This is a genomic window from Rathayibacter sp. AY1A7 (genome assembly GCF_002930845.1).
Taxonomy (GTDB): domain Bacteria; phylum Actinomycetota; class Actinomycetes; order Actinomycetales; family Microbacteriaceae; genus Rathayibacter.
This window is the reverse complement of record NZ_PSTL01000022.1, coordinates 1-54,477: the sequence shown is the minus strand read 5'-3', so window position 1 is coordinate 54,477 and position 54,477 is coordinate 1. Positions and strand designations below refer to the sequence as shown.

Sequence of the window (54,477 nt, the reverse complement as noted above, 5' to 3'; positions counted from 1 at the left end):
AAGCACCTCTCCCGACACCGAGGACGCCCCCACCGGAAGCTGACACCCGACCACTCGCCCCACCCGCCCCGCTCGCGGCGGGAACGCCGACGGCCCGGAGGACACTGTCCCCCGGGCCGTCGGCGTCGGTCAGCGCGCGTCGCGGCGGCGGCGCGTGACTCCGAGCGCGAGCGCTCCGCCGGCGAGCAGGGCGAGCGCCGCCGCGGCGGTCCAGCCCGTCTCGACGCCGGTGCTCGCGAGTCCCGATCCGGTCCGCGGAGGAACGGCGCCGGCCGGAGCAGGAGCCGGCGTGCGGGTCGGCTCGGCCGTCGGCGCGACCGTGGGCTGCGCGGTCGGCGCCGTGGTCGGCGCCACCGTCGGCGCCACCGTCGGCTCAACGGTCGGCTCGACAGTCGGCCCCGGCGTCGGCACCGTCCCCGCCCCGAACACGGACTCCGCGGAGCCGAGCGATGCGAGCACCGTCTCGCCGTTCGCGTCGTCCACGCCGTCGTTGTCGGTCACCGCGAACACCTCGCCGGAGCCGGTGATCCCGAGGCCCTCGAGCTTCTCCTGGGTCCAGCCGTTCCCGGCCTGCAGCGCGGGCAGCACGTCGACCGCGAGCGTCTTCTCGAGCATCGGCAGCGTCTCGCCGACCGCCGCGCCGGCCTCCGTCGGCAGCGGCACCGTGTACACGGCCTTCAGCGCGGCGTCCGGCCCGTTGAGCTTGTCGCGCTCGATCACCGCGAGCGTGCCCGCGGGGGTCAGCGTGATCTCCGAGAGCCCGTTCCAGTCGCCGTCCGCCCCGGACACGGCCTCCAGCGGGTAGCCGAAGAAGCTCCAGCTGTCGGCGGCGACGTCGTAGCGCCCGATCCGGACCACTCCGTCGGCGTCGATCGAGGCCTCGCGCTGCAGCGCCGTCCAGACGATCTCACCGGCGGCGCCGTCCTCGACGGTCACTCCCTCGAAGCCCTGCTTGCCCAGTGCGGAGGCGAGCTCCGCGGGCAGGGCGATCCGCTCGGTCACCGCGGCGTCCGCGTCGAGCCGCAGGAGCGCGTTGCCGTCGCCTGTCCCGCCCTCCGTCACGGCCCAGAAGCCGCCGTCGACGCGGGCGGCGATCCCCTCCAGATCCAGAGCGGCGGGCTCGCCGCCCTCGGTCACCGTGAGGGTCGTGTCGAGCAGCGCCGGCGAGACGGAGGTGTCGATCGAGTGGAGTGTGCTCGGCGCGTAGGCGCTGTCGCTCACCGCGTACAGGCGGTCGGGCGCCGCCGGGTCGGTCGAGAGGCCCGAGAGCGCACCCCAGGGCAGCGGCGATCCGTCGACGTCGGCCGACAGCACGGTCGGGAACGCGGGGGCGGAGGCGCCGAGCGCGTAGAGCTGCACGCTCGCGCGAACGGCGGCCTCGGCGTCGTCGGTCTCGCTCGAGACGACCAGCAGGTCGCGCTCGGGCAGGGCGAGCAGCCCCTCCGGGCCGGGCGTCGACGGCAGCGCCTGCACGAAGCGCGGTGCGGTCGGCTCCGACACGTCGTAGACGGCCACGAAGTTGGCCCGCTCGGCGCCGACGAACACGTAGGGGACGCCGTCGAAGGTGGCCGAGAGCAGGCCCTCGGGCTCGGAGCCCTTCGCGTCGGAGCGCTTGTCCGGGTAGAGCCCGAGGCGCACCGCGAGGTGGTCGAACGAGTTCCCGGCGTCCCACAGCACGGCGCCGGTCGCGGCGTCGAGGATCGACCAGCCGCGCGTGCCGCCCTTCCAGTCGCCCTCGTTCGCGATCGCGACGTGGTCGTCGCCGACCCAGCCGATCGCGTCGGGCTCGCGCGGGACGTCGGTGATCGAGCCGGTCAGCGAGATCGAGTCGTCGTCGAGCGTGTCGATGCCGCTGACGGAGGCGGTGCCCGCGGTGTACGAGGCGGTGACGGAGCGGGTGGCCAGGTCGACGATCGCGACGGCGTTGTTCTCCTGCAGCGTCACGGCGACGGCCGTGTCGGCCGGGTTGATCGAGACGTACTCGGGCTCCGGGTCCGACGGGGTGTCGAGGCCGGCGAGACCGATGAGGTCGACGTGCTCCGGCACCCAGGCGGAGGGGTCGCCCGCGAGGTCCATCACCACGAGCTCCCCGGCGGGCGCCTGCGGGAGGTCGCCCTCCTCGCCGCCCTCGGGGGCGAGGTCCTCGTCGCGCTGGTTCTCGATCGCGATGACCGCGGTCGAGCCGTCGGTGGTGACGTCGATGGAGTCGGGCTGGCCGCCGAGCTCGATGCTCGCGACGGGCGCGAGGTCGTCGGCGTGCAGCACGCTGACGTGGCCGGAGGGGTTCGCGAAGTCGCCGTCGCTCGTGTCGACCACCGCGAGGACGTACTCGCCGGTCGCGTAGACCGAGGTCGGCTCGCCGCCCACGCCGACGCCGCCGCGCGGCTCGGGGGCGTCGGGGTCCGAGATGTCGAGGACGTCGATGCGCTGCCCGGCGGAGTCCGTCGAGTAGACCAGGCGGCCGTCGGGCGACGCGCTCGAGATCTCGGCGACGGCGGAGTCGGCGGACGGGTCGGCCGCGTTGAGGTAGGCCGGCACCGTGGCGATGCGGGTGAAGAAGGAGTCGCCCGCGGCGGAGGCGGGCAGGGCCGCGGCTCCGAGGGTGCAGCCGGCGAGGGTGACGGTGAGGGCGAGGGCGGCGGTGCGGGTGTGACGAGAGGACACGGGTCTCCTGAGCGGCTTCGAAGGAACCCGCCCACGCTGGCCGCCCCCGGTGAACGCACCGCCGCCCGCAGGTGTCCGCCCGGCGAACGCGCGGTGGCGGAGCCGCGACCGGGCGGGGGTCTCGAGACGCCGCGTGCCGCAGTCCGCCGCACGGACGCCTCGAGATCCGCCAGGCGGCGTGGTCAGCGCGCGAGGCCCTCCGCGGCCGAGCCCCAGGAGCCGAGGGCCGCGCGGACTCGCTCGTCGCGCGCGAGCGTCAGCGCCTCCGCGTACCCCTCCTCCAGCACGTCGTCGAGCCGCACCCGCGCACCCGTCTCGGAGGAGCGGACCGCCGCCTCCACCATCGCGAGGCTCCGCACGTTCGAGTGCACCTCGCCCGAGGGCACCGCCCCCGAGCCCAGCACCCGCACGAACTCCGCGAGCGAGCCCGCGATCTCCTCGGGCACGGGCTCGAGCGTGGCGGTCCGCACCGCCTCCGACTCGCGCGACTGCCACTCCGGAGCGCCGTCGCCGTCCCAGTGCGCGGTGCCGCCGGCCCCGTTCACGCGCCAGTCGCCGTTCCACGAGGTCTCGAGGCCGTCGGCGCACCAGCTGCCGGTGTAGCTGAAGCGCACTCCGCCGGCGAACTCGAACACGGCGCTCGCCGCGGCTCCGTCGGCGTACCAGCTCCAGCCCGGGTTGTACTCCTCGCAGTAGACCGCGACCGGGTCGCTGTCGAGCAGGTACCGCGCCGCGTCGAAGGCGTGGATCGCCATGTCGACCAGGAGCACGTGGTCCATCTCGTCGCGGAAGCCGCCGAAGCGGGGCGCCTTCGCGAAGTGCACGGAGGCGGTGCCCAGCTGCCCGAGCCCGGCGATCTGCTCGCGGAAGGCGGTGATCGCCGAGTAGTAGCGGCGCGACTGGCTGGTCATCAGGAGCCGGCCCGAGGCCTCGGCCGTCGCCGCGAGCACCAGCGCCTCGGCGATGGTCGGCGCGATCGGCTTCTCGGAGAGCACGGGCAGCCCGGCGAACAGCGCCTCCGAGCTGACGGGCAGATGCGCCCGCGGCACGGTCACGTTGACCACGGCGTCGGCGCCGGAGCGCGCGGCGACCTCGGCGACGGAGGTGCCGACCGCGACCGGGCCGACCCCCTCCTCCTCCGCGGCAGCCGTGGCGAGGTCGACGTCGAGGTCGACGAGGCCGACGAGCTCGGCGTCCGGGGAGTCGCGGATGGTGCGGATCCAGGCGCGGCCCATCGCGCCGGCGCCGACCTGGACGAGGCGGATCGTCATCGGACGAGCGCTCCCTCGTAGTCCTGGCCGTTGTGGAAGTCCTCGGTCTCGTAGCGCTGCAGCACCGGGAGGCGGCGCTCGGGGCGCGAGGAGCGCACCCACTCGACGCCGTTCGCGATCACGCGGCGCACCTCGGCCTGGTGGTAGACGGGGTAGTCCTGGTCGCCGGGGGAGAAGAAGAAGATGCGCCCGTGGCCGCGCTTCCAGGTCATGCCGGAGCGGAACACCTCGCCGCCCGTGAAGGTCGAGAGGAACACGAGCTCGTCGGGCGCCGGCACGTCGAAGAACTCGCCGTACATCTCCTGCCGGGGGATCACGAAGGGGTGCGGGATCCCCTGGGCGATGGGGTGCGTGGGGTCGACGGTCCAGACCAGCTCGCGGTCCTGCTCCGAGCGCCAGCGCAGCGTGCAGGTGGTGCCCATGAGCTTGCCGAAGATCTTCGACCAGTGGCCGGAGTGCAGGACGACGAGGCCCATGCCCGAGAGGACGTGGCGCTGGACGCGCTCGACGATCTCGTCGGAGACGTCGCCGTGGGCCATGTGGCCCCACCAGACGAGCACGTCGGTGGCGTCGAGGACGTCCTCGGTGAGGCCGTGCTCGGGCTCGTCGAGCGTGGTGGTGGAGACGGTGGCGCGCTCGCCGAGGTTCTCGCGGATGCCGTCGGCGATCGTGCTGTGCATGCCGTCGGGGTAGATCGCGCGGACCTTCTCCTCGATCTGCTCATGGCGGTTCTCGCCCCAGACGAGGACGCGGACGGGGGAGGAGGGTGTGGTCACGGTGTTCCTTCTTCGACGGTGGAGACGGTGCGGCAGTGGGCGGCCCGACACGGGGTTAACCGCTTTACCGGCCGCGTCTCCTAGGATGCGGGAGACGTCCGCCCCGCGTCAACCACGGCCGGGCGGCGCGAGCGGAGGAGGCGCGGTGGCCACGATGAGGGACGTCGCGCGCCTCGCGGGGGTCTCGATCGCGACGGTCTCGTTCGTGGTCAACGACACCAAGCCCGTCTCGCCCGAGACCCGCGAGCGGGTGCGGGCGGCGATGCGCGAGCTCGGCTTCCGGCCGCACGCCCTGGCCCGCGCCCTCGCTCGGCGCCGCTCCGGGATCGTCGCGGTCGTCTATCCGCTCGTGTCGAGCCGGCCGCTCAACACCGCCACCTCATTCCTGCTCGGAGCCGCCGAGGCCGCGGCGGAGCAGGACCACTCGATCGTCCTGTGGCCGACGGTCGGCGGCTCCGACCGCCTCGCCGACCTGCGCGCCGACGGCCTGATCGACGGCGTCGTGCTGATGCAGGTCACCAGCGAGGACGAGCGCGTGCCGGTCCTGCGCGACTCCGGTACGCCCTTCGCCCTCATCGGGCGCACCCGCGACCCGTCCGCCCTCGACTGGGTCGACATCGACTTCGAGGGGATGGTCGAGGAGGCGCTCGGCCGGCTCGCCGGCCTGGGGCACGCGCGGGTGGCGCTCGTGCTCGGCCCGGACCGCGACGCCGCGGCCGACTTCGGCCCCTACGCGCGCACCCAGGAGGCGTTCGCGCTCGCCTGCGCGGCCCGCGGCGTCGAGGGCGTGCTGCTGCGCTGCGAGGAGTCGCCCGCCGGTGGCCGCACCCTCGCCCGCTCGTTCGACCCCGCCTCCGCGACCGCCGTGGTGATCGTCAACGGGGGCGCCGCCGTCGGGTTCGCGCACGAGGTGCGGCACCGCGGGCTGCGCGTGCCCGAGGACCTCTCGATCGTCCTGCTCGCCTCCGACCCCGACGTCGCCGACCTGGCCGACCCGGCACTCGACCTGCTCGTCGCGCCCGGCCGCGAGCTCGGCCGCCGCGGAGTGGAGGCGCTGCTCGCCCGCCTCGCCGACCCGGCGGCACCGCTCCTCCAGGAGCGCATCGGCGGCCCGTGGCGCCCCGGCGGCTCGGTCGCCCCTCCGCGCTGACGGCCGGCGCCCCGGGAAGCCCCGGGAGCGCGCGCTACGGCACGATCGAGTCGATGTAGCCGCCGTCGACGCGCACGGCGGCGCCCGTGGTGGCCGAGGCGAGCGGGGAGGCGAGGTACGCCACCATGTGGGCGATCTCCTCCGGCTCGATGAGGCGTTTCAGCAGCGACTGCGGCCGGTGCAGGCGCATGAACTCGCGCTGCGCCTCCTCCCACGGGAGCTCGCGGTCGACCAGCTCGTAGACGAAGTCCTCGACGCCGCCCGTGTGGGTCGGCCCGGCGAGCACGCTGTTCACCGTCACCCCGGTGCCGGCGGCGGCCTTGGCGAAGCCGCGCGAGACGCCCAGCAGCGCGGTCTTCGACACTCCGTAGTGGATCATCTCGGCGGGCGTGACGACGGCGGAGTCGCTGCCGATGTAGAGGACGCGGCCCCACTCGCGCTCCATCATCCCGGGGAGGTAGGCGCGGGTGAGGCGCACGCCGGTGAGGACGTTGACCTCGAAATAGCGGCGCCACTCGTCGTCGTCGATGGAGAGCGCATCGGCGGAGCCGAAGATCCCGAGGTTGTTGACGAGCACGTCCACCTCCGTGGCCGCGCGCAGGAGGGAGGCCGTGCCCTTCTCCGTCGACACGTCGGCCGCGACTCCGCGCACCCGCGCCTCCGGCACCGCGGCGCCGACGGCCTCGATCGCCCGGCGGATCGACCGCTCGGAGCGGGCGTTCACGATCACCTCGGCGCCCGCCTCCGCGAGCGTCGTCGCGATGGCCAGCCCGATGCCCTGCCCCGACCCCGTGACGAGGGCCGTGCGCCCGGTGAGATCCAACCCGATCATGCTGCTCCGCTCCGCGCCGCCGCCCGCCGGCCGCGCTCGGGGTCGAGCATGCCACCGAGCCCTGACGTCCGGCCCACTCCCGGCTGAGGACGCCCGCGGGTCGCCGCGGCGTCGCTCGGAACGGCGGAGGCCGTTGCCAACCGGACACTCGTGCGTTACGGTCTAACCAATCGGCAATACGTATTACCCGCGGGTAGTAGGCCGATGACCCAGACTGTCGACGAGGACGAGGCGGACGCGTGACCCCGATGCAAGCAGATGTCGCCGTGATCGGCGGCGGACTCGGAGGAGTGGCCGCGGCGATCGCCCTCGCCCGCAACGGCCTCTCGGTCGTGCTGACCGAGCAGTACCCGTGGCTGGGCGGTCAGCTCACCTCGCAGGGCGTCCCGCCGGACGAGCACACCTGGGTCGAGCAGTTCGGCGTCACCGCCGACTACCGGCGCCTCCGCGACGGCATCCGCGGCTACTACCGCCGCAACTACCCCCTCACCGCCGAGGCGATGCGCGACGACCGCCTGAACCCCGGCCGCGGACTCGTGAGCAGGCTCTGCGCCGAGCCCCGCGTCGCCGTCGCCGTGCTCGACGAGATGCTCGCCCCCTACCGCTCGAGCGGAGCGATCCGCGTCGTCACCGGCGTCGTCCCCTTCGCCGTCGACGGCGGCCCGGGCCGGATCGAGCGCGTCCTGCTGCGCGACGCGGTCTCGGGCGAGGAGCTCGCCGTCTCCGGACGGTACGTGATCGACGCGACCGAGACGGGGGAGCTGCTCCCCCTCGCGGAGGTCGACTACGTCACGGGCTCCGAGTCGCGCGACGAACACGGCGAGCCCAGCGCTCCCGCCGTCGCCGACCCGATGAACGTGCAGGCCGTCACCTGGTGCTTCGGCTTCGACAGCGCGGACGGCGACCACACCATCGAGCGCCCGGCCGACTACGACTACTGGCACGAGTACGAGGTGCCGTTCTGGGGCGGGAAGCTCCTCTCCTTCACCGCGCCGAACCCGAGGACGCTGCGCCCCGAGACCCGCACGATGCACGTGAACGCCGTGGGCGACACCCGCACCGCGGACCAGCGCGCGCAGGGCGGGGACACCGACCTCTGGATGTTCCGCCGGATCCTCGCGACCGAGACCCTCCGGCCGGGCGCGCTCGACAGCGACATCGTGCTCGCGAACTGGCCGATGCTCGACTACCTCGACAGCTCGATCCTCGACGTGCCGGAGCCGGAGAAGCACCTCGCCGGCGCCCGCGCGCTCTCGCTGTCGTACTTCTACTGGCTCCAGACCGAGGCGCCCCGGCCCGACGGCGGCCGCGGCTGGCCCGGGCTCCGGCTCCGCGGCGACGTGATGGGCACCGCCGACGGCCTCGCGCAGGCCCCCTACATCCGCGAGTCCCGCCGGATCCGCGCGCTCACCACCGTGCGCGAGCAGGACGTCTCCGTCGCCGCCCGCGGGACGGGGAGCCCCGCGCGCTTCGACGACTCCGTCGGCGTGGGCATGTACCGGATCGACCTGCACCCGACCACCGGAGGCGACAACTACCTCGACGTGGAGTGCTCGCCGTTCGAGATCCCACTCGGCGCCCTCGTGCCGCGCACCCCGACGAACCTGCTGCCCGGGGGCAAGAACATCGGGACGACGCACATCACCAACGGCGCGTACCGCCTCCACCCCGTGGAGTGGAACATCGGCGAGGCCGTCGGCGAGCTGGCGGCCCTCGCCCTCGCCGAGGACCTGTCGCCCCACGAGATCGCCGCCGACCCCGCCCTCGTCGCCCGCCTGCAGGCGAGGCTCGAGTCGCGCGGCGTAGAGACCCACTGGCCCGACGTCGTCGGGTACTGACCGGGAACACCGAGAAGACCATTGGAGAAAGAGAGACGATGAGACCAGCGAAGAAGCTGATGGCCTCGCTCGCCGCAGTCGGAGTGATCGCCGCCCTCTCGGGCTGCGGCGCCGCCGGCGGCGGGGACGACTCAGCACCCGTCGCTCTGAGGATGTCCGTCTGGACCTCCGACGAGAAGCAGCTCGCCCTGTTCGACTCGATGGCCGACGAGTACATCGCCGACCACCCCGAGATCGAGTCCGTGACCTTCGAGTCCCTCCCGTTCGCGGACTACAACTCGACCCTGACCACGCAGGCCGCGGGCGGCAACGCCCCCGACCTCGCCTGGGTGGGCGACATCGCGAAGGACCTGATCGACGCCGGAGCGCTCGCTCCGCTGACCGAGACCTTCGAGGGGACCGAGGGCTACGAGTACGACGACATCCTGCCCAGCGTGGCGCAGTCGTTCAGCCAGGACGGCGAGCTCTACGCGTACCCGTTCTCCAACTCGCCGTTCGCGCTGTACGTGAACCAGGACCTCATCGCGCAGGCCGGGCAGACCGTCGACCCCGCGACGCTCAGCTGGGAGGACGTCGACCGCATCGGCGCGGCCGTCAACGAGTCGACCGGCAAGGCCGGCTACATCATCCGCGACTTCGACTTCTCGGGCTGGCTGAGCCTCGCGAACCTCTGGGCGGGCTGGGGAGCCCAGCCGTGGAGCGACGACGGGACCCAGTGCACGATGGACTCGCCCGAGATGGTGGAGGCGTTCCAGTTCTTCCACGACTCGGTCTACGTCAGCGGCGCGACCCCCGGACCCGGCGTGACGGCGGACTTCTTCGCCGGCGACGCCGCGTTCACGACCGCGCAGGTCTCGCGGGCGAGCCTGCTCGACGGCTCGTTCCCGTTCGAGATCTACCCGCTGCCCGTCGGCCCCGCCGGCGAGTACGGCAACATCGGCCAGGCCGGCATGGCCGCGCTCGCAGGCGGCGACCACGTGGAGGAGGCGACCGGCTTCCTCTCGTTCATGACCAACCCGGAGAACTCCGCCAAGCTCGCGCAGTTCTTCCCGCCGCCCCGCGAGTCGCTGCTGTCCGGTGAGGAGCTGGCGAAGGTCAACACCCGCCTCAGCGCCGAGCAGCTCGACCGCGTCGTGGTCGACGAGCTCGCCGACGTGTCCGCCACCCCTCCGGTGACGAGCCCCGCCGAGATCACCTCGGTCGGCAAGACGGCGCTGGACCGCATGTGGTCGGCCGACGCCGACGTCGCCGAGGTGCTCGGAGGCGTCTGCGACGCCATCGGGCCCGTCCTCCAGGGGAAGTGATCCCGTGACCGCGACCTCGACGGACAGCCGCCGATCCGCTCCCGCCGGCGCCTACTGGAACCTCCGGCGCCGCGACGCGCTCGCCGGCTGGCTCTTCATCGCGCCCCAGCTGCTCGGTGTGATCGTGTTCGTGCTGCTGCCCGTCGGGCTCGCGGTCTGGTTCAGCCTCAACGAGTGGAACGTCTTCACCGGCTCCATGACCTTCGTGGGCGGCGAGAACTACGAGCGGGCGATCAACGACCCGAGCATCGGCGCGGTGCTCGGCACGACCGCGGTCTTCTCCGGGGGAGTGGTCGTCCTGAACCTCGCCCTCGGGCTGGGCCTGGCCGTGCTGCTCAACCGGAGGATCCCGGGCGGCGCCCTGTTCCGCACGCTCTTCTTCTCGCCCGTCGTCATCTCGGTGGTCGCCTGGACCCTCGTCTGGGGCTTCCTCCTCCAGGACAACGGCGCGATCAACGGCCTGCTCTCGCTGGTCGGCCTCGACGGGCCGAACTGGCTCCAGGAGGGACCCACCGCGATGGCGAGCGTCATCGTCACGCAGGTCATCCGCAGCGTCGGCGTCAACATGGTGCTCTTCCTCGCCGCGCTGCAGGGGGTGCCGGGCGACCTCTACGAGGCGGCCCGGCTGGACGGCGCGAGCCCCCGCGCGATCTTCTTCCGGATCACGCTCCCGCTCATCTCGCCCACCCTGCTCCTCACCGCCATCCTCACGATCGTCGGCTCGCTGCAGGCGTTCGCGCAGGTCGCCGTCCTGACCGAGGGCGGGCCGGAGCTGTCGACGACAGTTCTCGTCTACTACGTGTTCCAACAGGCCTTCGAGTTCAGCGACATCGGCTACGGCGCGACGCTCTCGCTGATGCTGCTCCTCTTCGTCCTGATCCTCACGGTCGTGCAGTGGCAGCTGCGCAGGAAATGGGTCTTCTATGAGAACTGACGCCGTCGTCGAGCAGGGGACCCCGCTCACGCCACGCCTCGAAGCCGTCCCGGAGCCGCCCGTCAAGCGCCGCCGCGGCCGCAGCCCGCTCATGACCGCCCTGCTCGTCGTGACGCTGATCCTGCTCGTGCTGCCGTTCGCGGTGCCGACGTTCTGGATGATCGCCTCGTCGTTCAAGCCGGTGAACGAGATCTTCTCGAACCCGCCGACCCTGCTGCCGGACTCGCCGAGCCTGGCGGGCTACGCCGAGGCGTTCCGGTTCCAGCCGTTCGCGCTCCAGTACTGGAACAGCCTCTACATCGCGGTCACGGTCACCGTGGTCACGCTGCTGGTGTCGAGCCTGGCCGGCTACGCCTTCGCCCGGATCCCGTTCCCAGGCCGCAACGCGGTGTTCCTCGTCGTCCTGACCGGCCTGCTGGTGCCGACGGAGGTGACGATCATCCCGCTGTTCCAGATCTTCCGGCAGCTCGGCTTCATCGACACCCACGTGCCGCTGCTGCTGGTGCCGATGGTCGGAGCGCCGGCGGTGCTGGGCACGTTCATCATGCGGCAGTACTTCATCGCGATGCCCGGCGAGCTCGAGGAGGCCGCGCGCCTGGACGGCCTCGGCCGCTTCGGGATCTGGCGGCGCATCTTCCTGCCGCTGTCCAAGCCCGCGCTGTCGGCCGTCGCGATCCTGACCTTCCTCGGGTCCTGGAACATGTACCTCGAGCCGACGGTCTACCTGACCTCGCCCGAGCTCTTCACCCTGCCCCAGGCGCTCACCCGCTTCACCGACGCCTACGGCGGGGAGATGTGGGACGTGCAGCTCGCCGCGGCGACGATGACGGTCGTGCCCGTGCTGGCCGTGTTCCTCCTCGCTCAGCGGCAGTTCGTGGAAGGGCTCGCGCACTCCGGTCTGAAAGGCTGACCCGGTGTTCACGGATCGCCCCCTCGCCGCCCTCCGCGAGTTCCGTGCGGAGGTCGCGGAGCCCGACGGCTTCGACGCCTTCTGGCGGGCCACCCTCGCGCTCGGGCGGGAGGGCGGCCCCGGCGTCAGCGCCGTGCCGGTCGACGCGGGCCTCCCGCTGGTGCGGGTGCGGGACGTGCGGTTCCCCGGCTTCGCGGGCGAGCCGATCGCCGCCTGGCTGGTGACCCCCGCGGTCGACCCGGGCGCCCCGCTCCCCGTGGTGATCGAGTACCCCGGGTACGGCAGCGGACGGGGCCGGCCGATCGAGCACCTCTGGATCGCCGCCGCCGGGTACGCGCACCTGGTCGTCGACGCGCGAGGCCAGGGAGCCGGCCGCCTCGCCCGCTCCGGTGCCACCCCCGACCCCCACGGCAGCGGACCCGCGTACCCCGGGGTCACGACCCGCGGCATCGAGTCGCCCGAGACGTACTACTACCGGCGCCTCATCGCGGACGCGGCGCTCGCCGTCGACGCCGTGGAGTCGCTCCCCGGGCTGGACCCGGACCGCGTGTCGGTCTTCGGCGGCAGCCAGGGCGGAGCGCTCGCGACCGCCGCGGCGGCGCTGCGCCCCCGGGTGCGCGCCGCGATCGCCCTGGTGCCCTTCCTCTCCGACGTCCTCCGCGCCACGACCGTCACGAACGAGGCGCCCTACCTGGAGATCGCCCGCTACCTGGCGACCCGCCCCGAGGACCTCGACGCCGTCGAGCGGACCCTCTCCTACGTCGACGGCGTCCACTTCTCCCGGCGCCTGGGCTGCCGGGTGCACCGCTCGGTCGGCCTGATGGACGCGATCTGCCCGCCCTCGACGGTCTTCGCCTCCCACAACGTCTCCGGCGGCGAGACGTCGATCGACGTGTGGCCGTACAGCGGGCACGAGGGCGGCGGGGTCGGCGACCGCGAGCGGGCGCTGGAGGTGCTGCGGGAGGTCCTCGGGTGACCGCGCGGGCGTGACGCCGCGTCTCAGGACGCCGGCGCCTCCTCCATCCCGAGCCGCATCGCCAGGTCCATGGCGCGCAGGCGGGCCGGCGAGACGTCGTAGGGCAGGCTCCGGATGATCTCGCCGGCGCTCCGGGCGCGGGAGCCCTGTGCGGGATCGGGGGCCGGCGCGGGGTCCTCGGGCGGGTGCGCCTCGTCCCACGCGTCGAAGATCGCCTCGTCCTCCTCGAGCTGACCGGACTCCTCGACGACGCGCATCAGCCGGGCCTCGAAGGCGCGCCGCTCCCGCGCCACCTGCTCCACCCGGGGGTCGTCCTCGGCGACCGTGTCGTCGAGGGCCTCCTCGGCGGCGTCGACGCGGTCGGCCTCCGCCCGCAGCGCCGGATCGGCGGCCAGGACGACGAAGCGGCCGGCCTGGGAGACGGCGCCCAGCGGGCCGAACATCCGCTCGGTGACCAGCAGGGTGTCGAGGTCGGCCTGGCGCAGCGAGCCCTCGGGTGCGCCCTCGAGGCGGCGCGAGACGATGTCGTCGAGCAGCCCCAGCCGGCCGCCGAGGGTCCGCATGCGCCGGACCGAGGCCCGCTTCCGCTGCAGCTCCTCCTCCTGCGCGGCGAGCGCGTCGTCCAGCCGCGCGAGGACACCCGCGACCTCGTCCTCGCGGTCGGCGCTGTCCTCGGCGCCGGCCGGGGCTGCGACGGCGAAGGCGTCCCGGATGTCCTCGAGCGCGACCCCGGCGTCGGCCAGGCGGCGGATCCAGAGCAGCCGGATGATGTCGTCGTAGCCGTAGCGCCGACGACCGTCTCCGCCCCGCTCGCGCTCGGGGAGCAGGCCGAGCCGGTGGTAGTGGCGGATCGCCCGCGGAGTGACGCCGGCGAACGCGGCGGCGTCGCCGATCTGCACCTGGCGGGGCGGGGCGGGGAACGACTGCATGGGGGACCTCTCCGATCGGGACCTTGTGCATCGAGCAGACCACATGACGCAGGGGCAGGAGCAAGCCGACCCGGCCTGCTCCCGCCCCTCGTCCCCTCGCGCTCAGCGCGCCAGGCGCACCGTCGCGATCTCGAACGGACGCAGCTCGAGGCGCACGTCGGCCGAATCCGCCTCGACGGAGCTCTCGATGCGGACCTGCTCGGTCGGGCGCTCCATCAGGTCGGTGCGGGTGACCGCCCGGACGGCGAAGGCGGCGCGGAGGGTCGCTGCGGCGCGGCGGCCGAGCGACTCGTAGAGTCGCACGATCACGTCGCCGCTCCCGTCGTCCGCCGCCTTCACAGCCTCGACGATCACCGAGGGGTCGTCGATCGACACCAGGGGAGCGACGGGCGCGGCGCCGGTGAGCCTGCGGACCGGGGTGTTCAGCGCGTAGCCGGCCTCGACGGCGTCGGGCAGCTCGGCGCCGACCACGAGCGACACTGCGAGGCGGTGGCGGCCCTGGTCGGCGTCCGGGTCGGGGAACAGCGGCGCGCGCAGGAGCGAGAGCCGGACCGTGGTCGTCGGGGTGCCGGCCGCGGCGCGGTCGCGGGTGATGTCGTGCCCGTAGGTGGAGTCGTTGACGACCGCGACGCCGAAGCCCGGCTCGCCGACGTGCACCCAGCGGTGCGCGACGGTCTCGAAGCGGGCGGCGTCCCACGTCGTGTTCACGTGGGTCGGCCGGTGCACGTGGCCGAACTGGATCTCGGACGTCGCCCGGTCCGAGAGCAGGTCGAGCGGGAAGGCGAGCTTGAGCAGCTTGCGGCGCTCGTGCCAGTCGATGTCGAGGTCGAGGTCGACGGCCGCCCGGCCGATCTGCAGCGAGACGGTCTGCACGACCGTGGAGCCGCCGAACGAGCGGGTGATCATGACCGCCGGCACCTCGCGGCCGAGCGGGTCGCTCACGGTGCCGGCGCGGACCGAGTCGACGCCGACGAGGTCCTCCACCGTGCGGCGGTAGTTGTCGTCGAGGTCCCAGGCGTCCCACTTGTTCGGGGTGTCGCGGTGGAGCTGGAGGAGCCCCGCGGCGGCGCCGGCGGGCACGACCTCCCGGCCGCTCGCGAGGTCCACGACCGACTCGAGGAGCCCGGAGGCGCCGATCCGCACCCGGACGAGCCCGTTGTCGAGGACGTGGGCGTCGCCGTCGGAGCGGAGCGTCGGGGCCGAGTGCTCCGCGGCGGGGTCGGCCGCGGCCGCGCCGAGCGCCGGCACGCCCCCGATGGGGAAGGGGGAGGAGTTCACCAGCAGCTCCGCGGAGCCCTCGCCGGCGAGGGCCCGGACTGCCTCGGCGATCATCTCCTCGATCCGCTGCGCGATGCGGGCGTAGTTCTCCTCCGCCTCGCGGTGCACCCAGGCGATGGAGGTGCCGGGCAGGATGTCGTGGAACTGCTGCAGGAGGACCGTCCGCCACATCTCGCGCAGCTCGTCGGCCGGGTACGGGACCCCGGCGCGGACGAGGGCCGTGGTCGCCCACAGCTCGATCTCGCGGAGCAGGTGCTCGCTGCGGCGGTTGCCCTGCTTGGTGCGCGCCTGCGACGTGTAGGTGCCGCGGTGGAACTCGAGGTAGAGCTCGCCCGACCAGGTGGGCGCGTCCGGGTACTCGGCCTGCGCCTCCTCGAAGAAGCGGCGGGGCGTGGACAGCTCGACGGTCGGCGAGCCCTCGAGGCTGCGCGTGCGGCGGGCGGCCGCGATCATCTCGCGGTTGGGGCCTCCTCCGCCGTCGCCGTAGCCGAAGGGCACGAGCGACATGGTGCCGCTGCCCTTCTCGGCGTACTGGCGCTCGGCGCGGGCGAGGTCCTCGCCGGAGAGGTCGGAGTTGTAGAGGTCGACGGGCGGGAAGTGCGTGAACACGCGGGTGCCGTCGATGCCCTCCCACCAGAAGGTGTGGTGGGGCATCGTGTTGGTCTCGTTCCACGAGATCTTCTGCGTGAGGAACCAGCGCCCGCCCGCTCCGGCGATGATCTGCGGCAGCGCGGCGGAGTAGCCGAAGGAGTCCGGGAGCCAGACCTCCTCGGTGTCGATCCCGAACTCGTCGAGGAAGAAGCGCTTGCCCTCGAGCAGCTGGCGCACGAGCGCCTCGCCGCCGGGCATGTTCGTGTCCGACTCGACCCACATCCCGCCGACCGGCACGAAGCGGCCCGCGAGCACGTGGCCGCGGACGCGCTCGAACAGCTCCGGGTGGTCGCGCTTCAGCCACGCGTACTGCTGCGCGGAGGAGGCGGCGAAGACGAAGCCCTCCTCGCGCTCGATCAGGTCGCAGACGTTCGAGAAGGTGCGGGCCACCTTGCGGGCGGTCTCGCGGGCGGGCCAGAGCCAGGCGGAGTCGATGTGGGCGTGGCCGACGGCGTGCAGGTGGTGCGCGCTGGCCGAGGCGGGGCGCTCGAGGACCGTCCGCAGCGCCTCCCGGCCCGCGGCGGCGGTGCCGGACACGTCGTCCGGATCGAGGAAGTCGACGGCGCGGTCGAGGGCGCGGACGATCTCGGCGCGCCGCTGGGAGGACTCGGGCAGCTGCCCGATCAGCCCGACGAGCACGGCCATGTCCTGCTCCAGCTCCCAGACCTCTCGGTCGAGCAGCCCGAGCTCGAGACGGCGGAGGCGGTAGAGCGGGTCGGACGGCAGGGCGCCGTCGGCGGGGCGGCCGCCGAGCGCCGTGGGGGTGAAGGACCAGTCGCCGGTGATGTTCGGGTTGGCGGCGGCCTCGATGTAGAGCTCGACCGTGCGGTCGCCCGCCTCGCGGCCGGGCAGCCGGTCGAGCGGGACCGACTGGTTGAACGGCTCGACGGCCTTCACGACCGTGCCGGTCGCGGTGAAGACGAGCCCCTCCGCCTCGAAGCCGGACTGGGCGCCGGTGTAGCCGAGGTCGACGACGAGCTCGGGCTCGCAGCCGTCGACGCCGACCCAGGAGGCGGGGATCTCGCCGCTCACGTGGAACCACACGGTGCCCCAGGGGGCGCCCCACGGCTCCCCGATGTGGGCGGGCGCGTAGGACGCGGCCCGCGCCTGGTCGAAGGGGACCGGCTCGCCCGGAGCGGTCCACGACTCGATCCCGAGCGGCTCGACCGCCCGGTGGATCGCCGGCCGGAGGCTCTCGGCGCGGAAGCGGGCGATGCGGGCTTCGATGCGGGTGCTGTCGTCATGCATGCGTTCTGGTGCTCGTTCCGTGTGCAGTGGGGGAGGGCGGCGGCGCGGAGGGCGCCGCCGCCCGGGGTCAGGAGGCGATGACGACGCGGTGCCCGTCGGGGAAGACGGCCACCTTCCGCCAGGTGTCGCCGGAGCGCTCCCAGCCCTCGTTGACCTGTCCGGCCGGAGGGGTCGGGATGGTCTCGGGGGCGCGGGCGACCGTGGTGTAGCCGGCCGCGCGCTCCACCCGGCCGCGGCCGAGCTCGAACGAGGTCAGGCGTCCGTCGTCGACGATCAGCGAGCCCTCGTCCACTCCCGCGGCGCCGCGCTCGATGAACGGGTTCACGAGGCGCGTCTGGGAGGAGTCGCTGCCCAGCACGATCGCCTTCTGCTGCGGGAAGCGGCCGAGGCTGAGCCCGTAGAAGCCGCCGAGGACGGTGAGGTTGCGCACCTCGAAGTCCGCTCCGCCGTTCGTCAGGCCGACGCCGAGGCAGTTCGCGCCCGAGGTCGGGAAGAAGTTCGGGTTCACGATCATGTGGCTCGTGCCGGCCTCGATCAGCACCTCCCAGCCGTCGCGGGAGCCCTCCGAGCGGAAGTTGATCAGGGTCAGGCCGGAGTTGACCGAGCGCCGGTTCTCGTTGCGGATCGACCGGAGGCCGACCGTGCCGCCGATGGCCTGGCAGTCGAGCAGCGTCATGTTCGTCGGCGCGAGGAGGAAGCCGCCGAGGCCGGGGCTGATCGCCTCGACGTTGGTCATCGAGCCGCCGATGGAGGCCTTGCCCGAGTCCTCCACGCCCCAGCCCGCGGGGGCGACGATCTTGATCTTGTTCCAGGAGTTGGCGTACGAGTACTCGTCGTCGACGCCCGACACGAAGGTGGCGCGCTCGCGGAAGATGCCCGACTTGCCGGTCTTCTGGATCCACAGGTTGCGGAACTCGCAGTTGACCAGCGAGCGCAGCGACATCCCGTGGCCGCCGGAGGGCGTGCCCGTCATCTCGAAGTCGGCGAGGACGACGCCGGTGGCCTTGTTGTTGTTGGCGGGACCGGCCGCGTCGCCCGTCTGGCCGGAGACGGTGAAGATGTCGCGGGTCGAGCCCTCGATCTGGACGATCCTCGTCTGGCGCATGCCGGCGCCGACGATCTTCGGCCCGGCGTAGCCGTAGGGCGGCCCGTTCTCGGGCTGCACCGGGTAGCCGCGGTAGTCGACCGCGAGGCCCGTCACCCGGATCTCGCCGGCGGGCAGCGACACCTCGCCGCCCGGAGCGGTCATCGCCTTGTCGATGGCCGCCTGCACCGCGCGGGTGTTGTCGGCGCCGGCGCGGTCGTCCCAGCGGAACTCCTTGTCGAGCGGCGAGATCGGCCCCTCGGTGACGCTCAGGCGCTTCTTCTGCCCGGGAGCGTCGGCCGGGGGCGCGGCGGCGGCCGGAGTGGCGGCGCCGACGGCTCCTGCCGCGCCGGCGAGGGCGGCGGCGCCCCCGGCGAGGAAGAGGCGGCGCGAGTTGTCGGGCCTGCGCTGCGGATCGTGCTCGGGCTGCTGATCGGGCTTGTGCTGCCGATCGGGCCTCGGGGAGGCCGTGGTCTGGTTGTCTGGGTCTGCGGGATTCATCATCGTCGACGTTCCGCCCTCTCTCGCCCCGGATGGGCGTACGGCGATCCTTCGTCATCGGTAGCCTGAGGTCAAGACGTAATACCTATTACCAGGATGAAGCGGGGGTGTCCGGGTGCCGCGGATCACGCAGAAGGACATCGCGCGTCTCGCGGGAGTCAGCCAGACGACGGTGTCGTTCGTGCTCAACGACAAGGGCGAGCAGCTCGCCCGGGTCCCGGAGGCGACGCGGGCGCGGATCCTCAAGGCGATCCAGGAGACGGGGTACGTCGCCGACCCCATCGCGCGCCGCCTCAAGCAGGTCGGCACCGGCATGATCGGCGTCTACACCTACGAGAGCCTGTTCCCGCTCGACCGCGAGGACTTCTTCCACCCGTTCCTCGCCGGCATCGAGGAGGAGGCGCAGAACCGCGACATCGACCTCCTCCTGCTGACCAGCGGTCGCGTCGGCGGCCGCCGCGGCGGCCTCAGCGGCGGCACCACCCGGCTGCGCCTGGCCGACTCCTGCATCCTCCTCGGGCAGCGCATGCCCCGCGAGGAGCTCGAGTTCCTCAACGCGAGCGGCTTCTCCTTCGTCAGCATCGGCCGCCGCGACGACGCCGGCGGGCCCGTGCCCTACGTGGCCGCCGACTACGCGTCGATCGTCCGCGAGCTGATCTCCTGCGCGCGCGCCCTCGGCCACACCCGCTTCGCCTACGCCGGCCACGGCGAGGGCGTCGAGTCGTACACCGACCGCATGGCCGGCGCGCGGGCCGAGCTCGGCGACGGCTTCCTCCACCTCGTCCCGGGGCCGGAGGCGTCGCCGCGGGAGTGGATCCGCCGGATCGCCGCCGAGGGCGTCACGGTCGTCCTCGCCGAGCAGGAGGAGCAGTTCGTCCTCCTGCAGGAGGCCGCCGAGGCCGAGGGGGTGGCGGTGCCGGGCGACCTGTCGCTGGTGTCGCTCTCCGGATCGGCCGACCGCACCGGCTGGCAGGCCGGCTTCGAGCTGCCCCGGCGCGACATGGGCCGCCGCGCCGTGCAGATCCTCATCGAGGGCGACCCCGCGCGACGGGAGCAGCAGCTCCTCCGCTGCACGCTCGTCGACGGCGCCTCCCTGGCCGCGGCCCCGGCCTGACCGGCCGGCCCTGACCGCTCAGCCCCGAACGGCCGGCCGGGCTCAGCCCGAGTGGTGGCGCCCGATCGGCAGCACCAGCGGCGTCCGCGAGACCGGGTCCTCGATCACGCGCGACTCCATCCCGAACACCGCGCGCACCGTCTCCGGCGTCACCACCTCGGCGGGCGTGCCCGAGGCGTACAGGGCTCCGTCGCGCACGGCGACGAGGTGGTCGGCGTAGCGGGCGGCGAGGTTGAGGTCGTGCAGCACGATCACGATGGTCGTCCCGCGCGAGCGGTTGAGGTCGGTGAGCAGGTCGAGCACCTCGACCTGGTGCGACACGTCGAGGTAGGTCGTCGGCTCGTCCAGGAGGAGCACGTCGGTCCGCTGGGCGAGGGCCATCGCGATCCACACCCGCTGGCGCTGCCCGCCCGAGAGCTCGTCCACGGGGCGGTCGGCGAGCTCGAGCGTGCCGGTGTCGCGCAGCGCCTCCTCGACGATCGCGTCGTCGTCCGATCCGGAGCCGCGGCCGAAGAGGCCCCGGTGCGGGTAGCGGCCCCGGGCGACCAGGTCCGAGACGGCGATCCCCTCCGGCGCGATCGGGGTCTGCGGCAGCAGCCCCACCTGCTGCGCGACCTGGCGCGTCGGGAGCCGGTGGATCGCGCGCCCGTCGAGCAGGACGCTCCCCGAGCGCGGGGTGATCAGCCGCGCCATCGCGCGCAGGAGCGTCGACTTGCCGCAGGCGTTCGCGCCGACGATCACCGTGATCCGGCCGGGCGGCACGGCGAGCGAGAGCCCGTCGACCACGACGCGCTCGTCGTAGGCGAGGGTGACCGCGTCGGCGGCGAGGGTGGGCGGGGCGTCGGTCACAGGGAGCCTCCGGAGCGGTTGCGGCGGGCGAGGAGCCAGAGCAGGAAGGGCGCGCCGAGGGCGCCGGTGACGACGCCGACCGGGAAGCGCGCGCCCGAGAACAGCGCGCCGACGACGTACTGGGCGAGCAGGTCGGCGGCGAGCACCACGACCGCGCCGACCAGGGCGGAGGGGATCAGCAGCGTGCGCGCGCTCGGCAGGATCCGCCGCGCGATCGGCCCCGAGACGAAGGCGACGAACGCGATCGGGCCGGTGGCGGCGGTCGCGACGGCCACGAGGCCGACTCCGACCGCGAGCAGGGCCAGCCGGCTGCGCCGCACGTCGAGCCCGAGCGCGGTCGCCGACTCGTCGCCGAGCTGCAGCACGCCGAGCCGGCCCGAGAGCAGCAGCGCCAGCGGCACCAGCACGAGCATCGTCAGCGCGAGCGGCGGGACGGAGGGCCAGGCGGCCGAGTTGAGGCTGCCGGTCAGCCAGCGCAGCGACTCCTGGACGTCCTCGAAGTCGGCGCGGGTCTGCACGTAGGCGATCACGCTCTGGAACATCGCCGCGACGCCGATGCCGATGAGGATCAGCCGCGCTCCGATCACTCCGCCGCCCTCGGCCAGCCCGGCGATGATCAGGGCCGTCGCGAGCCCGGCCGCGACCGCGATCACCGAGACCGCGCCGCCCGAGAGCCCGAAGAACGCGATCGCGACGACGGCCGCCGCGCTCGCCCCCGACGTGATGCCGATGATGTCGGGGCTGGCGAGGGCGTTGCGCAGCATCGTCTGGAAGATCACGCCGCCCATCCCGAAGCCCACGCCCACCAGGACGGCGGTGATCGTGCGCGGCAGCCGCAGCGTGCCCACGGTGAAGGAGGCGCCCGGCACGGTCTCGCCGAGGACCACGCGGACGACCTCCGGCACCGAGTAGACCGTGCTGCCGACCGTGAGCGAGACGACGACGAGCGCCAGCGCGAGCACCGCGAGGACCGCGCAGCCGATGACCGTGCGTTGACGGCGCAGCGTGCGGCCGGCCGCGATGCCGACCGCGGCGGGCGCCTCCGCGGTCCTCACAGCGCCCGCACCTTCGAGCGGCGCACGATCGCGATGAGCACCGGGGCGCCGATCAGCGCGGTCACGATGCCCACCTCGACGTCGCTCGGCCGGGCGACCACGCGGCCGACCACGTCGGCGACGAGCAGCAGCAGGGCGCCGAGCAGAGCGGAGGAGGGCAGCAGCCAGGCGTGCGCGGGGCCGGTGACGCGGCGGGCGAGGTGCGGGACGACCAGGCCGATGAATCCGATCGGTCCGGCGATCGCGGTCGCGGCGCCGCAGAGCAGCACGGCCGCGAGCCCCGCGACCAGGCGGATGCGCCCCACGCGCCGGCCGAGGCCGGTCGCCAGGTCGTCGCCGAGCGCCAGGGCGTCGAGCCCTCGCGCGCTGGAGAGGGCCAGCACCGCGCCGACCGCGAGGAACGGGAGGACCTGCAGGATGCTCGCGGTCTCGGCGCCGCCGACTCCGCCGACCTGCCAGAAGCGGAAGCGGTTCAGCGTGGTCTCCTGGGTGAGCAGGACCGCGCTGATGAGGGAGGTGAGCGCGGCGGCGGTGGCGGCTCCGGCGAGGGCGAGCTTCAGCGGAGTGGCGCCCTCGCGGCCGAGCGACGCGACCGCGTAGACGAACGCCCCGGCGGCGGCGGCTCCGAGGAACGCGAGCCAGATGAACTGCGGCAGGCTCGTCGCGCCGACCCCGGCGATCCCGAGCACGACCGCGAGCGAGGCGCCGGAGTTGAGGCCGAGGATGCCCGGATCGGCGAGCGGGTTGCGGGTCAGGCCCTGCATCACGGCTCCGGCGAGCCCGAGCGCGGCGCCGACCAGGATCGCGAGGACCGTCCGCGGCACCCGCCCCTGCACCGCTGCGTCGACGATGGACGCCGGATCGGGGGAGGTCAACGCCGGCCAGACCTCGCCGAGCGGGATCTCGCGGGAGCCGTACACGAGCGAGAGGACCGACGCGACGGCCAGCGCGACGAGGGCGACCGCCAGCGCGGTCGCCCTCGTCTTCCGGGTGGGTGCGGTGCGGGTCACGACACCTTGTCGGCGGCCGCGGCGAGGCCGGCGGTGTACTCGTCGAGCACCCACGGGATGCTGAGCAGGTTCGGCGACGAGGTGGCCATGGCGGCGGAGGAGCCGTCCTCCAGCACGTAGACGGAGCCGCGCTCGACGGCCGGGATCTTGGAGAGCAGCGGGTCGGCCTGCAGTGCGGCGAGGGTCGTGTCGTCGCCGTAGACGACGAGCACGTCGGCGTCGAGCTGGTCGGCGTTCTCGGAGCTGATCGTGCCGCTGAACGCCTCCGAGTCGCCGGAGAGCTCGGCGACGCTCGGGGCGACGTCCAGCCCCAGGTCCTCGACGAACTTCACGCGCGCGTCGTTCGGCGTGTAGTAGGTGAAGGTGCTCGCGTCGGTCGGGTCGTACCAGCCGTACATGAACGTGGTGCCCGCGAGCTGCGGGTAGGACGCGGTGGTCTGCGTGATGTCGCTCTCGATCTCGCCGACCTTCGCGACGGCCTCGTCCTCGAGGCCCAGCGCGGCGCCGTCGAGCTTCGCGGAGTCCTGCCAGGTCGTGCCCCAGGGCAGGCCCGGGTAGGCGACGGTGGGGGCGATCTGGCTGAGGGTGTCGTAGTCCTGCCGGGTGATGCCGGAGTAGGCCGAGAGGATCACGGTCGGGCTGAGGTCCGAGATCGCCTCGAAGGGCACGCCGTCGGTCTCGTCGAACAGGGTCGGGGTCTCGGCGCCGGAGGCGTCGAGCGCCTCCTTCGTCCACACCAGCAGGCCGTCGCCGTCCTCGTCGCCGTAGGAGGCGCGGGTGAAGCCGACCGGGGTCACGCCCAGCGCGAGCGCCACGTCCTGGTTGGTCCAGCTCGTCGCGACGACGCGGTCGGCCGACTCGACGGTGGTGCTGCCGAAGGCGTGGTCGACGGTGACGGGGAAGCCCTCGCCGCTCTCGGCGGCGCTGCTCTCGGACGTGCCCTCGGAGCCGGCGTCGGCTCCTCCCGAGCAGGCGGTGAGCAGCAGCGCGGCGAGGCCGAGCGAGGCGACGGCGGTCAGGCGGAGGGGGGTGCGAGTGGCGGGCACGGCGATCCTTCGAAGGGGGTGGTGGGGTTGCGAAGGTTAACCTAACCTAACCGCCTGGACGGGGCCAGTGGCCGAGCGGATCAGCGGACGGCTCGCACAGCCACCACCGCATCCATCCGTCGTCCGCGGCCCGTGCCCGCCGCGGGGACGGGCCGCTGCTGACGGATCGATCGCGGGTGCGGCCCAGCGGGAGCATCGTTAGCGTGGAGGTCCGCGCCGATCGCCGGCGCCGAGGGGAGCCCCATGGATCAGACCGTCGAGATCGACGCCCGGGCGGAGGCCCTGCGCGCCGACCCCGAGAGCTTCGCCGCGATGGACGCGCTCTGGCGCAGCGTCTACGCCCTGCCGATGTGGTGCTTCATCGCGCGGGGGCCGGACGACGCGCCCACCCCCTTCGTCGGCGGCCTGGAGTCGGGGCCGATGGTCTTCGCCTTCACCACGGGGGAGCGCGCCCGCGCCGGGGCGCTGCACGCCGGCCTCTCCGACGAGGACGCGTCGCGCGTGCTGAAGGTGCCGATGCCGGCCGCGCTCGAGTGGATCGCGGCGATGGGGTCCTCCGGAGTCGCGGGAGTGGTCTTCGACCTGCCCCGCTTCGGGTACTTCGCGCCTCTCCAGAACCTGCTGCCGATGCGCGACTTCATGGCGGCGAACCCGCCGGCCTGAGCCCCGCCCCGTCGAGACCAGCGGATCCGCCGATACCAGCTGATCCGCCGGTTGTCGCCGCCCCGAACTGGTCGCTGGACGACACCCGAGGATGGTGGGCCGGAGGCGCGCCCGTCCTCCGAGGACGAGGCCGGGAGATGCCGATGGGGAAGCTGCACTACGACGGATCGGTCGAGATCGACGTCGAGGACCGGGTGCTCGCCCACCTGCAGATCGTCCTCACCGCGAAGCTGCGCCGGGGGGAGTCGTGCCTGCTCACCTGGCGCGACGAGAACGGGATGAGCGACGGCCGCAGCGCGATCGGGCTGCACCCCTCGCACACGCTCCGCTACACCTACGCCGGCGGCCGCATGCCCCGCATCAAGCCCGCCTGGATCTCGGCGCTCACCGATCTCGCGAACTCCGCCGGCGGCCTCCGCTTCGTCCCCGAGCCGCCGGAGCCCGTGCGTCCCCCCGGCGGGAGCGCTCGCCGGTGACCGGCGGCCGGCCCTGTGCCCGGCCTCGGGCTCAGCAGCCGGAGTCGGCGGCGTCCGCGTCGAGCGCCGCCGCGGTGCCGAGCGCGATCAGCGACTGATCCGTCGCGACCGCGACCCTCGGGAAGCCGAGCGATCGCAGCAGCCCGGCGCGCTCGCGGTCGCCCGCGTAGGCCCCGGCGCCCTTGCCCGCGCGCCGGGCCGCCGCGGCGATCCTCGGCAGCGGGTCGTCCGGTCCGTCCGCGGCGAGCAGGTCGGACAGGTCCCGTCCGAGGCCGATCGCGAGGTCGAACGGGCCGACGAACACTCCGCTCACGCCCGGCACCGCGAGGATCCGATCGACGGCGTCGAGGCCGGCCTGCGTCTCGATCATGACCCAGAGCGCGGTGCGCGCCTCGGCGGCCGACGGGGGAGCGGCGCCCCAGAGATCGGACATCGGCCCCCAGCTGCGGCGGCCGAGCGGCGGGTAGTGCGCGGCGCGGACGGCCGCGAGCGCCTCCTCGACCGTCTCGATCATCGGGACGACGACGACGTCCGCTCCGGCGTCGAGCGCCCTGCCGATCAGCGCGTCGGAGAGCCCGGCGACCCGGACGCCGACGGGCGGCCTCCCGCTCACGGCGCCGAGCGCGCGCAGGGAGGCGAGGACCGCGGCGTCGTCGAACGCGCCGTGCTGCGCGTCCAGGCACAGCCACGCCGGCCCGCCGCGCGCGATCTGCGCGACGGTCAGCGGCTCCCCGAGCCGGCACCACACCCCGTCGGCCCGACCGTCTCCGAGAACCCGTTCCGCATCCACGGGTCCGATCCTCGCGCACGGAGCGTCGCCTAGGCGAGGACCGCCAGTGCCGTCGACAGGATCCCGAGGACGACGCCCGCCCCGAGCAGGATCAGGCCGGTCAGGCGCAGCGCCCGCACCGCGTCGCTCCACCGGTGCAGGCGGATGCGGTGCGGATCCTCCTCGCGGTAGTGCACCTCCCGCTGGTCCGACCGTGTCGGCGTCAGCGGGTCCCCGGCGGACAGCGGACGCGATCGCACCTCGCCGGCCCGGGTCACCCAGTGCAGCGCGAGGGGCGGACCCTCCTCGAGGTAGGCGGTCGTCGTCAGCCAGCGTCCGTCGATCAGCGCCGCGACGAACGCGGCGAGCAGGAACAGCACGCCGAGGGGGAGGGTGACCAGCGAGAGGGCCTCGGAGATCGTCTCCAGCATGCAGCGTCCCTCCGACCGGATCCGGTGCTGAGCGTACCGAGTCGGCGGCCGGCGCGTCCGCAGTGGGACGCGCCCCGCCGCCGAGCCCGCGGGCCTCAGCCCCAGGCGACCTCGAGGTCGACGACGAACGTCACTCCGAAGCGATCGCGCAGCATCCCGTAGAGGGGCGACCAGGCCGCCGGGGCCAGGGGCACGACGACCGCTGCCCCCTCCGAGAGGCCGTCCCAGAGGCGGTGCAGCTCCTCGGCGTCGGAGCCGCGCAGCGACACGAACACCTGGATCGTGCCCGGGTCGTAAGCCGTGTGCGCGGGGACGTCGTACGCCATGACGCGGAAGCCGGCCTCGGAGACGACCTGGCCCCACATCAGCTGGTCGGCCTCGTCGGGCGAGGTGACAGCGTTCGCGTCCGCGTAGGACATCGCGTCGACCCGGCCTCCCGTGACCGAGGCGTAGAACTCCAGCGCCTCGCGGGCCTGTCCGCGGAAGTTGAGGTGGGTCGTCGTGGTGATGCTCATGGTGCGCTCCTCGCAGTCGTGCCGGGTCGATCACCCGGTGCCCCGACGCTCCCAGGAGAAGAGGACGGTAACGGTCCTCTTCTCGGAATACCCTCGGGACGTGCCCACGACGACCGAGCGGCTCCTCCTGCTCCTCTCCCTCCTGCAGACCCGCCGCGACTGGCCGGGCGGAGTGCTCGCCGAGCGCCTGGGGATCGCGCCGCGCACGGTGCGTCGCGACGTCGACCGGCTCCGCACGATGGGCTACCGGATCGACGCGGCGAAGGGCCCCGACGGCGGGTACCGGCTCGAGGCCGGCGCCGAGCTCCCGCCGCTGCTCTTCGACGACGAGCAGGTGCTCGCCCTCACCGCCGCCCTGCGCGCGCCGATCGCGGGGCTCGAGGAGGCGTCGGCCCGTGCGCTGGCGACGGTGCGGCAGGTCCTGCCCGCCCGGCTCCGGCCCCGAGCTGATGCGCTGCGCTTCACGGTCGCGGCGGCGCCGGCTCCCGCAGTCCCTCCGGAGCGGCTGGTCGCGGTCGCGGCGGCCGTCCGGGCCTCGGAGGTGCTCCGCTTCGCGTACGCGGAGGCGGTGCGCCGCGTCGAGCCCCACCACCTGGTCGCGCGTCAGGGCCGCTGGTACCTCATCGGCTTCGACCTCGACCGCGACGACTGGCGGGTGTTCCGCGTCGACCGGCTCGAGCCGCGCTCACCCCGCGGTGCCCGCTTCCGCCGCCGGGCGCTGCCGGTCGGGAGTCCCGCCGAGTTCCTGGAGGCGCGGTTCCGCGGCGGAGCGCCCAAGGAGGGGTGGCCGTGCCGCGGCTCGGTGGTGCTGGAGGCGCCCGCCGCCGAGGTCCTGCCCTACGCGGGCGACGGGGAGGTGGAGGACCTCGGCGACGCGGGCTGCCGACTCGCCCTCGGCGCCTGGTCGTGGGAGGCGCTCGCCGCGTCGTTCGGCCGGTTCGACGCTCCGATGGCCGGGGCGGAGCCGCCCGAGCTGGCCGCCGCGTTCGTCGTGCTCGCGGAGCGGTACGCCGCGGCGGGAGCCTGACCGGACCGCGTCGGCCGTCCTCCGCCGCTACTTCACCGAGTACCGGGCGCTCCCCGTGCTGCCGTCCGCCGTCGTGACCGTCAGCGTCCAGCAGGTGCCCCGCTTCGCGGGCACCGTCCACGCCTTCACGTAGCGGTTCGTCGCGGTGTCGTAGCGGAGGCGTCCGGTCAGGGTGGTCGTCGGCGCTCCGGTGAGGACGGCGCCGGCGGTGCAGGAGGTCTGCTTCTGCGTGACGCTGCGCACGTCGGCGAGGGCGGAGTGGCGGAACGTTCCTGCGGAGGACGTCGAGGTCACCTGGAACGTCATGCCGGTCGCGGCTCCGGCGGCCACGCTCTTCACCGAGGTGCTGAGCCCGCCGATCGTCCACGGGGTCACGGTGTAGGACGCGGTGAGGGTCGAGACGTTGCCCGCCCGGTCGGTCGCGGTCGCCCGGTACACGTGCGGACCGACGGAGCGGCCGCCGCCCGTGATCACGCAGTCGCCGGTGAGGCCCGAGAGCGCGTCGTCCGCGAGGCAGCGCGCCTCCGGGAGCACCGTGCCGTAGGGGTAGGACCCCTCGGGCCTCGACGTGAACGAGAGCTGCGGCTTCGTGGTGTCGATGGCGATGCCGCTGCGGGTCGTCGTGGCGCGGTTGCCCGCGTTGTCGACGGCGGTGCCGGTGACGCTCTGGCCGGGGCCCTCGCGCAGGATCCGCGCGGGGGTGCAGCTGCGGATCCCGGAGCCGCTGCCGTCGGCGCAGGAGAAGCCGACGGAGACGGGGGAGCGGAACCAGCCCGCGGCGTTCGGAGCCGTCGGCGCGGTCGTCGCGGCGATGGTGGGGACGCCGGTGTCGACGATCCGGTAGGTCGCGGCGGCGGTCGTGGTCAGTCCTCCGTAGTCGGTCCAGGTGCAGGTCGCCGTGCGGGTGCCGAGGCCGTTCACGAGCGTGCCGGTGACGACGGCCTCCTCGCTGAACGTTCCGCTCTCCGCATCCGTGATCGCGCAGGCGGCCCTCGGCTCCGAGCCCTTCTCGTAGGAGGCGCCGTCGGTGGCGGAGGCGACCGTCACGACGGGCGGGGTGTTCGCGGGGACCACGGTGACCGTGTGCGGCACGCCGGCCGTGGTGCCGTACGCGTTCCGCGCGCTCACCGTGAAGGTGGAGTCGCCTGCGGTGGTCGGCCTGCCCGAGACGACGCCCTCCGGCGAGAGGGCCACCCCCGCGGGAAGGGCGCCGGACGAGACCTCGAAGGTCGCAGCCGGGCCGGACGCCGTGAAGGTCGCGGAGTAGCGGGTCCCGGTCTTGACGAGCGTCTCGGCGGTGTCGGCGGTGAGGGTCGGCAGCGGGCCGATCGCGAAGGCGTGGTTGAAGCCGACCGCGATGCCGGTGGCGCCGGTGATCCCGGCCGGGACGTCCAGCTCCGTGTCGCCGTCGGGGTGCAGGGAGACGACGGTGCCGTCGGACGTCAGCAGGACGCTGAAGCCGATGCCGGCGGCGATCGCGGTGATGCCGCCGAGATCGGCGGGGACCCGCGGCAAGCCGGAGTCGGCGGGGTCGCCCCAGGTGACGACGGTGCCGTCCCGCTTCAGGGCGAGGCTGTGGGAGTAGCTGACCGAGACGGCGACGACGTCGCGGAGGCCTGCCGGGGCGGTGTACGCGCCCCTGTCGTCGCCGCCCCACGCCACGACCGTCCCGTCGGCGCGCAGCGCGAGGCTGTTCCAGCCGCCCGCGGCGATCGCGACCACTCCGGAGAGACCCGCCGGCACGTCGGTCGCTCCGAACTGATCGGAGCCCCAGGCCGCCACGGTCCCGTCGCCCCGCAGAGCGAGGGTGTGGTAGCTGCCCGCGGCGACGGCGGTCACGCCGCCGAGTCCGGCCGGGACGTCGGTCTGGCCCTGACGGTCGTCGCCCCACGCGACGACCGTCCCCTCCATCGTGAGGGCGATGCTGTGGAGGTACCCGGTCGAGATCGCGGTCACCTCGCGGAGCCCGGCCGGCACGTCCCGCTCGCCCTCCAGATCCGCTCCCCAGGCCTCGACGGTGCCGTCGGTGTGGAGCGCGAGGGTGTGGCTGTAGCTGCTCGCGACGTCCGTGAGGTCGGACATGCCCGCCGGCACGTCCCACTCCCCGTTGAGGTAGCGCCCCCAGGCGGCGACGCCGTTGGCGAGGTGGTCGTTCCCGACCGGCACCGGGTCCGGCTCGGCGGAGGCGAGGGGAGCCGCGGTGCCGGCGAGCAGGGCGACGGTCGCGGTCAGAGCGAGCAGAGTGCGGCGCAGACCCGCGGCGGTGCGGGCGGGACGCGGAGAAGCGGGGTCGGTCACGGGCTCACGCTAGGGGCCGGCTCTCCTCCGAGGCGGGGCAGGGGGCGCCCTGTAGCGGACATGTCCTCTAGAGGGCGGAGCGCCGCTTCTCCAGGGCGGAGCCCGTCTCCTCCAGGGCGGAGCCTGGCCCCTCGGGGCCCGCGGCGGAAGGGCTTGCCCGGATCCGCGGCGGGGGATTGGCTGGAGGACAGGAGAGAGAGGTGTCACCATGACGCAGACCTTCCCCGCCTGGTTGCGGGATCAGCAGAAGAGGGACGACGAGGTCGGCCGCTTCGCGCAGGCCTTCGGCGGTCGCGACGACCTGCCCGAGCACGGCGGCCGCGCGATCTACGACGGCTACTTCGCCAGCGAGCCCGAGTCGGCGCAGGCCGATCTGGACCGTGCCTGGATGGAGTTCGAGGCGCACCCCGAGCCGTCCGCCACGTCCGACGAGCCGGAGGGACTCCGATGAGCGACCAGACCCCGAGCCCCGTCGAGGACCCGGACGACCAGTCCGACAAGCCGTCGCAGGCCGAGGGCGAGGACGAGCGCGACACCCCGCACGAGGTCCTGCCCGCCGAGGGCAAGCCCTCGAAGGCCGAGGGCTGAGCCGACGCACTGAGCCGACGTACTCCCCGGAGGGGCGCATCCTGCAGAGGGTGCGCCCCTCCGCCGCGTCAGCGTCCGGTGACCGCCAGCAGCTCGTGCGCCGCGGCGCTGTCCGGGTAGCGGGAGAGCACGCGCTCCAGATCGCGCCGAGCCGGAGCCGTGCGCCCGTCCGAGAGGAGCGTGCTCGCGCGCTCGAGCAGCGCCTCCGCCGGCAGCTCCAGGGGACGCGCGCTGGTGACGGTCGGGCGCACCACGCGGTCGAACGCCTCGGGGGCGCCCTCGATCAGGCCGAGCTCGCGAAGAGCGACGCCGCGGCGGATGAGCACCGCGGCGGAGGCGGCGTCCACGTTCTCGACGGGCGCCGAGAACTCGGCCACGTCGCTCCAGCGTCAGCGGGCGGAGTAGAGGGAGGCGAGGGTCGACGCCGCGAGGGTCGACGGCTCCCGGGTCTCGACCGCCACGACCGCTGCAGCCGGATCCATCGATGCTGCGAGCTCGGCGTAGAGCAGGCGCAGCGCCGGGGCGTCGAGCGGCACCTCCACGTCGAGGCCGCCGCTCAGCGGCAGGCGGACGGTCAGCGCGAGCCCGTAGCGGCGGAGGAAGGAGTCGGCCGACGGGTCGTAGTGGATGCGCACCAGCCAGCCGGTGAGCCGCAGAGCGCGGTCGTCGTCCGCGGAGTGCAGGGCGTCGCGGACGAGCTCGACGACGGCCGCGAGGCGCGAGCCCTCGGGGGAGCCGGTGGTCGCCTCGTGCAGGTCCTCCGCCGGCGCCCCGGCGCGCACGAGCCGGAGCAGGGGCGCCTCCCACGCCGGAGCGAGGGCGGAGGGGCGCACGAGACCCGGCCCGCCGGGCATGCCGAGCCAGCCGGACAGCCGGGAGCGGTGGCCCTCGGGGGAGAGCGGGTCGCCGGCCGCCCGGAGCCGGGGGCGCGCGAGGGCACGGAGCTCTCCGCTCCGCCGGAAGCCGACTGCCACGGCCGATCCCCCTCCGCGTACGACGGCGGCTGAGGACCGTCGATCCGCCGAGTCCACGGCGTCGCCCCCCCGCCGTCACCCCCGAACGGGGAGCGACGCGCTGGCGGCGATCCCCCGCCTCCCGTCGTCGCCCCCCGGCGCTGTCAGGCGCCGATCGAGCCCGCCGTGCGCAGCGGCATCACGTCGGGCTTCTCGGCGGTGCTCGCGATCGTCACGACCGCCTTCTCCTCGTTCGAGCGGAGCACGGCGTCCATGATCTCGAGCACGTGCAGGGCCACGCGGCCGGAGGCGCGGTGCGGGCGGTCCTCCGCGATCGCCTCCGCGAGGTCGGCCAGTCCCACTCCGCGACCGGTGTCGATCACGCCGGCGGAGTCGGGGACGACCCGCCAGTCCTCGTCGCGGACAGCGACCTCGACCGGGTCCGAGAACATGTTCGGATCCGGGACCGAGATGGTGCCCTCGGTGCCGTAGACCTCGAACTTCGGGGCCCGGCTGCGCCAGACCTCGAAGCTCACGGTGACGGTCGTGGCGACTCCGCTCGCGTGCTCGAGCAGCGCGGTGATGTGCGTGTCGATCGTCACCTCGATCGGCGTGCCCGCCTTCGGCCCGGTCTCGATCGTGCGCGGGCGGTCGGAGCGGGTGGCCAGGCCCGTGACGCGGACGACCGGCCCGAAGAAGTGCACGAGCGCCGTCAGGTAGTACGGGCCCATGTCCAGCAGCGGGCCGCCGCCGGGCTGGTAGTAGAACTCGGGCGCCGGGTGCCAGCGCTCGTGGCCGGGAGCGGCCCAGTGCACCTGCGCGGCGATCGGGGTGCCGATCGCGCCGGAGTCGAGGGTGAGGCGCGCGGTCTGCACGCCGGTCCCGAGCACCGTGTCCGGGGCGCTCGCGAAGCGCAGGCCCAGCTCGTCCGCGAGGTCGAGCATCGGCGCGGCCTCGGCCGGGTTCAGCCCGAGCGGCTTCTCGGCGAAGACGTGCTTGCCCGCCTTCAGGGCGCGGGTGCCGATCTCGACGTGCGCCGCCGGGATCGTGAGGTTCAGCACCGCGTCGATCTCCGGGTCGTCGATCAGCGCGTCGACGGTGAGGGCGCGGACGCCCTGCTCGTCGGCGACCTGCTGCGCCCGCTCCTGGTTCAGGTCGGCGACCGCGACGAGGCGGAGGCCGGGGAAGGTCGGGAGGTTCGCGAGGTACTGCTCGCTGATCTTCCCGACGCCGATGATGCCGACTCTCAGCGGGACGCCCACAGCATTCCCCTCTCGATGATCGTGCGGACGTTGTCGTCCTGGAGGATCTCGACGCGGTGGCCCGGCGTCGAGACGAAGATGCGGCCCTCGCCCCAGAGGCGGGTCCAGATCGCGGGGGAGGTGATGGGGCGCTTCCACGGGTCCCACGGGCGGACGGCCTGCGTGGTCGTGGCGAGCACGTCGTTGTAGTCGTCGTGCAGCACCCAGTACTGCTCCGTGACCAGCTCGAAGTCGGTGATGCCCTGCGTGATCGGGTGGTCGGCGGCGAGGGCCGTCATCTCGATCGTGTGCGGCATGTAGTTGTCCGACTGCTCGCCGGTGCGCTCGTCCGGGTGCTTGCCGGGGTGCGAGGCGAACTGGCCGCCGATCAGCTGCAGGTAGTCGGAGTTGTCGCGGTAGGAGTCGGCGATCCCGCCGTGCCAGCCGGCGAGGCCCGTGCCGCGCTCGACCGCCGCGCGGAGGCCCAGGAACTCCTCCCACTGGATGGAGGTCATCGTGTTCGACTGCACGATCAGGTCGACCGTCCGCATGTAGGCCTCGTCGGCGTACACGGCGGTCGACTCCTCGACGCGCACGTCGTAGCCGTTGTCGCGGAGGAACGGCAGGAACAGCTCGGTCGCCTCGACCGGTTGGTGGCCGTCCCAGCCCCCTCGGACGACGAGGGCCGTCTTGCCGGGAGTGGTCGGGGAGTGGTCGGTCATCGTCGTCCTCACGTGCGGGCGGATCGCTCCGCGGTTCGTCATCGAACAGGACTTGCGCAACTTCTGTGCGGGAGCCCCGGCGTCCGACCATCATGCACCGCGGTTCCCGGCGGAGCAAGCCGTCCTGGCGCAGGGCTAGTTGCGAAAGTCGGTATCCGCTACGGTGAGCACATGCCCGACCACGACGACGTCTCCGGAGCGACCACCCGCCCGACCATGGCGCTCATCGCCGAGCGCGCCGGGACGAGCGTCCCCACCGTCTCGAAGGTGCTCAACGGCGGCACCGACGTCTCGGAGGCGACCCGCCTGCGCGTGATGGAGGCGGCGCACGCGCTCGGCTACCGCCGCCGCCCGCGCCTGCGCCCGCCGGTCGAGGATCCGCACTCCGCCCAGATCGTCGACGTCGTCGTCGGCCACATCGGCGGCACCTGGATCGGACCGGTCCTCGAGGGGATCGAGGCCGAGGCCTCCGCCGCCGGGGTCGACCTGGTGCTCACCCGCGCCCGCGACGACGGCGCCTGGATCAGCCGCCTCCTCCGCCGCCCCTCGCTCGGCGCCATCGTGGTGCTGGTCAACGTCTCGGCCGCGCAGCTGCACCTGCTGACCACCGCCGAGCTGCCCGTCGTCGTCGTCGACCCCAGCACGCGGCCGCCGGCCGACGTCGCGAGCGTCGGCGCGACCAACTGGGACGGGGGCCGCATGGCCGCCGAGCACCTGCTCGACGCCGGCCACACCCGCTTCGGCGTCCTCGGCGGCACCCGCACCCAGCTCTACAGCAGCGCCCGGATCGACGGCTTCACCACCGCGCTCCGCGCCGCCGGGGTCGAGGATCCGCGCGTCGCCTACTGCGACTGGGACCGCGAGCTGGCCCGCGAGGCCGCCGGGTTGATGCTCGCCGAGCCCGACGCGCCGACCGCCTTCTTCGCCTGCTCCGACGTGATGGCGCTCGGCGTCTACGAGGCCGCCGACGACGCCGGCCTCCGCATCCCCCGCGACCTCAGCGTCATCGGCTTCGACGACGTCGAGGAGTCGGCCTGGGCGACCCCGCCGATGACCACGATCCAGCAGCCCATCGGCGAGATGGGCGCCATCGCCTTCCGGATGCTGCACCAGGCGCACCGGTCCGCGACCCCGCTCGCCTCGGGAGCCTCGGCCACCCGCATGGAGCTGGAGACGCGGCTGATCCGCCGCGCCTCCGTCGCGCCCGTGCGCGTCTAGCGCCGCCCGCTCGCCCTCCCACCCCCGCCCCCTCGGGATCGATGCGTCACGAACGGCCCCTCTCCCGCGCCCGTGACGACCGTTCGTGACGCATCGACCCCGGCGGGCGCCGCGGTCGGTGGCGACCCGGGTCGCACCGCCTATGCTGCCCGGATGCGCAGCGCGACCGGGGGGATGGTGGTCGCGTCGTTCGTCTCGCGGATCCTCGGGTTCGTCCGGCTGGCGCTCCTGATCGTGGCGGTCGGCGGCACGAGCGCGTCGGTCGGCGGGCAGGTGTTCGAGGTCGCGAACTCCGCGCCCACCTACCTGTACGGGCTCATCGCGGGCGGGGTGCTCGGTGCGGTGCTCGTGCCGCAGATGGTCCGGGCGCGGGCCGACGGACCGGAGGGCGTGCGGACCCTCGAGCGGCTGCTCACCGTGTGCCTCGGCGGAGCGGCGCTCCTCACGGCCGCCTGCACGCTCGCGGCACCGCTGATCGTCGGGCTCTACGCCGGGGGCTGGTCGGCCGACTGGGCTCTGCTCGCCACCCAGATGGCCTACTGGTGCCTGCCGCAGATCTTCTTCTACATCGTCTTCGCCGTCTTCTCTCAGCTGCTCAACTCCGCCGAGAAGTACGGGCCGGGCGCGTGGGCGCCCGCCTGCGCGAACGTGATCTCGGTGCTCGGGATCGCGGTGTTCCTCCTGATCCACCCCGAGGCGGCGTCGACGCCCGCCGACGAGTGGACGCCGGAGATGGTGGCGCTCCTGTGCGGCACTGCCACCGCGGCGATCGTGGTGCAGGGGGTGATCGCGGTGGCGTTCTCGCGGTCCGTCGGCGTCCGCCTGCGGCCGCGCTTCGGCGTCGCCGGGCTCGGCGGAGTGTCGCGGGACGCGGTCTGGGTGTTCCTCGGCGCCCTCGTCGCAGAGGTGTCGTACATCGTCGTCTCGAACGCGGCGACGGCGGCCGGCCAGGCCATGAACCGCGCCGGCGTCGACGGGCCGAGCCTCAACTCCTTCTCGAGCGCGCAGCTGCTGCTCCTGCTGCCGCACGGCATCCTGGTCGTCTCCGTCGCCACGGCGATGTTCACGCCGCTCAGCCGGGACCTGCACCGCGGCGATCGGGCGGCCGCGGCGGTGAACCTCCGACGGACCGAGGACGCGGTGCTCGCCGTCACTCTGCTCGCGACGCTCCTGTTCGTCGCGGCGGCGCCACTGCTCACGCAGCTCGTCTTCGGCACACCGGTGATCGGCGGAGTCCTGCAGCTGCTCGCCCTGAGCCTGGTCGGCTTCAGCCAGACCTACGTCCTCAACCGGGCGATGTTCGCGCTGGGTCGGGCCCGCGACTCGCTGGCGACCCAGGTCGTCTCGGCCGTCGGCGTCGCGGTGGGGGCGCTCGTCGGCGGGCTCCTCCTGCCGGCCGAACTCGTCGTGCCGGCGATCGCGGGCGGCACCGCCCTCGGGACCACGGCCGCGTGGGCCCTCGCCCACTGGCTGGTCCGGCGCCGGATCGGCGTCGTGCCGCAGCCGACCCGGGACCGCCGCGCCGCTCTCGTCGCGGCGCTGGTCGCAGCCTGCGCGTCGGTGCCGCTCGGCCTGCTGCTCGCCGTGCCCGCCGACCGCCTCGCGGCCGGCGCCGTGCTGCTGCCGGTCGGACTCGCGATCACCGCCCTGTTCGTGGTCGTGCACCGGGTCGTCGGCGGGCGCTGGCTCTGGTCGCTGGTGCTCGCGCCGCTCTGAGGGGCTGCGCGTGCGGTCCCGCAGCCCGACGCTCAGTGCCCCGCGCCGAGATTCCCGGCGAGGCGGCCGTGCATCCGGGTGGAGGCGTCGTTCATGCCCGCGATCACGGCGCGGGTGCCGTGGCGCTCGTACTTGGTCGTGACGGCGTCCAGCGCGGCGACGGTCGAGGCGTCCCAGATGTGGGAGCCGGAGAGGTCGATCACGACGTGCGCAGGGTCCTCCGCGTAGGAGAACTGCGTGGTGAGGTCGTTGCTGGAGGCGAAGAACAGCTCGCCGGTGACCGTGTAGTGGGCCGTCGATCCGTCGGACGAGAGGGTGCGCTCGACGGTGGCGAAGTGGGCGACCCGGCGGGCGAAGACGACCATGGCAGCCAGGACGCCGATGACGACTCCGATCGCCAGGTTGTGGGTGAGGACGACCACGACGACCGTGGCGATCATGACGACCGTCTCGCCGATGGGCATCCGCTTCAGGGTCGACGGGCGGATGCTGTGCCAGTCGAACGTCGCCACCGAGACCATCACCATCACCGCGACGAGAGCCGCCATCGGGATGATCGCGACGAGGTCGCCGAGCGCGACGACGAGGATCAGGAGGAACACGCCGGCGAGGAAGGTCGAGATGCGGGTGCGGGCGCCGGACGCCTTCACGTTGATCATCGTCTGGCCGATCATCGCGCAGCCGCCCATGCCGCCGAACAGGCCGGAGAGCACGTTCGCGGCGCCCTGCCCGAGCGACTCGCGGGTCTTGCGGGAGGGGGTGTCGGTGATGTCGTCGACGAGCTTCGCGGTCATCAGCGACTCGAGGAGTCCGACGAGCGCCATCGCGACGGCGTACGGCGCGATGGTCGTGAAGGTCTCCCAGGTCAGCGGTACGTTCGGCAGGAACAGCTCGGGGAGGCTGCGGGGCAGCTCGCCCTGATCGCCCACGGTCGGCACGGCGACCGCCGTGATGACGACCGCCGCGGTGATGAGAACGATGGCGACGAGAGGCGCCGGAACGGCCTTCGTCAGGCGCGGCACCACGACCATGATCACGATCCCGACGGCGACCAGCGGGTAGACCAGCCAGGGCACGCCGATCAGGTTGGGGATCTGCGCCGAGAAGATCAGGATCGCCAGCGCGTTCACGAATCCGACCATCACGCTGCGGGGGATGAAGCGCATGAGCTTCGCCACTCCGAGCAGCCCGAGCACGATCTGGAGCACGCCCGCGAGGATCACCGTCGCGATGAAGTAGTCCATCCCGTAGTCGCGGGCGACGGGGGCGATCACGAGGGCGACGGCGCCCGTGGCGGCGGTGATCATCGCGGGGCGTCCGCCGAGGAACGCGATCGACACGGCCATCACGAACGACGAGAAGAGGCCGACCCGCGGATCCACGCCCGCGATGATCGAGAACGAGATCGCCTCGGGGATGAGCGCGAGTGCGACGACGAGGCCGGCGAGGACCTCGCGGGTCAGGATGCGGGGGGTGCGCAGCGCCGTCATCACGGTGGGCTCGGCGTGCGGGCGGGCAGGGGTCTTCGAGGCGAGGGCCATCGCGGCGGCTCCAGGGAGTGGGAGGGGTGCTCGACGAGGAGCGCGGAGGGCTGCGGCATCGGGTCGGCGGAAGCGGGCGGGGATGCCAAGCTTGCAGAGGCGTGTCAGCAGCACGTGCAACCCTACCCTCACGTAAGGGTAGATCTGAAGGGGTGAGCAGGATCGGCACCATGCACATCGGCGAGCTCGCCGAGCGGACCGGCCTCTCGCTCCGGACCCTGCGCCACTACGACGAGATCGGCCTCGTGAAGGCGTCCGGCCGCACCGAGGGCGGCTTCCGCCTCTACACGTCCACCGACTACGACCGCCTGATCCTCATCCGCCGCATGAAGCCGCTCGGCTTCTCGCTGGAGGAGATGGCCGCGCTGCTCCGCGTGATCGACACCCTCGAGGCCGAGGGCGACGACGCGCCGGCCGAGGTCCGCGCGCAGCTCGACGCCTTCGTCGCGCAGGCCCGCGAGCGCCGCGAGGCGCTGAGCGCCCAGCTCGCGATGGCGGACGAGTTCGTCGAGCTGCTCACCAGCCGCTGAGCCCGGCCGCCGAGCCCCGCCGCCCGGCCGCCTGCGCGATCGATGCGTCGCGAACGGCTCCCGTTCGCCTCCGATGACGACCCTTCGCGACGCATCGGATCCCCGGGAGCGCGGGAGAGCCGCCCAGGTCGCGCTCGCGTCGGGCAGCTGCTCCGGGCAGTCGCCGCCCGGCTCGGTGGCGAGCTCGAAGTGCCAGATCTCGTTCGCGTAGATCTGGCAGAGCCCGTAGTCGGTGCCGTGCTGCGCGAGCCAGCTGTCCGCGGCCGTGTAGCCGATGTCGACCGCGCCGCCGGTGAGGTGGGCGGAGGAGGTGACGGATGCGACGCGGCGGCCGCGGCCCGACGGCGGCTCTCAGCCGCGCGGGCCGCGGGCCAGCAGGGCGTGCAGCAGCGGCAGCGCCGACGCGATCATCAGCAGGGTCCCGAAGCCGCTGTCGTCCGGGCGCACGACGGCGCCCGCGATCAGCAGGCCCGCGAACAGCACGGCCGAGATCACGCGGCGGACGGTGCCCTCGAGCCGGTTCAGCCGGCGCTCGATCGCGGGGACGGTGACCGCGAGCTCGCCGTCGTCGAGGGTCGTGACGAGCTCGTCGAGCCGGCGCGGCAGGCGCCAGATCAGGCCGAGCGTGTCGACGGCCTGCTTGCCGACGTCCTGCACGACGGAGCCGCGCTCCTCGCGGATCAGCTGCTGCGCGTAGGGCTCGACCGAGTCCCACAGGTTGAAGGCCGGGTCGAGCGCGCTGCAGACGCCCGAGGTCAGCGACATCGCGCGGATGACGAGCAGGAAGTTCTCGGGGAGCTGGAACGGCAGCGCGCGCACGACGTCGCCGAACTGCACGGCGAAGTCGCGGAACTCGCGCGGATCCACCTCCCGCAGCTCGGCGAAGCCCATGCCGCCGAAGCGGGCGAAGAGCTGCGTGAGCGCCCGCTCCAGCTCGCGGGAGTCGGCCGAGGGGAGGAGGACGCCGACCGCTCGGGCCGCGTCGACGAGCCCCTTGCCGTCGCGGGAGGCGGCGGCGATCAGCATCCGGCGCAGGCCCGCGCGGGTGCTCGGCGGCACCTCGCCCATCATCCCGAAGTCGATGAAGGTGAGGCGCCAGGGCAGCTCGCCCCCGGGGGTCGGCGTGACGAAGACGTTGCCGGGGTGAGGATCCGCGTGGAAGTAGCCGTTGGTGAAGAGCTGGTCGAACATCACGGCCGCGAAGACCGGAGCGACCTCCCGCGGGTCGATCCCGGCGGCCAGCAGCGCGGCGTGGTCGGTGATCTTGATCGCGGTGACGTCCTCGAGCGTGAGGACCTTGCGGGTCGAGCGCTCCCAGACCACGTCCGGGACGGCCACCCGGGCGTCGCCCGCGAAGTCGGCGGCGAAGCGGACGGAGTTGGCCGCCTCCTGCAGGTAGTCGATCTCCTCGAGGCTGGTGACCGCGAACTCCTCGACGAGGGCCGGGGCGTCGACGCGGTCCGAGACGAGGCGCACGTGGCTGAGCCAGCCGCCGACGCGGCGCAGAGCCGCGAGGTCGACCTCGACGATCTGGTCGATCCCCGGCCGCTGCACCTTCATGATGGCGGCGGAGTAGCCGGTGTCCCCGGCGTCGACGGGGGAGAGCCGGGCGCGGTGAGCCTGCCCGAGGGAGGCGGCGGCGACGGGCGACTCGTCCACTCCGGCGTAGGCACGCTCGAGCGGCAGCCCGAGCTCGGACTCGGCCAGCGCCCGGATCCGCGGGAACGGGACGGGCGGGACCTCGTCCTGCAGCCCCTCCAGCTCGCGCGTGATCTCGGGCGGCAGCACGTCCAGGCGCGACGACATGAACTGGCCGACCTTGATCATCAGGCCGCCGAGGTCGACCGCGAGCACGTGGAAGCTGCGGGCGAAGCGGCGCATCCGGCCGGGCCGGGTGCGGACCGCGACGGGCGTGAGCCCCACCCGCGGCAGGAGCAGGTCGAAGAACCAGGTGACCGCGAGATGCCACGCGGCGAAGCGGAGGATCCGGCGGTAGCGCCGCCGGTCCTCCCGCTCTCGGTGGCCCGGGGCGGCAGGACCCGGGCTGACCGAGGCCACCCGGGTCAGTCCTGCGCGAGGATCGCGTACAGGCGGCGGCGCACGTCCTCGAGTTCGGCGACGGCCTTGCGGATCTGCTCGGGGGTGCCCGAGCGTCCGACCTGGGCCGCGGCCTGGGCGAGCTCGAGGCCCGCCTTGGGCAGGGCGCCGAAGTCGACGTGGTCGGAGTCGTTCCACGGCGTCGAGGTGCCGTGCTCGGCGACCGTCGCGCGGCCGGCGTCGGTCAGCGTGTAGGTCTTGCGGCCGTTCTGCTCGTCGGCCGTGATGAGGCCCTCGTCCGCGAGGAGCTGGAGGGTCGGGTAGACCGAGCCGGGGCTCGGCTTCCAGTCGCCTCCGCTGCGCTCCTCGATCTCGCGGATGATCTGGTAGCCGTGCATGGGCTGCTCGGCGAGGAGCGCGAGCACCGCGGTGCGCACGTCCCCGCGGCCGACCCGGGAGCCGACGCGCTTCTCCATGCGGGAGCGGGCCTGCTCCATCGCGCGCCAGATGCTCTCGATGGGCGTGCCGGTGCCGAACGCGCCGGTCGATGACGATCCGTTCATGATGACCTCCTGTTTCTCCGAACGATACTCAGCGATATGGGTGGCGACTGTGAACGACTGCCGCGTCGGCTCAGAGCTTCGCGAGCTTCGCCCGGGCGACGAGGAACAGCCCGTACATGACCAGTCCCGCGCTGACGAGGGTCAGGGCGATCGTGCCGTACGGAGGGACGTCGAGGAAGTGGATGGCCCCGTCGAGCCCGGTCGCCTGGCGAGCGTCGCCGGTCAGCGCCGCGACCACGAAGATCCCGCCGGCCAGGCCCAGAGCGAGCCCCTTCGTGATGTAGCCGGTCGCGCCGAGGATCAGCACTGCCGTCCCCGTCGGGCCCTCGGGGATGCGGACGAGCTTGCGGAAGCCGCGCCGGATCCCGATCGCGACGAAGCCGATACCGCTGCCCAGCACGATCCCGCCGACGATCACGAGGATCACGACGCCGACCGTGCTCGTCAGCAGCTCGGTGTTGATGCGGCGGATCGTGGCCGAGGAGCTCGTCGAGCCGCCGAGCGCGAAGACGAGCGTGGTGCCCGCGAGCGTGAGCGAGGCGAAGCCTTTGCCCGACTCGACGATCCGGCGGCCCAGGCGGGCGGGGAGCCCCGGCGCGGAGGAGCGCCCGCCGAGGGAGAGCTGCCAGAGCCCGAGCGCGACCAGCCCGACCAGCGCAGCCCAGACCACCACGAGCCCGACGGGGGAGTCGGCCATGCGCCCGATCGCTCCGGACGCGTCCGCCTCCCGCGAGGTCTCGTCGCTGACCGCGACGCGCAGGGCGAGGCCGCCGATCAGGAGGTGGATCAGTCCGTTGACGGCGAAGCCCGTGCGGGCGAGGCGCCGGAAGCGCCGGGTCCGGACTCCGGCGCGCGGCGACGGCACGCTCGCAGTGGACATCGCGCAACCCTCTCATCCCCGGCGGCCCCGGCGCCTCCTGACCCGCCGACGCGCGCGTGGCAACCCTCTCCCCGGCCGGGTGCCCGAGTCGTCGGATGGAGGTGCGGTGCAGATCGCGCCGCAGCAGGACGAGAGAAGGAACCCCATGCGTGCACGCCGACGTCGCGCGGGCGGTCGCCGAGGGCCGAGGCGGGGCGGACGTCCCGGACCGGTCCCGAGCAGCGGAGGGCGGCGATGATGACCGGAGCGACGCTCCTCGTCCGCCGCCCGTCGAGCACGGCCTCGCGGGTGCTGGTGCTCCACGCGACCGCGGTCGAGCTGGAGCTGCTGGTGGACGCGCTGCTCGGGCTCGCCGAGGAGACGCCGTGTCTGGACGTGCGGGTGGCGGCGAGGTCGCGGGCGGCGCTCCTGCTGGCGACCGTCGATCCGGAGGCGGTGCTGCCGCTGGCAGAGGCGCGGCGGGTCCGCGTCGGGCTCCGCCGCGAGCGCGAGGAGCTGGAGCGCGGCGGGGTCGGGTGCCGGCACGTCGTCGAGGCGCGGGCCGGCCGTCGGTAGCTCCGGAGCGGGTCCCATCGGCCGCCGGCCTCGCGTCGAAGTCCTGACGGAGGTCGGTCACCGCCGATGTGCGCCGCGCCGTCCCGCCCCCGTCAGCAGCAGCTACAGGCCTCGGAGTCCTCGCTCGTGAGCGCGGAGATCGGCGTCGTGCAGGACTCGCCGCGCCAGGCCTCCAGGCCCTCGCGGACGGCGACCGCGGCGATCACGAGGCCGGCGACGGGGTCGGCCCACGTCCATCCGAGCGTGCTGTTCAGCAGCAGGCCCACCAGGACGGCGGCGGAGAGGTACGAGCAGAGGAGCGTCTGCTTCGAGTCCGCGACGGCCGAGGCCGAGCCGAGCTCGCGGCCGGTCCGGCGCTCGAGCAGGGAGAACGCGGGCATCACCAGCAGGCTGACGGCGGCCAGCACGATGCCGACGGGGGAGTGCTGGGCCTCCGAGAATCCGAGCAGCGCCCGGACCGAGTCGACGGCGACGAACGCGGCCAGGCCGAGGAACGAGACGGCGATCACCCGCAGCGCGGTGCGCTCGCGCGCCTCCGGATCGCGGCCCGAGAACTGCCAGGCGACGGCCGCGGCGGAGAGCACCTCCACCACGGAGTCGAGGCCGAAGGCCACGAGCGCGGTGGACGAGGCGACCGTCCCGGCGGCGAGGGCCACGATCGCCTCCACCATGTTGTAGCCGATGGTCGCGCCGACGATCCAGCGGATGCGCCTCTGCAGCACGCGGCGGCGGGCGGGGAGGAGCGGAGTGCGCAGGGCGGTCATGCGCAGCGGCAGTCGTCGCCGGAGCAGCAGTCCGGATCGACGACCAGGGCCAGGCGGAGCAGGTGGTCGAGCGCCCCGGCGATCCGGGTCTCGGCCAGCCGGTACCGGGTGTACCGGCCGTCCTTCACGGCCTCGACCAGCCCGCATCCGCGGAGGCACGCGAGCTGATTCGACATCACCTGCCGCGAGACCCCGAGCGCGTCCGCGAGGTCGGAGGGGACGGCCGGAGCCTCGCGCAGCGCGAGCAGGATCCGGGACCGGGTCTCGTCCGCCAGGGCGGATCCGAGGCGCGCGAGAGCAGCGGAGTGGGTGAGGGTCGCGGTGGCGGGCACGGGAGCGACGGTACACGCGATGCTGTATCGAGCGCGAGGGCGGTGGTCTCTCCTCGAACGGGCGAGCTCCCCTCCCGCTCCCCCCGTCGGGTGGGCGGACGGGCCGCACTGCCGCGGATCCCCGGGGCCGGCCTCCACGGCGCGCCCCGTGCGGCCCGCGCGCCGTGCCAGGATCCCCTTGATCGCGGCGCCCGTCCGCCGCTCCGCCGCTCGGTCTCCTGGAAGGGCCACGGACCCGCCTTGCTCGATGCCACGACCCTCCGCGTCGCCTTCGGGGTCACCGCCCTCACCCTCTTCCTGCTGTTCGCGCTGGTCACCTACCGGTCGACGCGCTCGTCCTTCAGCTTCTGGTGGTGCACGGCGCTCGCGCTGTTCATGGGCGGCTCGCTCGCCTACCTCCGCGACGGCACGGCCGACCAGGTGTGGGCGAATCCGCTCGGCAATGGGCTCATCGTGGCCGGCGCCGCCGCGGTCTGGGCGGCGAGCCGCTCCCTCCGCGGCCGGCCGACGCCGTGGTGGCTGGTGGTCGCTCCGACCGTGGTGGTGACGGGCGTGTCCAGCCTCGACTCGCCCGCCGTCAACGACTGGTCGGGAGGGCCGCTCTACCTCGCCTCGATGGCGCTCCTCATCGGCCTGTCGACCCGCGAGATCGCGCTGCTCGGCGCCGGGCGCTCGCGCACGCGCTGGCCGCTGCTGCTGAGCTCCGGCGCCCTCTCCCTCTACTACGCGCTCCGGTTCGCCGTGTTCCTGGCCGCGGGGCTGCGCAGCGAGCTGTTCGCGACCTGGTTCGGGACCCCGACCACCACGCTGATCACGCTGGTGCTGCTGGTCGTGGTGTCGTTCAGCATGGCGTCGCTCAGCGGCGAGCAGGTCGCGCAGATGCTCACCGCCGGCGCCGCCCGCTCGCGGCAGGAACTCGCCGACGGCGAGAGGGTGCAGCGGCGGCTCGAGCCCCGCTCGGTCCCGGACCTCCCGGGCTACGACGTCGCCGGCGCCTGCGTGCCCAGCGGGACGGTGAGCGGCGACTTCTTCGACTGGCGCTGCACGCCCGACGGGCTCGCCGTCACCGTCGTCGACGTCATGGGCAAGGGGGTCGGCGCCGCGATGATCGCCGCCACGGTCCGCGCCGCCCTGCGCGTCACTCCTCCCGCTCTCGGCCCCGCGGCGACGATGGCGCTCATCGACCGGGTCGTCGAGCCGGATCTGTCGGCGAACGACGCGTTCGTCACGCTCCTCCACCTGCGGCTCAGCGCCTCGACCGGCGACATCGCCCTCGTCGACGCCGGGCACGGACTCGGGATCGTCTGCCGCGCCGACGGGTCGCGCGAGCGCATCCCCTCCGCCCACCTGCCGCTCGGCCTCCTCGGCACGCAGGAGTGGGAGCCGACCGGCCTCCGGCTCCACCCCGGCGACCTGCTGCTGATCTGCAGCGACGGCGTGCTGGACCTCTTCGACGGCTCCCTCGCCGCCCTCGACCGGGTGGCCGACGCGGCCGTAGCCGCCCCCGCGACCGCCGCCGACGCGGTCGCCGGCGTCACCCGCCTGGCGGCCGAGGGGCTGCTGGCGGACGACGTGACCGTGGTCGCGATCCGGCGGACCTCGGGGAGCTGACCCGGCCTCAGCCCCGCCCCGCCTGCAGCCGGAGCCCGGCCAGCAGCAGGTCGAGGCCGGAGCGGAACACGTCGAGGTCGTCGTGCGTCGCCATGACGTCGGCCGCGTGGTGGCCGAAGGGGAACTCCTCCGGATCGAGGGCGCGCCAGCGGTCGGCCAGGTGCTCGAGGAACTCGCCCCTCTCCATCCCGCTCTCGAGGAACTCGCGGGGCGGCGGCTGCGCCAGGTCGGCCGCGACTCCGACGACGTAGCTGACGATGGACGACACGGCGTGGAACCGCTGCCGGGGCGTCAGGTCGAGAGCCATGAGCTGCTGCCCGAGGCGCTCGTACATCGCCATCGAGTTGGGCTGCACCCCGGTCGTGCGGAGCATGTAGAGGCCGAACCAGGGTCGGCGGACGCACTCGTCGAAGAGGGCCAGTGCGACGGCGCGGACGTTGTCGATCGGGTCCGGCCCGTGGGTGAGCGGCTCGCTGTCGGCGAGGACCCGGCCCATGACCTCGTCGGTCGCCCGCTCCAGCAGCTCGTCGCGGCTGCCGACGTACCAGTAGATGCTCGCCACACCGCCGCCGAGTCGGGCCGCGAGCGCGCGGAACGTGAGGGCCGACTCCCCGGACTCGTCGAGGATCGCGATCGCCTCGGCCAGCACGGTGTCGAGCGAGTGCGACGCTCGGCGGCGGCCCCGGGCGGGGGAGGGCGCGGCAGCGGTCTCCGTCGGGCGATCTGCAGGCATGGCTTGCATCTTACCGAACGGCGTTCCATACTATCGAACGCCGTACGAGAGTCGAACGGCGTTCGATAGGAAGGCGCCTCGATGTCCGCTCCGACGACCACCTCCGCCGAGTCCCGCGCTCACACCTCCCTCCGCTCCGCGGCACTCCCGCTCGCCGCTCTCTGCCTCGCGTTCTTCGTCGAGATGGTCGACAACACGCTGCTCTCGATCGCCCTCCCGACGATCGGACGCTCACTCGACGGGTCGACCGCCGGACTGCAGTGGGTGACCGGTGCCTACTCCCTGACCTTCGGCGGGCTGCTGCTGACAGCCGGGTCCGCCGCCGACCGGTTCGGCCGCCGCCGCGTGCTCCTCACCGGCCTCGCCGCGTTCGGGCTGATCAGCCTCGCCGTCGTCCTCGTCACCGACATCGGCCAGCTGATCGCCCTCCGCGCGGCGCTCGGCTGCGCCGCGGCCGCCATGGCGCCCGTCACGATGTCGCTGGTGTTCCGGCTCTTCGACGACGAGAGGCTCCGCATGCGGTCGATCACGATCGTGATGATCGTCGGGATGTCCGGCATGGTCCTCGGCCCCCTCCTCGGCGGCTCGATCCTCAGCACCGTCAGCTGGCAGTGGCTGCTCGTCGTCAACGCCCCGATCGCGCTGCTGGTCTGGATCGGCGTGCGCCTCGGAGTCCCCGCGGACCAGCGCGCCGACCTCACCTCCGGTCGGCTCGACCTGCCGGGGACCGCCCTCACCGTCGCCGCGGTGGGGCTCGGCTGCTACACACTCACCAGCGGAGTCGAGAACGGCTGGCTGTCGCTCCTCACGATCGCCTGCGCCGCGGGCACCGTCGCCGCCGTCGCGGGATTCGCCGTCCGCGAGCGCCGCGCCGTCTCGCCCATGATCGACCTCGCGATCTTCCGCGCCGGCCCCGCGCGGGGAGCGGCGCTCACGCAGCTCGGCGCCTCGGTCGCCTTCGCGAGCGTCCTGTTCGGCCTGATCCTGCACTTCCAGTACGCCTACGGCTGGAGCCCGGTGCGCGCCGGCCTCGCGAACCTGCCCGTCATCGTCACGATGCTCGCCGCCACTCCGGTCACCGAGCGCCTCGCCGCGAAGCTGGGGCACCGCGCGGCCTGCCTGATCGGCACCGGGCTCCTGGTCGGCGCGCTGCTCGGGATGTCCTGGGCGGTGGACCGGGGCTACCCCGCGATCGCCGTGATGATGGTCGTGATGACGGTGGGCCTGCGGACGATCATGACCATCTGCGCCGTCGCCCTCGTCGAGGCGATGCCCGCGAACCGCACCTCGATCGGTGCGGCGCTCAACGACACGGCCCAGGAGATCGGCACCAGCATCGGCACGGCCGTCGTCGGCACGCTGATCGCCGCACTGGTGGCGACCACCCTCCCGGCGGGCGCGTGGAGCGCGGACCTCGTCCGGAGCTTCTTCGCGGGTGAGCGGGTCGCTTTCCTGGTCGTGGCGGTCCTCGTCGGCGTGATCGCGACGATCGGCTCGCTGTCCCTCAGCGACTCCCGCTCCACCGAGGAGCCGGCGGCGGCCTAGTCCGTCGGGTCGCGCCGGGCGTCCTCGAGGTCGGCGATGTCCGTGTACTCGAGGAAGTCCAGCGGAGGGATGTCCGTCATCTCCTCGCTCCACGAGGGACGGGCCGGCTGCATGCGGCGCGTCTCGAGCTCGATGTGGGCGATGACCTCCGCGGAGCGCCGGACGCTCAGGGCAGGACGGTTGACAGCCGCCCGTCGAGTCCGGTGGGGGAGGTGTCGCGCGGTGGAGCCCGCGCTCAGAGCTGCGCGAGCAGCCTCTCGCACGCCTGCTCGCAGCGGCGGCAGGCCTCGGCGCAGATCCGGCAGTGCTCGTGCATCCCGGCGTGCTGCTCGCAGTCGTCGGCGCAGGCGCGGCAGGCCAGGAGGCAGGCCTCGACGAGGGCGCGGACGGCCGCGGATCCGACGACGCCGCGGCGCGAGAGCACGGCGCCGGTCGCGGCGCACACGTCGGCGCAGGCGAGGTCGGTGCGGATGCAGTGGACCAGCTCGGCGACCGACTCCTCGCCGAGGCACGCGTCGGCGCAGGCGGTGCAGGTGAGCGCGCAGGCGCCGCACGCGTCGATGCACTCGGCCAGGACCTCCGGATCGACGCCGCGCAGCTCCTCGGGGTGGCTCCGGATCATGTCGCTCGTGCTGCTCATGGCGCGTCCTCTCGTCGTGACCCCGGCGGGTCGATCGGTCCGGGCGACGCTACGGGCCCGCCCGCCGCCGGGCGAGGGCCTGGCCAGGCACCGCGGCCGGTGATAGCCGGGCCGTCAGCCCCTCACGACGAAGGCGTCGTGGATCAGGTTGCCCCCGGTCGCCGCCGGATTCCGTGTGCTGCCGCGGGTGATCGTGACGGTGTGGGTGCCGGCGGGCAGGGTCCCGCTGGTCCAGACGGTCTGGGCGGAGCGGGTGGTGGCGCTGTAGCGGTCGACCGAGGCCACGAGGACGCCGTCGAGGCGGACCTCGTCGATCCCGGACGTGCTGGACCGGCGGCTCACCCACGAGACTCCGGTGCCGGTGAAGCGGAGGGTGGCGGAGGCGCCCCCTGTCGACGAGAAGGAGACACCGCCGCCGCTGTCCGCGGAGGAGGAGGTGGTGGACCAGGTGCCCGTGACGGCGACGGCCGGCGAGCCGTTCTGGTGGGTGCCGGCCCCGACGGCGGCGAGCGGAGTCGCGGTGGCGGTCGGCGTGGAGGTCGAGGTCGGCGCTGCCGTCGCGGTCGGCGTGGGCGCGGCCGTCGGCACCGGAGTGGCGGCCCTCTTCGCGAGCACGATGGACGCCGTCGCTCCCTTCAGCCCGTTCGGCCGGAACGTGATCGTCGTCGCGGTGCTCGTCCTGCTCGTCACGCTCAGGGCGGCGCTCGAGGACACCGTGCCCGCGGTCGGCCGCGCGAGCGTCACGGTGAGCGCGCTCGTCGAGACCTGCGTCGGGTCGACGGTCGAGACGGTCACCGTGTCCGCGTCCTCCCGGATCGAGACCAGTCCGGCGCCGGTGATGCTCGCGACCCGGGTGCCTCCGACGAGGACGGGGCTCGTGGTCCCGGCCTTCCACGACACGGCGCTCACGGTGCCGGTCGAGCGGTCGCGGGCGGCGCTCAGCTGGGGGGTGTTGCTGAGCACGGTCACGTCCGGGTCCGCCGCGTACGCGGCGGTCGCCGCCTCGGAGGCGCCGGGGAGGACCGTGTACGCGTACGAGGCGCCGGTCGGGTTCGTGCCGTGGCTCGTCGTGAGGGAGTAGTAGTGGCCGGTCACCGGCGCCGTCGGACCGGCGGCGCTCACGGCGCTCCAGGCTCCGGTGCGGGTCCGCCCCTGCGCGGTCAGGGCGATCGGCGTCGGGAAGACGTAGCCCACCGACTCCGCGGAGCCGGTGATCGAGGCCCAGCGGGCGGTGCTCGTGGCGGTCGCCTCCGCACCGCGGAGGACGCCGTCGACGCGGAGCCTCGCGTCGGGAGCGACGTCGCGGCGGTCGTCGATCACCGTCTCCGCGCGCCGGCGCACCCCGTCCCAGCCGGTCCCGGACATGTCGGTCGCCGTGATCCCGGAGCCGAGCGCGAGGATCTCGTCGTCGAAGGTGAACCAGGCCTTCTTCGCGACCAGGCTCACCGACGCCGCGTCGAAGTCGAGCGCCGCGATCCCCGTCCGCCGCGACAGGCTCTCGAGGCTCCCGGTGAAGGTCGTCGTCGGGCGGGACGACGCGCCCTCGCCCGCGCTCCGGACGATCGTGTCCTCGGTGGTGCCGGGCATCCGGTACGGGTTCGCCGTGGCCCAGTAGCCGTCGTCGTACTGGCGCCCGCTGCCCAGGTGGAGCGAGGTCGCGCCGTCGCCGGTGTACCAGCCGCTGCGGTTCTCGCCGTTGAGCGACTCGTAGCGGGCGATCCGTGTGCTCGACAGGCCGACGGCGAAGCCCGAGGTCGCCGTGGTCCGCGTGAAGCGGTCCATGCCGGCGAAGGCCCGGACGCCCGAGCCGATCGGGGTCGCGGTCAGGCCCGTGTCGGCGAGGACGAGCCGCGCGCGCACGACGTCGCTGACGGATCCGGCCGTCTCGATGCTCACGGGGCTGCCGGCGTTGCAGGCCAGCCAGCTCTTCGCCAGCGCGTTCGTCCGGGTCCGGGCCGCGGGCGGGGCGCTGTCGGCGAGGCGCAGCACCGCCGCCTGCAGCTGGACTCCGACGTCGCCGTCCTCCGACTCCGCCCGCGCGGTCTCGCGGCCGCGGACCGTCGACATCACGGCGCCGCACCAGGTGACGGGGGCGAAGGAGGAGGCGAGCCGGTCGTACACGCCGAGCCCCTCCGGGCTCGTGATCTCCCAGCGGGAGCCGTCGAGCAGCGCGTACAGGTCGTCGAGGGTGTCGAGCATCGAGAGCCCGTACCCGCCGCTGTAGGCGAAGACGCTGTGCTGCACGAAGGAGCCGTCGGCGTGGAAGCCGTCGCCGGACGCCACCGTCCGCAGCGCCGGGTCGATGCCGGCGGCCGCCTCCGCGATCTTCGCCGGCTGCTTCAGAAGCACTGCCCGCCCGGCGATGACCGCCGCCGTCCAGACGCGGTTGGCGCCGGTCCGGGTGACGGTGTCGGCGAAGCGCGTCGAGGCCGACAGGTAGGCCTGCACCTGCGCCGCCGAGAGGTCGGGGTAGAGGAGGGCGGTGATGCTGTTCAGCTCGAGCGGGATGCCGATCTGCTGCTCCCACCAGCGGGAGGTGCCGGTGGTGGAGCGGTTGTAGCGGTTCGCCGAGAGCCAGTCGGCGGTCGTGACGACGTCGCGGAGGAGCGCCGGGTCGCCGGTGAGGGCGGTCCCGGGGGTCTTCAGCGCGGTCGCGAGGACGGTGACCCGCTTGTAGGCGGCCCACACCTCCACCGCCGAGGTGCCCGTGACCAGGTCGGGCCAGGGCTCGCCGCCGTCGGTCTCGAGCGTCGACCAGTAGCCCTCGGCCTCGGCGACGAGGCGGCCCTTCGCCGCGGCGAGGCCGCCGACGCTCCCGCTTCCCGGGATCGTGCCCGTCAGATCGGCGACGAGGGCGAGGCGCATCGCGTCGTACTCGTCGCCCGCCGAGTCGACGGCGGACGCTGTCGGCGCGGTGGCGAGCGGGAGGATCAGGACGGTCACGAGCAGGAGCGCCGCAGCGAGCGGGCTCCCGCGCCGGGGCGCGTCGGATCGAGAGGGTCGGTTCGTCTCCGCGCGCGATCGGCGGAGGGGACGCGGCTGAGTGGGCACGGGCGCTCCTGAGGCGACGCCCACGAGCCTGCGGGCTTCGGGTGCTCGCGGGTCGCCGGGGGAGCGTCGGGTGAAGAGTAGGGGTCCGCTCCGTCCGGCGGCAAGAGGCGGAGGCGAGGACGGCCGGGATCGGCCACCGCCGACGCTCCCGACCGCGCGATCTGCGACAGCCGTACCCCGTGAGGGGTACAGAGGCGCCGAAGGTCCCCCACCCGTCAAGCGGGGCGATACGGTCGGAGGTGCGTGTGCGCTCCGGGGAGTCCCGGCGCGGCGCGCAGGGGGAAGGGGGCACGGATGATCGAGGCCGAGCAGGATCCGCGGCTGGTGGCGCTCGAGGCGCTCGAGATGATGGGGTCGGCTCCGGAGGAGCGCTTCGACCGGATCACACGGATGGCCGAGGAGCTGTTCCGCGTGCCCGTGGCCGAGATCCACTTCCTCGACGACACCACGCTGTTCACGAAGTCCCCGCAGCGTCCGGACGCCGTGCTCGCCTACCCGCGCGCCGGCACCTTCTGCGACGCGACGCTCGAGAAGCGCACCACCTTCGTCGTGCCGGACCTCGGTGCCGACGAGGCGTGGGCCGGGCACGAGCACGTCGCGGGGTACCCGCACGTCCGCTTCTACGCCGGGCGGCCGCTGTCGGTCGAGGGCGACCTTCAGCTGGGCACCCTCTGCCTCATCGACTTCGTGCCCCGGAGCCTCACCCCGGACGAGCGGCAGCTGCTCGAGGAGTTCGGCGAGTGGGTCGAGCGGGAGCTGCGCGACACGGCGGAGCGCGACCGCGCCGCCGACATGCAGACGCAGATGGCTCCCTCCTCCCTCCACCACCCTGCCGGCTACGAGCTCTCGGGGCTCTCGCTGCCGCGGTGGACGATCACCGGCGACTTCTACAGCTGGCGCGGCGACGACGAGACGGTCGACCTGACCCTCGTGGACGTGATGGGCAAGGGGACGGCAGCGGCGATCGTGGCCGCGTCCATCCGCTCCGCGTTCCGGGCGCGCCTGGGCGGCGACCCCGACGCGGTCGTCAGCGCGGTGAGCGCGCAGCTGCACGACGACTTCACGGCCACCGAGACCTTCGCGACCCTCTTCCACGGGCGCCTCGACACCGCGTCCGGCCGGATCGACTTCGTCGACGCGGGCCACGGGCTCACCGTCCTCCTCCGCGCCGACGGCTCGTTCCAGCGGCTCGCGGCACTGGGCCTCCCGCTGGGCATCGCGGAGGACGGCGGCTGGATCACCCAGACCGTGGAGCTCGCGGTCGGCGACTCGCTCCTGGCCTTCACCGACGGCGTCCTCGACCTCTACGACGGGACCCTGCAGTCCCTGGCGCGCGCGGTCGACCTCGCCCGCGACTCCGCCGACACCGCCGAGTTCCTGCAGGCGCTGAGGGCGCTCGCCGCCTCCGGCTCCGCGTCCGACGACATCACCGCCCTCGTGCTGACCCGCACGGGCGCCGACCGCTCCGCCGAGAAGGACCCCGCATGACGTTCACGACCGAGACGATCGCCCCCGACATCGCCGTGCTGCGGGGGGAGGGGCGGCTCAACGCGGCCTCGGCTCCGGAGCTGCGCTCGGCCGTCCGCCGGGCGATCGACGAGGGCAGCCCCCGCATCGTCGTCGAGCTCAGCGCGGTGACGTTCATGGACTCCTCCGGTCTCGGCGCCCTGGTCGGCGCTCTCAAGACCGCGCGGCAGGCGGGCGGCGACCTGCGGATCGCGGCTCCCAGCGGGCAGGTCGTGATGGTGCTGCAGCTGTCCAACCTGGACCGGGTGCTCACCCTCTTCGACACCGCCGGCGACGCGTACCGTGACTGAGCGCAGCGTCGGGTTCCGCACGCCCCCGGACGACACCGAGGTCGTCCACGAGATGCTCGCCGGGCTCTGGGGCGAGCGGCCGGACCTGCCGGCCCGCGACCGCATGGCCGTCGAGACGGCGCTGGTCGAGCTGGTCGACAACGTCATCCAGCACGCGACGTCGACGACGACGATCGTCTGCCGCCTCGTCGTGCGCGTCGAGGGAGACGCGATCCACGCGGAGCTGGTCGACACGGCCGATCCGCCGGACATCGGCACGGGGCCGCGGGAGATGCCGGACGTCTTCGCGGAGTCGGGCCGCGGGCTCGCTCTCATCCAGGCTCTGACGACCACGTTCGAGCACGAGCGCTCCGAGGGGCGCAACGTCTGGACCCTGACCCGGGCGCTGGACTCCTAGCGACTGGCGCGGATCAGCGGATCGTGTGCGCGGTGATGACCGCGGCGGCACGCGCCAGGTCGTCCGCCATGCCGTTCAGCCCGGGGGAGGCCTTCAGCACCTCCGCGCTGACCTCGTCGTAGCGCTCGTCCACCTGCGCGAGCAGCTGCTCCCCGGAGGCGGTGAGGCGCAGCAGGACGCTGCGGCGGTCCTGCGGGTTGGCGAGCCGGTCGACGTGGCCGGCGGTCGCCAGCCGGTCGAGGAGCGCGGTCACGGCGCCCGTCGAGAGGGAGAGCTCGAGACCCAGCCACTTCGGCGTGAGGTCGGGCGACTCGCCGAGCACCTCGAGCGCGGTGAGCTCCGAGATGCCCACGCCCACGCCCGCGGCGATGCTCGCGCGGAGGTGCCGCTGCGCGTTCTCGAGCAGCCGGAGCGACTGCCGCAGCTGCACGGCGGGCGCGTCCTGGTCGACGTCGGGCGGGGTCGGTCTCTCGGTGGTCATTCGTCCTTCTCGGGGTAGGGCTGGGGTCATCGTACGGGTCGCCCTCGGGGGTCCCGGCCTGTCACCCGGACAGGGGGTGAAAGAACGATTGCAATGTATCTTTGTCATCAAGTAACTTAGCGGTCAATCGAGTTCGGCGGACCACCAGCCGGACCCTCCCCCTTCAGCATCAGCCCGCCCCACCCGATCAGGAGTCCTGCCATGTCGACCCACACCGCCAAGTCCAAGCGCGTCCGCTTCGCTCCCCTCGCCATCGCGACGAGCATCGCCGCCGCCGCTCTCCTCTCCGTCTCGATGTCCGGCACCCTGTCCGGCTTCGTCGCGAGCATCTCCAACACCGGCAACACCGCCGCCTCCGGCTCGCTCGTCATGGAGGAGAAGTCGACCGGTGCCAGCCCCATCACCTGCCTCAGCACCGACGGCGGCTCGATCAGCACCAACACCGCGACCTGCGCGACCATCAACAAGTTCGGCGGATCGACCACGATGGTCCCCGGCCAGACCGTCACCACCGCGATCACGCTGAAGAACACCGGCACCGTCAACGCCAACACCTTCACGCTGACCCCCGGCGCCACCTGCTCGCAGAGCAACAACGTCGCGGCCGGCGCCTCCGGCTCCGCCACCGACTTCTGCGGCAAGCTCAACGTCGTGATCACCTCCGGCGGGACCACCGTCTTCACCGGCACCGCCGCGACCCTCGCCGGCTCGGCCGTCAAGACCCTCAACACCGCCCCGGTCACCCCCGGCACCTCCACCCCCTTCTCCATCGCCGTGACCCTCGACTCGTCGGCCACCAACGCCTACCAGGGCCTGTCCGCCTCGCTCCCGCTCACCTGGACCTTCGCGAGCTGATCCCCTCTCCACCCGGCCCGGAGCGCCCCCGCGCGACGGACCGGGGGAGGAGCGTCCCGCAGCGCTCCTCCTGCACCGCCCCCGAGAATCCCCCTCTCCCCCGAGAAC

Annotated in this window: 51 protein-coding genes; 22 read left to right on the top strand and 29 right to left on the bottom strand. The window is 73.6% G+C overall.

Translation table 11 applies throughout. The features are described from left to right. Window positions 1–129: 129 nt before the first annotated feature. The 3 genes from C5B95_RS14605 to C5B95_RS14595 all read right to left on the bottom strand — a co-directional run bounded on the left by C5B95_RS14605 (window position 130) and on the right by C5B95_RS14595 (window position 4,711). Window positions 130–2,664, bottom strand: a complete 2,535-nt coding sequence (locus tag C5B95_RS14605) for an esterase-like activity of phytase family protein (RefSeq protein ID WP_104349503.1) — start codon at window positions 2,662–2,664, stop codon at window positions 130–132. 182 nt (window positions 2,665–2,846) lie between these two features. Continuing rightward, window positions 2,847–3,935: a Gfo/Idh/MocA family protein gene (locus C5B95_RS14600; protein ID WP_104349502.1), complete on the bottom strand. Its 1,089-nt coding sequence runs from the start codon at window positions 3,933–3,935 to the stop codon at window positions 2,847–2,849. Then, window positions 3,932–4,711, bottom strand: coding sequence for a ThuA domain-containing protein (locus C5B95_RS14595; protein ID WP_104258013.1), 780 nt, complete (start codon window positions 4,709–4,711; stop codon window positions 3,932–3,934). Before C5B95_RS14595 ends, C5B95_RS14600 begins: the two co-directional genes overlap by 4 nt. Window positions 4,712–4,865: 154 nt before the next feature. On the opposite strand from C5B95_RS14595, the gene C5B95_RS14590 reads away from it, so the two are divergent. After that, window positions 4,866–5,861, top strand: a complete 996-nt coding sequence (locus C5B95_RS14590) for a LacI family DNA-binding transcriptional regulator (protein ID WP_258059511.1) — start codon at window positions 4,866–4,868, stop codon at window positions 5,859–5,861. 34 nt (window positions 5,862–5,895) lie between these two features. Here the strand turns inward: C5B95_RS14590 and C5B95_RS14585 are convergent, their stop codons facing one another. Next, the gene (locus tag C5B95_RS14585; RefSeq protein ID WP_104349505.1) at window positions 5,896–6,690 is read right to left on the bottom strand and encodes an SDR family NAD(P)-dependent oxidoreductase; all 795 of its coding nucleotides are present in this window, start codon (window positions 6,688–6,690) and stop codon (window positions 5,896–5,898) included. A gap of 251 nt (window positions 6,691–6,941) precedes the next feature. On the opposite strand from C5B95_RS14585, the gene C5B95_RS14580 reads away from it, so the two are divergent. From C5B95_RS14580 to C5B95_RS14560, 5 genes are read left to right on the top strand one after another with little or no spacing between them, the layout of a single operon-like run. Further along, entirely contained in the window at window positions 6,942–8,531 is a 1,590-nt protein-coding gene (locus C5B95_RS14580) for an FAD-dependent oxidoreductase (RefSeq protein ID WP_104263304.1), read from the top strand. Between the two features lie 38 nt (window positions 8,532–8,569). After that, window positions 8,570–9,835, top strand: a complete 1,266-nt coding sequence (locus C5B95_RS14575; protein ID WP_104349501.1) for a sugar ABC transporter substrate-binding protein — start codon at window positions 8,570–8,572, stop codon at window positions 9,833–9,835. A 4-nt stretch (window positions 9,836–9,839) separates the two neighbouring features. Next, window positions 9,840–10,769, top strand: coding sequence for a carbohydrate ABC transporter permease (locus C5B95_RS14570; protein WP_104234014.1), 930 nt, complete (start codon window positions 9,840–9,842; stop codon window positions 10,767–10,769). Next, on the top strand, window positions 10,759–11,679 hold the full coding sequence (locus C5B95_RS14565) for a carbohydrate ABC transporter permease (RefSeq protein ID WP_244229554.1): 921 nt from the start codon (window positions 10,759–10,761) through the stop codon (window positions 11,677–11,679). The genes C5B95_RS14570 and C5B95_RS14565 overlap by 11 nt, the downstream gene beginning before the upstream one ends. Window positions 11,680–11,683: 4 nt before the next feature. Beyond that, on the top strand, window positions 11,684–12,655 hold the full coding sequence (locus C5B95_RS14560) for an acetylxylan esterase (RefSeq protein WP_104349500.1): 972 nt from the start codon (window positions 11,684–11,686) through the stop codon (window positions 12,653–12,655). A gap of 23 nt (window positions 12,656–12,678) precedes the next feature. Here the strand turns inward: C5B95_RS14560 and C5B95_RS14555 are convergent, their stop codons facing one another. From C5B95_RS14555 to C5B95_RS14545, 3 genes are all read right to left on the bottom strand, one after another. Next, complete coding sequence (locus C5B95_RS14555) at window positions 12,679–13,584, bottom strand: MerR family transcriptional regulator (protein ID WP_104349499.1); 906 nt, start codon at window positions 13,582–13,584, stop codon at window positions 12,679–12,681. Window positions 13,585–13,686: 102 nt separating this feature from the next. Beyond that, the gene (locus tag C5B95_RS14550) at window positions 13,687–16,761 is read right to left on the bottom strand and encodes a glycoside hydrolase family 38 C-terminal domain-containing protein (RefSeq protein WP_104349498.1); all 3,075 of its coding nucleotides are present in this window, start codon (window positions 16,759–16,761) and stop codon (window positions 13,687–13,689) included. A 67-nt stretch (window positions 16,762–16,828) separates the two neighbouring features. Next, window positions 16,829–18,349, bottom strand: a complete 1,521-nt coding sequence (locus tag C5B95_RS14545; RefSeq protein WP_104234018.1) for a hypothetical protein — start codon at window positions 18,347–18,349, stop codon at window positions 16,829–16,831. Window positions 18,350–18,461: 112 nt separating this feature from the next. On the opposite strand from C5B95_RS14545, the gene C5B95_RS14540 reads away from it, so the two are divergent. Next, window positions 18,462–19,460, top strand: coding sequence for a LacI family DNA-binding transcriptional regulator (locus C5B95_RS14540; RefSeq protein ID WP_104227154.1), 999 nt, complete (start codon window positions 18,462–18,464; stop codon window positions 19,458–19,460). A 42-nt stretch (window positions 19,461–19,502) separates the two neighbouring features. Here the strand turns inward: C5B95_RS14540 and C5B95_RS14535 are convergent, their stop codons facing one another. Genes C5B95_RS14535 through C5B95_RS14520 form a run of 4 tightly spaced genes read right to left on the bottom strand, consistent with a single transcriptional unit; the run spans window position 19,503 to window position 23,420 of the window. Further along, window positions 19,503–20,309, bottom strand: coding sequence for an ABC transporter ATP-binding protein (locus tag C5B95_RS14535; RefSeq protein ID WP_104224308.1), 807 nt, complete (start codon window positions 20,307–20,309; stop codon window positions 19,503–19,505). Next, on the bottom strand, window positions 20,306–21,364 hold the full coding sequence (locus C5B95_RS14530) for an iron chelate uptake ABC transporter family permease subunit (RefSeq protein ID WP_104273799.1): 1,059 nt from the start codon (window positions 21,362–21,364) through the stop codon (window positions 20,306–20,308). The genes C5B95_RS14535 and C5B95_RS14530 overlap by 4 nt, the downstream gene beginning before the upstream one ends. Further along, complete coding sequence (locus tag C5B95_RS14525; RefSeq protein WP_104224306.1) at window positions 21,361–22,374, bottom strand: iron ABC transporter permease; 1,014 nt, start codon at window positions 22,372–22,374, stop codon at window positions 21,361–21,363. The genes C5B95_RS14530 and C5B95_RS14525 overlap by 4 nt, the downstream gene beginning before the upstream one ends. Then, window positions 22,371–23,420 (bottom strand): iron-siderophore ABC transporter substrate-binding protein, encoded by a 1,050-nt coding sequence (locus C5B95_RS14520; protein ID WP_104329680.1) that lies wholly within the window; start codon window positions 23,418–23,420, stop codon window positions 22,371–22,373. The genes C5B95_RS14525 and C5B95_RS14520 overlap by 4 nt, the downstream gene beginning before the upstream one ends. A 243-nt stretch (window positions 23,421–23,663) precedes the next feature. On the opposite strand from C5B95_RS14520, the gene C5B95_RS14515 reads away from it, so the two are divergent. Beyond that, complete coding sequence (locus tag C5B95_RS14515; protein WP_104224305.1) at window positions 23,664–24,083, top strand: hypothetical protein; 420 nt, start codon at window positions 23,664–23,666, stop codon at window positions 24,081–24,083. A 143-nt stretch (window positions 24,084–24,226) separates the two neighbouring features. Then, window positions 24,227–24,559 carry an ATP-dependent DNA ligase gene (locus C5B95_RS14510; RefSeq protein WP_104349504.1) on the top strand — a complete coding sequence of 111 codons (333 nt, stop codon included), beginning with the start codon at window positions 24,227–24,229 and terminating at the stop codon, window positions 24,557–24,559. A 31-nt stretch (window positions 24,560–24,590) separates the two neighbouring features. Here C5B95_RS14510 and C5B95_RS17625 read toward each other — a convergent pair whose 3' ends face one another. The 3 genes from C5B95_RS17625 to C5B95_RS14500 form a co-directional block, all read right to left on the bottom strand. Continuing rightward, on the bottom strand, window positions 24,591–25,349 hold the full coding sequence (locus C5B95_RS17625; protein ID WP_181068097.1) for an HpcH/HpaI aldolase/citrate lyase family protein: 759 nt from the start codon (window positions 25,347–25,349) through the stop codon (window positions 24,591–24,593). 29 nt (window positions 25,350–25,378) lie between these two features. After that, window positions 25,379–25,759 (bottom strand): hypothetical protein, encoded by a 381-nt coding sequence (locus tag C5B95_RS17620; RefSeq protein WP_104267914.1) that lies wholly within the window; start codon window positions 25,757–25,759, stop codon window positions 25,379–25,381. A gap of 95 nt (window positions 25,760–25,854) precedes the next feature. Then, window positions 25,855–26,274 carry a VOC family protein gene (locus tag C5B95_RS14500; RefSeq protein ID WP_104349496.1) on the bottom strand — a complete coding sequence of 140 codons (420 nt, stop codon included), beginning with the start codon at window positions 26,272–26,274 and terminating at the stop codon, window positions 25,855–25,857. Between the two features lie 100 nt (window positions 26,275–26,374). Here C5B95_RS14500 and C5B95_RS14495 point away from each other — a divergent pair, with 100 nt between their 5' ends. Continuing rightward, window positions 26,375–27,301 carry a YafY family protein gene (locus tag C5B95_RS14495; protein WP_258060027.1) on the top strand — a complete coding sequence of 309 codons (927 nt, stop codon included), beginning with the start codon at window positions 26,375–26,377 and terminating at the stop codon, window positions 27,299–27,301. 27 nt (window positions 27,302–27,328) lie between these two features. Here the strand turns inward: C5B95_RS14495 and C5B95_RS14490 are convergent, their stop codons facing one another. Continuing rightward, the gene (locus C5B95_RS14490; RefSeq protein WP_104349494.1) at window positions 27,329–29,599 is read right to left on the bottom strand and encodes a PxKF domain-containing protein; all 2,271 of its coding nucleotides are present in this window, start codon (window positions 29,597–29,599) and stop codon (window positions 27,329–27,331) included. Between the two features lie 208 nt (window positions 29,600–29,807). Between C5B95_RS14490 and C5B95_RS14485 the strand changes: the two genes are divergently transcribed. Next, window positions 29,808–30,050, top strand: coding sequence for a hypothetical protein (locus tag C5B95_RS14485; protein ID WP_104227148.1), 243 nt, complete (start codon window positions 29,808–29,810; stop codon window positions 30,048–30,050). After that, window positions 30,047–30,187: a hypothetical protein gene (locus C5B95_RS17615; RefSeq protein WP_159940045.1), complete on the top strand. Its 141-nt coding sequence runs from the start codon at window positions 30,047–30,049 to the stop codon at window positions 30,185–30,187. Before C5B95_RS14485 ends, C5B95_RS17615 begins: the two co-directional genes overlap by 4 nt. Before the next feature lie 68 nt (window positions 30,188–30,255). Here the strand turns inward: C5B95_RS17615 and C5B95_RS14480 are convergent, their stop codons facing one another. The 4 genes from C5B95_RS14480 to C5B95_RS14465 all read right to left on the bottom strand — a co-directional run bounded on the left by C5B95_RS14480 (window position 30,256) and on the right by C5B95_RS14465 (window position 33,103). Next, a complete protein-coding gene (locus tag C5B95_RS14480) occupies window positions 30,256–30,564 on the bottom strand; it encodes a tol-pal system YbgF family protein (RefSeq protein ID WP_104349493.1) in 309 nt (102 codons plus the stop codon). 12 nt (window positions 30,565–30,576) lie between these two features. Next, the gene (locus C5B95_RS14475; protein ID WP_104349492.1) at window positions 30,577–31,161 is read right to left on the bottom strand and encodes a hypothetical protein; all 585 of its coding nucleotides are present in this window, start codon (window positions 31,159–31,161) and stop codon (window positions 30,577–30,579) included. Between the two features lie 143 nt (window positions 31,162–31,304). After that, the gene (locus tag C5B95_RS14470) at window positions 31,305–32,402 is read right to left on the bottom strand and encodes a Gfo/Idh/MocA family protein (RefSeq protein ID WP_104255953.1); all 1,098 of its coding nucleotides are present in this window, start codon (window positions 32,400–32,402) and stop codon (window positions 31,305–31,307) included. Then, entirely contained in the window at window positions 32,387–33,103 is a 717-nt protein-coding gene (locus tag C5B95_RS14465) for a ThuA domain-containing protein (RefSeq protein WP_104227162.1), read from the bottom strand. Before C5B95_RS14465 ends, C5B95_RS14470 begins: the two co-directional genes overlap by 16 nt. 171 nt (window positions 33,104–33,274) lie before the next feature. On the opposite strand from C5B95_RS14465, the gene C5B95_RS14460 reads away from it, so the two are divergent. Both C5B95_RS14460 and murJ read left to right on the top strand, forming a co-directional pair. Continuing rightward, window positions 33,275–34,321 (top strand): LacI family DNA-binding transcriptional regulator, encoded by a 1,047-nt coding sequence (locus tag C5B95_RS14460; protein WP_104224297.1) that lies wholly within the window; start codon window positions 33,275–33,277, stop codon window positions 34,319–34,321. Window positions 34,322–34,474: 153 nt separating this feature from the next. Continuing rightward, window positions 34,475–36,037 (top strand): murein biosynthesis integral membrane protein MurJ, encoded by a 1,563-nt coding sequence (murJ, locus tag C5B95_RS14455; RefSeq protein WP_104234036.1) that lies wholly within the window; start codon window positions 34,475–34,477, stop codon window positions 36,035–36,037. A gap of 32 nt (window positions 36,038–36,069) precedes the next feature. On the opposite strand, the gene C5B95_RS14450 is transcribed toward murJ, so the two are convergent. After that, on the bottom strand, window positions 36,070–37,578 hold the full coding sequence (locus C5B95_RS14450) for a SulP family inorganic anion transporter (RefSeq protein ID WP_104349491.1): 1,509 nt from the start codon (window positions 37,576–37,578) through the stop codon (window positions 36,070–36,072). A 170-nt stretch (window positions 37,579–37,748) separates the two neighbouring features. Here C5B95_RS14450 and C5B95_RS14445 point away from each other — a divergent pair, with 170 nt between their 5' ends. After that, window positions 37,749–38,108: a MerR family DNA-binding transcriptional regulator gene (locus C5B95_RS14445; RefSeq protein ID WP_104227142.1), complete on the top strand. Its 360-nt coding sequence runs from the start codon at window positions 37,749–37,751 to the stop codon at window positions 38,106–38,108. Window positions 38,109–38,459: 351 nt separating this feature from the next. On the opposite strand, the gene C5B95_RS14440 is transcribed toward C5B95_RS14445, so the two are convergent. The 3 genes from C5B95_RS14440 to C5B95_RS14430 all read right to left on the bottom strand — a co-directional run bounded on the left by C5B95_RS14440 (window position 38,460) and on the right by C5B95_RS14430 (window position 41,588). Further along, on the bottom strand, window positions 38,460–40,166 hold the full coding sequence (locus C5B95_RS14440; protein ID WP_104349490.1) for an AarF/ABC1/UbiB kinase family protein: 1,707 nt from the start codon (window positions 40,164–40,166) through the stop codon (window positions 38,460–38,462). A 5-nt stretch (window positions 40,167–40,171) separates the two neighbouring features. Next, window positions 40,172–40,708, bottom strand: a complete 537-nt coding sequence (locus C5B95_RS14435) for a PadR family transcriptional regulator (RefSeq protein WP_104224292.1) — start codon at window positions 40,706–40,708, stop codon at window positions 40,172–40,174. Window positions 40,709–40,778: 70 nt separating this feature from the next. Beyond that, complete coding sequence (locus tag C5B95_RS14430; RefSeq protein ID WP_104224291.1) at window positions 40,779–41,588, bottom strand: DUF1206 domain-containing protein; 810 nt, start codon at window positions 41,586–41,588, stop codon at window positions 40,779–40,781. A 234-nt stretch (window positions 41,589–41,822) separates the two neighbouring features. On the opposite strand from C5B95_RS14430, the gene C5B95_RS14425 reads away from it, so the two are divergent. Further along, the gene (locus tag C5B95_RS14425; protein ID WP_104349489.1) at window positions 41,823–42,143 is read left to right on the top strand and encodes a hypothetical protein; all 321 of its coding nucleotides are present in this window, start codon (window positions 41,823–41,825) and stop codon (window positions 42,141–42,143) included. Window positions 42,144–42,235: 92 nt separating this feature from the next. On the opposite strand, the gene C5B95_RS14420 is transcribed toward C5B95_RS14425, so the two are convergent. Beyond that, complete coding sequence (locus C5B95_RS14420; protein WP_104349488.1) at window positions 42,236–42,907, bottom strand: cation diffusion facilitator family transporter; 672 nt, start codon at window positions 42,905–42,907, stop codon at window positions 42,236–42,238. Beyond that, window positions 42,904–43,239 carry a helix-turn-helix transcriptional regulator gene (locus C5B95_RS14415; RefSeq protein ID WP_104349487.1) on the bottom strand — a complete coding sequence of 112 codons (336 nt, stop codon included), beginning with the start codon at window positions 43,237–43,239 and terminating at the stop codon, window positions 42,904–42,906. Before C5B95_RS14415 ends, C5B95_RS14420 begins: the two co-directional genes overlap by 4 nt. 240 nt (window positions 43,240–43,479) lie before the next feature. Between C5B95_RS14415 and C5B95_RS14410 the strand changes: the two genes are divergently transcribed. Continuing rightward, window positions 43,480–44,850 carry a PP2C family protein-serine/threonine phosphatase gene (locus tag C5B95_RS14410; RefSeq protein WP_104349486.1) on the top strand — a complete coding sequence of 457 codons (1,371 nt, stop codon included), beginning with the start codon at window positions 43,480–43,482 and terminating at the stop codon, window positions 44,848–44,850. A gap of 7 nt (window positions 44,851–44,857) precedes the next feature. Here C5B95_RS14410 and C5B95_RS14405 read toward each other — a convergent pair whose 3' ends face one another. Next, a complete protein-coding gene (locus C5B95_RS14405) occupies window positions 44,858–45,583 on the bottom strand; it encodes a TetR/AcrR family transcriptional regulator (RefSeq protein WP_219812210.1) in 726 nt (241 codons plus the stop codon). Window positions 45,584–45,664: 81 nt separating this feature from the next. Here C5B95_RS14405 and C5B95_RS14400 point away from each other — a divergent pair, with 81 nt between their 5' ends. Next, window positions 45,665–47,128 (top strand): MFS transporter, encoded by a 1,464-nt coding sequence (locus C5B95_RS14400; protein WP_104349485.1) that lies wholly within the window; start codon window positions 45,665–45,667, stop codon window positions 47,126–47,128. A 235-nt stretch (window positions 47,129–47,363) separates the two neighbouring features. Here C5B95_RS14400 and C5B95_RS14395 read toward each other — a convergent pair whose 3' ends face one another. Next, a complete protein-coding gene (locus C5B95_RS14395) occupies window positions 47,364–47,768 on the bottom strand; it encodes a four-helix bundle copper-binding protein (protein WP_104255963.1) in 405 nt (134 codons plus the stop codon). 114 nt (window positions 47,769–47,882) lie between these two features. After that, entirely contained in the window at window positions 47,883–50,711 is a 2,829-nt protein-coding gene (locus C5B95_RS14390) for a polysaccharide lyase 8 family protein (protein ID WP_146076622.1), read from the bottom strand. A gap of 402 nt (window positions 50,712–51,113) precedes the next feature. On the opposite strand from C5B95_RS14390, the gene C5B95_RS14385 reads away from it, so the two are divergent. Genes C5B95_RS14385 through C5B95_RS14375 form a run of 3 tightly spaced genes read left to right on the top strand, consistent with a single transcriptional unit; the run spans window position 51,114 to window position 53,033 of the window. After that, window positions 51,114–52,307, top strand: coding sequence for a PP2C family protein-serine/threonine phosphatase (locus tag C5B95_RS14385; RefSeq protein WP_104224280.1), 1,194 nt, complete (start codon window positions 51,114–51,116; stop codon window positions 52,305–52,307). After that, on the top strand, window positions 52,304–52,636 hold the full coding sequence (locus C5B95_RS14380) for an STAS domain-containing protein (RefSeq protein WP_104267899.1): 333 nt from the start codon (window positions 52,304–52,306) through the stop codon (window positions 52,634–52,636). The genes C5B95_RS14385 and C5B95_RS14380 overlap by 4 nt, the downstream gene beginning before the upstream one ends. Further along, window positions 52,629–53,033, top strand: coding sequence for an ATP-binding protein (locus tag C5B95_RS14375; protein WP_104227126.1), 405 nt, complete (start codon window positions 52,629–52,631; stop codon window positions 53,031–53,033). The genes C5B95_RS14380 and C5B95_RS14375 overlap by 8 nt, the downstream gene beginning before the upstream one ends. A 13-nt stretch (window positions 53,034–53,046) precedes the next feature. Here the strand turns inward: C5B95_RS14375 and C5B95_RS14370 are convergent, their stop codons facing one another. Continuing rightward, window positions 53,047–53,514: a MarR family transcriptional regulator gene (locus tag C5B95_RS14370; RefSeq protein WP_181068096.1), complete on the bottom strand. Its 468-nt coding sequence runs from the start codon at window positions 53,512–53,514 to the stop codon at window positions 53,047–53,049. A gap of 201 nt (window positions 53,515–53,715) precedes the next feature. On the opposite strand from C5B95_RS14370, the gene C5B95_RS14365 reads away from it, so the two are divergent. Further along, window positions 53,716–54,369, top strand: a complete 654-nt coding sequence (locus C5B95_RS14365) for a hypothetical protein (protein ID WP_104224276.1) — start codon at window positions 53,716–53,718, stop codon at window positions 54,367–54,369. Window positions 54,370–54,477 lie beyond the last annotated feature (108 nt).

Bases quoted from the DNA above. Each gene is read 5' to 3' on its own strand.
- C5B95_RS14445 (WP_104227142.1), top strand. From the start codon at position 37,749: ATGCACATCGGCGAGCTCGCCGAGCGGACCGGCCTCTCGCTCCGGACC.
- C5B95_RS14575 (WP_104349501.1), top strand. From the start codon at position 8,570: ATGAGACCAGCGAAGAAGCTGATGGCCTCGCTCGCCGCAGTCGGAGTG.
- C5B95_RS14510 (WP_104349504.1), top strand. From the start codon at position 24,227: ATGGGGAAGCTGCACTACGACGGATCGGTCGAGATCGACGTCGAGGAC.
- C5B95_RS14420 (WP_104349488.1), bottom strand. From the start codon at position 42,907: ATGACCGCCCTGCGCACTCCGCTCCTCCCCGCCCGCCGCCGCGTGCTG.
- C5B95_RS14405 (WP_219812210.1), bottom strand. From the start codon at position 45,583: ATGCCTGCAGATCGCCCGACGGAGACCGCTGCCGCGCCCTCCCCCGCC.
- C5B95_RS14395 (WP_104255963.1), bottom strand. From the start codon at position 47,768: ATGAGCAGCACGAGCGACATGATCCGGAGCCACCCCGAGGAGCTGCGC.
- C5B95_RS14515 (WP_104224305.1), top strand. From the start codon at position 23,664: ATGGATCAGACCGTCGAGATCGACGCCCGGGCGGAGGCCCTGCGCGCC.
- C5B95_RS14430 (WP_104224291.1), bottom strand. From the start codon at position 41,588: ATGTCCACTGCGAGCGTGCCGTCGCCGCGCGCCGGAGTCCGGACCCGG.
- C5B95_RS14555 (WP_104349499.1), bottom strand. From the start codon at position 13,584: ATGCAGTCGTTCCCCGCCCCGCCCCGCCAGGTGCAGATCGGCGACGCC.
- C5B95_RS17615 (WP_159940045.1), top strand. From the start codon at position 30,047: ATGAGCGACCAGACCCCGAGCCCCGTCGAGGACCCGGACGACCAGTCC.
- C5B95_RS14435 (WP_104224292.1), bottom strand. From the start codon at position 40,708: ATGAACGGATCGTCATCGACCGGCGCGTTCGGCACCGGCACGCCCATC.
- C5B95_RS14365 (WP_104224276.1), top strand. From the start codon at position 53,716: ATGTCGACCCACACCGCCAAGTCCAAGCGCGTCCGCTTCGCTCCCCTC.
- C5B95_RS14400 (WP_104349485.1), top strand. From the start codon at position 45,665: ATGTCCGCTCCGACGACCACCTCCGCCGAGTCCCGCGCTCACACCTCC.
- C5B95_RS14425 (WP_104349489.1), top strand. From the start codon at position 41,823: ATGATGACCGGAGCGACGCTCCTCGTCCGCCGCCCGTCGAGCACGGCC.
- C5B95_RS14460 (WP_104224297.1), top strand. From the start codon at position 33,275: ATGCCCGACCACGACGACGTCTCCGGAGCGACCACCCGCCCGACCATG.
- C5B95_RS14550 (WP_104349498.1), bottom strand. From the start codon at position 16,761: ATGCATGACGACAGCACCCGCATCGAAGCCCGCATCGCCCGCTTCCGC.
- C5B95_RS14600 (WP_104349502.1), bottom strand. From the start codon at position 3,935: ATGACGATCCGCCTCGTCCAGGTCGGCGCCGGCGCGATGGGCCGCGCC.
- C5B95_RS14500 (WP_104349496.1), bottom strand. From the start codon at position 26,274: ATGAGCATCACCACGACGACCCACCTCAACTTCCGCGGACAGGCCCGC.
- C5B95_RS14590 (WP_258059511.1), top strand. From the start codon at position 4,866: ATGAGGGACGTCGCGCGCCTCGCGGGGGTCTCGATCGCGACGGTCTCG.
- C5B95_RS14565 (WP_244229554.1), top strand. From the start codon at position 10,759: ATGAGAACTGACGCCGTCGTCGAGCAGGGGACCCCGCTCACGCCACGC.
- C5B95_RS14450 (WP_104349491.1), bottom strand. From the start codon at position 37,578: ATGGCCCTCGCCTCGAAGACCCCTGCCCGCCCGCACGCCGAGCCCACC.
- C5B95_RS14385 (WP_104224280.1), top strand. From the start codon at position 51,114: ATGATCGAGGCCGAGCAGGATCCGCGGCTGGTGGCGCTCGAGGCGCTC.
- C5B95_RS14485 (WP_104227148.1), top strand. From the start codon at position 29,808: ATGACGCAGACCTTCCCCGCCTGGTTGCGGGATCAGCAGAAGAGGGAC.
- C5B95_RS14370 (WP_181068096.1), bottom strand. From the start codon at position 53,514: ATGACCACCGAGAGACCGACCCCGCCCGACGTCGACCAGGACGCGCCC.
- C5B95_RS14380 (WP_104267899.1), top strand. From the start codon at position 52,304: ATGACGTTCACGACCGAGACGATCGCCCCCGACATCGCCGTGCTGCGG.
- C5B95_RS17620 (WP_104267914.1), bottom strand. From the start codon at position 25,759: ATGCTGGAGACGATCTCCGAGGCCCTCTCGCTGGTCACCCTCCCCCTC.
- C5B95_RS14545 (WP_104234018.1), bottom strand. From the start codon at position 18,349: ATGATGAATCCCGCAGACCCAGACAACCAGACCACGGCCTCCCCGAGG.
- C5B95_RS14465 (WP_104227162.1), bottom strand. From the start codon at position 33,103: ATGACCGACCACTCCCCGACCACTCCCGGCAAGACGGCCCTCGTCGTC.
- murJ (WP_104234036.1), top strand. From the start codon at position 34,475: ATGCGCAGCGCGACCGGGGGGATGGTGGTCGCGTCGTTCGTCTCGCGG.
- C5B95_RS14580 (WP_104263304.1), top strand. From the start codon at position 6,942: ATGCAAGCAGATGTCGCCGTGATCGGCGGCGGACTCGGAGGAGTGGCC.